General features: G+C 53.6%; 54 protein-coding genes and 1 tRNA gene (1 of these 55 cut by a window edge). 46 read left to right on the top strand and 9 right to left on the bottom strand.

Going from position 1 to position 57,671, the window contains the following annotated elements; all coding sequences use genetic code 11:
• Positions 1–52 precede the first annotated feature (52 nt).
• On the top strand, positions 53–1,297 hold the full coding sequence (locus tag ACFQDM_RS19160) for a vWA domain-containing protein (RefSeq protein ID WP_377382297.1): 1,245 nt from the start codon (positions 53–55) through the stop codon (positions 1,295–1,297).
• A gap of 83 nt (positions 1,298–1,380) precedes the next feature.
• Positions 1,381–1,584, top strand: coding sequence for a hypothetical protein (locus tag ACFQDM_RS19155; protein ID WP_377382295.1), 204 nt, complete (start codon positions 1,381–1,383; stop codon positions 1,582–1,584).
• A gap of 58 nt (positions 1,585–1,642) precedes the next feature.
• Here ACFQDM_RS19155 and ACFQDM_RS19150 read toward each other — a convergent pair whose 3' ends face one another.
• The 3 genes from ACFQDM_RS19150 to ACFQDM_RS19140 form a co-directional block, all read right to left on the bottom strand.
• Entirely contained in the window at positions 1,643–2,101 is a 459-nt protein-coding gene (locus ACFQDM_RS19150; protein ID WP_377382292.1) for a MaoC family dehydratase, read from the bottom strand.
• Between the two features lie 232 nt (positions 2,102–2,333).
• Positions 2,334–3,899 (bottom strand): acyl-CoA synthetase, encoded by a 1,566-nt coding sequence (locus ACFQDM_RS19145; protein WP_377382289.1) that lies wholly within the window; start codon positions 3,897–3,899, stop codon positions 2,334–2,336.
• A gap of 111 nt (positions 3,900–4,010) precedes the next feature.
• Positions 4,011–4,931, bottom strand: a complete 921-nt coding sequence (locus tag ACFQDM_RS19140; protein ID WP_377382287.1) for a sterol desaturase family protein — start codon at positions 4,929–4,931, stop codon at positions 4,011–4,013.
• 188 nt (positions 4,932–5,119) lie between these two features.
• On the opposite strand from ACFQDM_RS19140, the gene ACFQDM_RS19135 reads away from it, so the two are divergent.
• From ACFQDM_RS19135 to ACFQDM_RS19100, 8 genes are all read left to right on the top strand, one after another.
• Positions 5,120–6,097: a YMGG-like glycine zipper-containing protein gene (locus ACFQDM_RS19135; RefSeq protein WP_377382284.1), complete on the top strand. Its 978-nt coding sequence runs from the start codon at positions 5,120–5,122 to the stop codon at positions 6,095–6,097.
• Positions 6,098–6,180: 83 nt separating this feature from the next.
• Entirely contained in the window at positions 6,181–7,092 is a 912-nt protein-coding gene (locus ACFQDM_RS19130) for a crotonase/enoyl-CoA hydratase family protein (protein WP_377382281.1), read from the top strand.
• A 218-nt stretch (positions 7,093–7,310) separates the two neighbouring features.
• On the top strand, positions 7,311–8,612 hold the full coding sequence (locus tag ACFQDM_RS19125; protein WP_377382278.1) for a NupC/NupG family nucleoside CNT transporter: 1,302 nt from the start codon (positions 7,311–7,313) through the stop codon (positions 8,610–8,612).
• Between the two features lie 113 nt (positions 8,613–8,725).
• Complete coding sequence (locus ACFQDM_RS19120; protein ID WP_377382275.1) at positions 8,726–10,777, top strand: TonB-dependent receptor; 2,052 nt, start codon at positions 8,726–8,728, stop codon at positions 10,775–10,777.
• A gap of 62 nt (positions 10,778–10,839) precedes the next feature.
• Positions 10,840–11,454: a glutathione S-transferase family protein gene (locus ACFQDM_RS19115; RefSeq protein WP_377382272.1), complete on the top strand. Its 615-nt coding sequence runs from the start codon at positions 10,840–10,842 to the stop codon at positions 11,452–11,454.
• 238 nt (positions 11,455–11,692) lie between these two features.
• Positions 11,693–13,414: an alpha/beta fold hydrolase gene (locus ACFQDM_RS19110; protein WP_377382269.1), complete on the top strand. Its 1,722-nt coding sequence runs from the start codon at positions 11,693–11,695 to the stop codon at positions 13,412–13,414.
• 268 nt (positions 13,415–13,682) lie between these two features.
• Entirely contained in the window at positions 13,683–15,098 is a 1,416-nt protein-coding gene (locus tag ACFQDM_RS19105; protein ID WP_377382266.1) for an amidohydrolase, read from the top strand.
• On the top strand, positions 15,095–16,381 hold the full coding sequence (locus ACFQDM_RS19100) for an amidohydrolase family protein (protein ID WP_377382263.1): 1,287 nt from the start codon (positions 15,095–15,097) through the stop codon (positions 16,379–16,381). The genes ACFQDM_RS19105 and ACFQDM_RS19100 overlap by 4 nt, the downstream gene beginning before the upstream one ends.
• On the opposite strand, the gene ACFQDM_RS19095 is transcribed toward ACFQDM_RS19100, so the two are convergent.
• Positions 16,378–16,803: a PaaI family thioesterase gene (locus tag ACFQDM_RS19095; protein ID WP_377382260.1), complete on the bottom strand. Its 426-nt coding sequence runs from the start codon at positions 16,801–16,803 to the stop codon at positions 16,378–16,380. The two genes, ACFQDM_RS19100 and ACFQDM_RS19095, sit on opposite strands and share 4 nt — an antisense overlap.
• A 56-nt stretch (positions 16,804–16,859) precedes the next feature.
• Complete coding sequence (locus ACFQDM_RS19090) at positions 16,860–17,444, bottom strand: GIN domain-containing protein (RefSeq protein ID WP_377382257.1); 585 nt, start codon at positions 17,442–17,444, stop codon at positions 16,860–16,862.
• A 176-nt stretch (positions 17,445–17,620) separates the two neighbouring features.
• Here ACFQDM_RS19090 and ACFQDM_RS19085 point away from each other — a divergent pair, with 176 nt between their 5' ends.
• Together ACFQDM_RS19085 and ACFQDM_RS19080 are read left to right on the top strand one after the other, a co-directional pair.
• Positions 17,621–18,781, top strand: coding sequence for an acyl-CoA dehydrogenase family protein (locus ACFQDM_RS19085; protein WP_377382255.1), 1,161 nt, complete (start codon positions 17,621–17,623; stop codon positions 18,779–18,781).
• Between the two features lie 94 nt (positions 18,782–18,875).
• On the top strand, positions 18,876–19,283 hold the full coding sequence (locus ACFQDM_RS19080) for a GFA family protein (RefSeq protein WP_377382252.1): 408 nt from the start codon (positions 18,876–18,878) through the stop codon (positions 19,281–19,283).
• Positions 19,284–19,383: 100 nt separating this feature from the next.
• Here the strand turns inward: ACFQDM_RS19080 and hspQ are convergent, their stop codons facing one another.
• Positions 19,384–19,713: a heat shock protein HspQ gene (gene hspQ / locus ACFQDM_RS19075; RefSeq protein ID WP_377382250.1), complete on the bottom strand. Its 330-nt coding sequence runs from the start codon at positions 19,711–19,713 to the stop codon at positions 19,384–19,386.
• A gap of 131 nt (positions 19,714–19,844) precedes the next feature.
• Between hspQ and ACFQDM_RS19070 the strand changes: the two genes are divergently transcribed.
• A complete protein-coding gene (locus ACFQDM_RS19070; protein ID WP_377382247.1) occupies positions 19,845–20,966 on the top strand; it encodes a Ppx/GppA phosphatase family protein in 1,122 nt (373 codons plus the stop codon).
• Complete coding sequence (locus ACFQDM_RS19065) at positions 20,956–21,663, top strand: RlmE family RNA methyltransferase (protein ID WP_377382245.1); 708 nt, start codon at positions 20,956–20,958, stop codon at positions 21,661–21,663. The genes ACFQDM_RS19070 and ACFQDM_RS19065 overlap by 11 nt, the downstream gene beginning before the upstream one ends.
• Positions 21,664–21,666: 3 nt before the next feature.
• Here ACFQDM_RS19065 and ACFQDM_RS19060 read toward each other — a convergent pair whose 3' ends face one another.
• On the bottom strand, positions 21,667–23,322 hold the full coding sequence (locus ACFQDM_RS19060) for an alpha-glucosidase (protein ID WP_377382510.1): 1,656 nt from the start codon (positions 23,320–23,322) through the stop codon (positions 21,667–21,669).
• Between the two features lie 233 nt (positions 23,323–23,555).
• Positions 23,556–24,416 (bottom strand): SDR family NAD(P)-dependent oxidoreductase, encoded by an 861-nt coding sequence (locus ACFQDM_RS19055; RefSeq protein ID WP_377382242.1) that lies wholly within the window; start codon positions 24,414–24,416, stop codon positions 23,556–23,558.
• 108 nt (positions 24,417–24,524) lie between these two features.
• On the opposite strand from ACFQDM_RS19055, the gene ACFQDM_RS19050 reads away from it, so the two are divergent.
• From ACFQDM_RS19050 to ACFQDM_RS18990, 13 genes are all read left to right on the top strand, one after another.
• The gene (locus ACFQDM_RS19050; protein ID WP_377382240.1) at positions 24,525–25,754 is read left to right on the top strand and encodes an MFS transporter; all 1,230 of its coding nucleotides are present in this window, start codon (positions 24,525–24,527) and stop codon (positions 25,752–25,754) included.
• Between the two features lie 5 nt (positions 25,755–25,759).
• Positions 25,760–26,953, top strand: coding sequence for a serine hydrolase domain-containing protein (locus ACFQDM_RS19045; protein WP_377382237.1), 1,194 nt, complete (start codon positions 25,760–25,762; stop codon positions 26,951–26,953).
• Between the two features lie 5 nt (positions 26,954–26,958).
• Positions 26,959–28,425 carry an amidohydrolase family protein gene (locus ACFQDM_RS19040; protein WP_377382234.1) on the top strand — a complete coding sequence of 489 codons (1,467 nt, stop codon included), beginning with the start codon at positions 26,959–26,961 and terminating at the stop codon, positions 28,423–28,425.
• Positions 28,426–28,455: 30 nt separating this feature from the next.
• Complete coding sequence (locus tag ACFQDM_RS19035) at positions 28,456–29,271, top strand: SDR family NAD(P)-dependent oxidoreductase (protein ID WP_377382231.1); 816 nt, start codon at positions 28,456–28,458, stop codon at positions 29,269–29,271.
• Between the two features lie 367 nt (positions 29,272–29,638).
• Positions 29,639–31,129, top strand: coding sequence for a carboxylesterase/lipase family protein (locus ACFQDM_RS19030; RefSeq protein WP_377382228.1), 1,491 nt, complete (start codon positions 29,639–29,641; stop codon positions 31,127–31,129).
• Between the two features lie 7 nt (positions 31,130–31,136).
• Positions 31,137–32,837 (top strand): carboxylesterase/lipase family protein, encoded by a 1,701-nt coding sequence (locus ACFQDM_RS19025; RefSeq protein ID WP_377382225.1) that lies wholly within the window; start codon positions 31,137–31,139, stop codon positions 32,835–32,837.
• 348 nt (positions 32,838–33,185) lie between these two features.
• Positions 33,186–35,423 (top strand): TonB-dependent receptor, encoded by a 2,238-nt coding sequence (locus ACFQDM_RS19020; RefSeq protein ID WP_377382222.1) that lies wholly within the window; start codon positions 33,186–33,188, stop codon positions 35,421–35,423.
• A gap of 105 nt (positions 35,424–35,528) precedes the next feature.
• A complete protein-coding gene (locus ACFQDM_RS19015; protein WP_377382220.1) occupies positions 35,529–36,008 on the top strand; it encodes a nuclear transport factor 2 family protein in 480 nt (159 codons plus the stop codon).
• 193 nt (positions 36,009–36,201) lie between these two features.
• Positions 36,202–36,954 carry an SDR family NAD(P)-dependent oxidoreductase gene (locus ACFQDM_RS19010; protein ID WP_377382217.1) on the top strand — a complete coding sequence of 251 codons (753 nt, stop codon included), beginning with the start codon at positions 36,202–36,204 and terminating at the stop codon, positions 36,952–36,954.
• 32 nt (positions 36,955–36,986) lie between these two features.
• Positions 36,987–38,348, top strand: a complete 1,362-nt coding sequence (locus ACFQDM_RS19005; RefSeq protein ID WP_377382214.1) for a RidA family protein — start codon at positions 36,987–36,989, stop codon at positions 38,346–38,348.
• Between the two features lie 183 nt (positions 38,349–38,531).
• Positions 38,532–39,710, top strand: coding sequence for a class I SAM-dependent methyltransferase (locus tag ACFQDM_RS19000; protein ID WP_377382211.1), 1,179 nt, complete (start codon positions 38,532–38,534; stop codon positions 39,708–39,710).
• A gap of 194 nt (positions 39,711–39,904) precedes the next feature.
• Positions 39,905–40,222: a hypothetical protein gene (locus ACFQDM_RS18995; protein ID WP_377382208.1), complete on the top strand. Its 318-nt coding sequence runs from the start codon at positions 39,905–39,907 to the stop codon at positions 40,220–40,222.
• 103 nt (positions 40,223–40,325) lie between these two features.
• Complete coding sequence (locus tag ACFQDM_RS18990) at positions 40,326–41,690, top strand: MFS transporter (RefSeq protein ID WP_377382206.1); 1,365 nt, start codon at positions 40,326–40,328, stop codon at positions 41,688–41,690.
• A gap of 198 nt (positions 41,691–41,888) precedes the next feature.
• Here ACFQDM_RS18990 and ACFQDM_RS18985 read toward each other — a convergent pair.
• A tRNA-Thr gene (locus ACFQDM_RS18985) sits at positions 41,889–41,963 on the bottom strand.
• 75 nt (positions 41,964–42,038) lie between these two features.
• Between ACFQDM_RS18985 and ACFQDM_RS18980 the strand changes: the two genes are divergently transcribed.
• From ACFQDM_RS18980 to rimO, 19 genes are all read left to right on the top strand, one after another.
• Entirely contained in the window at positions 42,039–42,188 is a 150-nt protein-coding gene (locus tag ACFQDM_RS18980) for a hypothetical protein (protein ID WP_377382204.1), read from the top strand.
• Between the two features lie 72 nt (positions 42,189–42,260).
• Complete coding sequence (gene murA / locus ACFQDM_RS18975; RefSeq protein ID WP_377382201.1) at positions 42,261–43,541, top strand: UDP-N-acetylglucosamine 1-carboxyvinyltransferase; 1,281 nt, start codon at positions 42,261–42,263, stop codon at positions 43,539–43,541.
• 35 nt (positions 43,542–43,576) lie between these two features.
• Positions 43,577–44,020 carry a DUF2948 family protein gene (locus tag ACFQDM_RS18970; protein ID WP_377382199.1) on the top strand — a complete coding sequence of 148 codons (444 nt, stop codon included), beginning with the start codon at positions 43,577–43,579 and terminating at the stop codon, positions 44,018–44,020.
• Positions 44,021–44,024: 4 nt separating this feature from the next.
• The gene (hisD, locus tag ACFQDM_RS18965) at positions 44,025–45,329 is read left to right on the top strand and encodes a histidinol dehydrogenase (RefSeq protein ID WP_377382197.1); all 1,305 of its coding nucleotides are present in this window, start codon (positions 44,025–44,027) and stop codon (positions 45,327–45,329) included.
• A complete protein-coding gene (locus ACFQDM_RS18960) occupies positions 45,326–45,802 on the top strand; it encodes a UPF0262 family protein (RefSeq protein WP_377382195.1) in 477 nt (158 codons plus the stop codon). Before hisD ends, ACFQDM_RS18960 begins: the two co-directional genes overlap by 4 nt.
• A gap of 147 nt (positions 45,803–45,949) precedes the next feature.
• On the top strand, positions 45,950–46,168 hold the full coding sequence (gene infA / locus ACFQDM_RS18955) for a translation initiation factor IF-1 (protein ID WP_377382192.1): 219 nt from the start codon (positions 45,950–45,952) through the stop codon (positions 46,166–46,168).
• Complete coding sequence (locus ACFQDM_RS18950; RefSeq protein ID WP_377382189.1) at positions 46,168–46,776, top strand: Maf family protein; 609 nt, start codon at positions 46,168–46,170, stop codon at positions 46,774–46,776. Before infA ends, ACFQDM_RS18950 begins: the two co-directional genes overlap by 1 nt.
• Positions 46,770–47,825 carry a ribonuclease E/G gene (locus ACFQDM_RS18945; protein WP_377382186.1) on the top strand — a complete coding sequence of 352 codons (1,056 nt, stop codon included), beginning with the start codon at positions 46,770–46,772 and terminating at the stop codon, positions 47,823–47,825. The genes ACFQDM_RS18950 and ACFQDM_RS18945 overlap by 7 nt, the downstream gene beginning before the upstream one ends.
• Entirely contained in the window at positions 47,822–48,001 is a 180-nt protein-coding gene (locus tag ACFQDM_RS18940) for a DNA gyrase inhibitor YacG (RefSeq protein ID WP_377382184.1), read from the top strand. The genes ACFQDM_RS18945 and ACFQDM_RS18940 overlap by 4 nt, the downstream gene beginning before the upstream one ends.
• A gap of 122 nt (positions 48,002–48,123) precedes the next feature.
• Complete coding sequence (locus ACFQDM_RS18935) at positions 48,124–49,176, top strand: phytase (RefSeq protein ID WP_377382181.1); 1,053 nt, start codon at positions 48,124–48,126, stop codon at positions 49,174–49,176.
• 239 nt (positions 49,177–49,415) lie between these two features.
• Positions 49,416–50,603: an OmpA family protein gene (locus ACFQDM_RS18930; protein WP_377382178.1), complete on the top strand. Its 1,188-nt coding sequence runs from the start codon at positions 49,416–49,418 to the stop codon at positions 50,601–50,603.
• 263 nt (positions 50,604–50,866) lie between these two features.
• Positions 50,867–52,132 carry a hydrolase gene (locus tag ACFQDM_RS18925; protein ID WP_377382175.1) on the top strand — a complete coding sequence of 422 codons (1,266 nt, stop codon included), beginning with the start codon at positions 50,867–50,869 and terminating at the stop codon, positions 52,130–52,132.
• Positions 52,129–53,154 (top strand): arginine N-succinyltransferase, encoded by a 1,026-nt coding sequence (locus ACFQDM_RS18920; RefSeq protein ID WP_377382173.1) that lies wholly within the window; start codon positions 52,129–52,131, stop codon positions 53,152–53,154. Before ACFQDM_RS18925 ends, ACFQDM_RS18920 begins: the two co-directional genes overlap by 4 nt.
• 1 nt (position 53,155) lies before the next feature.
• The gene (gene astD, locus ACFQDM_RS18915; protein WP_377382509.1) at positions 53,156–54,610 is read left to right on the top strand and encodes a succinylglutamate-semialdehyde dehydrogenase; all 1,455 of its coding nucleotides are present in this window, start codon (positions 53,156–53,158) and stop codon (positions 54,608–54,610) included.
• A complete protein-coding gene (locus ACFQDM_RS18910; protein WP_377382170.1) occupies positions 54,607–55,926 on the top strand; it encodes an N-succinylarginine dihydrolase in 1,320 nt (439 codons plus the stop codon). Before astD ends, ACFQDM_RS18910 begins: the two co-directional genes overlap by 4 nt.
• A 26-nt stretch (positions 55,927–55,952) precedes the next feature.
• Positions 55,953–56,186, top strand: coding sequence for a BolA/IbaG family iron-sulfur metabolism protein (locus ACFQDM_RS18905; protein ID WP_377382167.1), 234 nt, complete (start codon positions 55,953–55,955; stop codon positions 56,184–56,186).
• 18 nt (positions 56,187–56,204) lie between these two features.
• Positions 56,205–57,059: an NAD-dependent epimerase/dehydratase family protein gene (locus tag ACFQDM_RS18900; RefSeq protein WP_377382164.1), complete on the top strand. Its 855-nt coding sequence runs from the start codon at positions 56,205–56,207 to the stop codon at positions 57,057–57,059.
• 76 nt (positions 57,060–57,135) lie between these two features.
• Positions 57,136–57,462, top strand: coding sequence for a Grx4 family monothiol glutaredoxin (gene grxD, locus ACFQDM_RS18895; RefSeq protein WP_377382161.1), 327 nt, complete (start codon positions 57,136–57,138; stop codon positions 57,460–57,462).
• 59 nt (positions 57,463–57,521) lie between these two features.
• A protein-coding gene (rimO, locus tag ACFQDM_RS18890) for a 30S ribosomal protein S12 methylthiotransferase RimO (protein ID WP_377382159.1) crosses the window boundary here: on the top strand, positions 57,522–57,671 show its beginning. Its footprint extends 1,197 nt past the window's final position; the window shows 150 of its 1,347 coding nt (coding positions 1–150); the start codon lies at positions 57,522–57,524; its stop codon lies beyond the right edge, outside the window.

Raw genomic sequence — 57,671 nt, 5'->3', positions numbered from 1 at the left:
AGGGAAACTCCTGTAGGTGGAATGCGCTATGGTTCGAAAGCTGATTTCGGGCATGACTGTCTATATCAATGACACACGTGGCAATGTTGCAGTGATGTTGTCGCTGATCCTTGTGCCGCTTTGTATTGCGATCGGATTCGCGATCGACTTTTCCCGCGTCGAAGGCGCAAGTCGACAAGTGCAGGTCGCTTTGGACGGCGCTGTGCTGGCTGCTGCACGTGCTTTGCAGGACGACAATGATACAACGACAGTGACCGAAGAGGCGAACCTGTTTTTCAAAACAGGTTTGACTGGCAATGCGGCCGTATCTGAATGCGACAATCCGGTTCTGGAAATTACGCCGACAGCGCAGCAGGTGAAAGCCACGGTTTCCTGCAAACACCCAACGGTTCTGGCGGGCCTTGTTGGTCTGAGCGAATTTGAATTCGAGCGCGAAGCTGACAGCTATTTCGGCATCGGCAAACTGGATGTTGTTTTCATGTTCGATACATCTGGTTCGATGGGCAACGACAATCGGATGACGGATTTGAAATCAGCTGCTCAGGAGGCGGTCACAACAATTTTCGATACCGATTCCAACAAAACCGGCAATGTTCGTATCGGTGTTTCCACCTATGCGACGTCGGTAAATGTCGGCACGGAATATTTTGAAAAAGTCACGAATGAAGAGCCCAATCAGACACGCTGCACGGGGACTGACTCGTATGGGCGCTGTAACCGGTACACTCAGGTCACCTCAACCTGTGTGACTGGCCGCGAAGGATCACAGAAATATACAGATGATGCGCCAGGCTCGACGTCGTGGATCGCATATAAGACGAATAGCTGCAATTCGGCGACCTTGCTTCCTCTTACCCCGACCGAGTCTGACGTTATCGACCGTATCAATAGCCTGCCGACAAATGGCAATACAGCCGGGCATCTTGGCATCGTATGGTCATGGTATTTGCTGTCACCGGAATGGAAATCGATCTGGCCGACATCTGCAGAACCGTTGGGATATGAAACGACGAATGGACGGAAGATCGCAATCCTGATGACGGATGGCGAGTTCAATCAGGCTTATATGTCAGGCGGCAATTCTTTCAAGCACGCCCAGAAATATTGCGACGCAATGAAACAAAAGAAAATTCTGATCTATACGGTCGCGTTCAAAGCGCCGAAGAAAGGCCAGAACATTCTGAATTACTGTGCGACCAGTTCATCCCACGCCTTCAACGCGGCAAGCGGTGAAGAACTGACGGCCGTCTACAAAGCGATTGCTGCTGACATTTCGCAGTTACGCCTGACACGATAGCGGGCGCTTACTTTTCTGCACGGCGAAATGGAACCTGTTTCGAAACATTGCGTTTCTCTCTTCGAATATCAGAGGAGAAAACAATGCTTATTCGTACGTTGCTGATTGCTGGTGTTGGTCTGATGACCGTTGCTGCTTGCGACACAAATGATGGCCCAGCTGAAGAAATGGGCGAGCAAATCGATAACACGATTGATGAAACCGCTGATTCTGCCGAAGAACTTGGCGAAGACATGGACAACGCTGCTGAAGAGGCAGAAGACGAAATCGAAAATCCTGGCCAGTAAGAACCAGGTCAGCGTATTAAAAAGGCACCCGACTGGGTGCCTTTTTCTGTTGGAAGGCTTACTCGCCGTACAGAACCGTAATGGATTCTGCGACCAAAGCCGGACGGTCCTGGCCTTCGATTTCGACCGTTGATTCCATGATCATCTGCTTGCCGCCGGCTTTCGGCTCAACGGACAGGCATTTTTGCTTCAGGCGAACTTTAGAACCGACAGGCACCATGTTGGTGAAACGGACTTTGTTCGAGCCATAGTTCAAAGCGCGTGTGACGCCAGAGAAGCGTACGACTTCTGCACCGAGCATTGGTAGCAGAGATAGCGTGAGGAAGCCGTGCGCGATCGTGCCGCCCATGGCAGCTTTCGCTTTTTCGACATCCACGTGAATCCACTGGTGGTCGCCGGTTGCATCGGCAAACAGGTTGACGCGATCCTGATCGATCAGGTGCCAGTCAGAGGCACCAACTTCGGTACCAACCATGGATTCCATCTCGGCGTAAGCGATGGTTTTTGGGCTAGCCATAAGCGTTTCCTTTCAGTTCTTTTCGAGACTATGACTTCTTGTATCGTTTAGGTTTCTTTCGCGGAGTGTGTGAGGTCAACCAATTCCTTTGTACTTCCCAAGGGAAAGCAGGCGCAATGGTATCGCGGGTATCCGTGACGTGATGCCCCAATTCTCTGCCTGATGAATATTCCCCTCAAAAACACATCCCCGAACGCGGTGTCCGGGGATGCACTTTAGTCAGCATTTTCAATCAGACAATCCGGCTGTCTTTTTTGCCCCAATAGCGATCCCGGATCAGACGCTTGTAAAGTTTGCCAGTCGGGTGGCGCGGAAGTTCTGGATCAAAGTCGACCGTCCGTGGGCATTTGATTTTCGAGAGGTGCGTGTGACAGAAGTCGATGAGTTCCTGAGCCAGCTCATCAGACGGTGTGACGTCTGGCATGACCTGAACAACCGCCTTGACCTCTTCGCCAAAGTCTTCGTTCGGAACACCGATTACCGCCACGTCTGCGACCTTGTCGTGCGTGATCAATACGTTCTCGGCTTCCTGCGGATAGATGTTTACGCCTCCGGAAATGATCATGAAGGCTTTGCGGTCTGTCAGGTATAGGAAGCCGTCTTCATCCATGCGGCCGACATCGCCGAGTGAAGACCAGTCGTCATGGAATGGGTGGCGTGCCTTTTGCGACTTTTCCGGATCATTGTGATAATTGGGCGGCGTCGTGTCCGAGAAGTAGATCATGCCGGCTTCGCCCACCGGAACTTCATGGCCTTCTTCGTCACAGATATGTGGCACACCATGAAGCGGTTTACCAACGCTGCCCTTGTGACCGAGCCAGTCTTCGGAATTGATCCATGTGAGGCCATTGCCTTCAGAGCCAGCATAATATTCGTGGATGATAGGCCCCCACCACTCAATCATCTGTTCCTTGACCGGGATCGGGCAAGGCGCTGCAGCGTGAACGGCAAACTTCAGACTTGAGAGGTCGTATTTTTTGCGAACGTCTTCTGGCAGTTTCAGCATGCGGACAAACATAGTCGGCACGAGCTGCGAGTGCGTGACTTTGTATTTTTCGACATACTGAAGATAGGTTTCAGGGTCGAATTTTTCCATCACGATGACGGTGGCGCCGATTGCCATAGCGGTCATTGTCCAGCGCAGTGGTGCAGCGTGATAAAGCGGTGCTGGTGAGAGATAGATGCAGTCTTCTGTAAAGCCGCCTGCGCCGCCAAGGATCATGCGCAGCACAGTATCAACATCAATCGGCATATCGGGATCAAGCGTCGGACGAATGCCTTTCGGACGTCCCGTTGTTCCCGAGGAATAGAGCATATCTGCGCCGGAGCTCTCGTCGGCAACACGCTCGGCTGGCTGAGCATTGCGATCAGCCTCGAAATCTTCAAAGCCTTCAATGCTTCCAGAGACGCTGTAGTATTTGTCGAGAGTTGTCGTTGCCTTCACTTCTTTCGCAACGTCGGCAAGCGCAGGGCAGGTGATAAGGATCTGGGACCCGGAATCCTCGACGATATATTTCACTTCTGGCGCAGTGAGACGCGAGGAAATGCAGGTGAAGTAAAGACCACTGCGTTGCGCAGCCCAAGCGATTTCAAAATAACGCGGATTGTTGTCGAGAAAGATTGCGATGGTGTCGCCTTTCTCTAGCCCGAGCGACCGGAACAGCTGAGCGCCCTGGTTCGAACGGTCATCCATTTGCTTGAAGGTGATGGTTTCACCACTTCCACCCATGATGAGAGCAGGTTTATCCGGCGTTTTCGCGGCCTGGATATATGGGTGGAAAGTTTGCGCCTGACTCATATGTTTTCTCCCTCGATTTTTTTTGGCTGCGCTGCCAATATCTTTCTAGGGCGGAACATAGCGAAGCTGTACGGGCTGTCTATCTCTGACGCTAGGGAAGGAGGGGGCGTTTCAGGCGGATTCCGCGGTTTCATCCTTCGGTGCGGTGCTGCCTTCGTACGCGCGACGAATATCCTCGCTTCGCTGGTGCTTGCCATCGGGTGACCAGCCGGGAGGCTGAGACGCGCGCGCCAGCCAGATATGCGGACGTAGGCCATCGCTAACGCAGTCGCGGGCAAGCCCCCAGCCTTCATGATATGCTACGATTAAGGGATTGTAGGAGGCGAGTGGTTTGACGACACCGTACTCCATAGGCAGGTCCGCGGTCTCTTCGGTAAAGGTGCCGAAAAGTCGGTCCCAGATGATGAACACGCCTGCATAGTTTCGGTCCAGATACATCGGGTGGGTGGCATGGTGTACCCGGTGATGGCTCGGCGTGTTGAAGATGAACTCGACCCAGCGCGGCAGGCGATCAATCGCTTCGGTATGGATCCAGAACTGATAGACGAGGTTCAGTCCGCCAACGAGGGCGAGCAGGGCAGGATGAAATCCGAGGATGACGAGCGGGGCGCCAAGAAGGATCAATCCGGTAAACGGGCCGAACCATGGTTGGCGGACGGCGGTGGTCAGATTGTAGTGCTGGCTTGAATGGTGCGTGACGTGTTCCATCCAGAACCAGCGCACTCGGTGCGCAAAACGGTGTTTCCAGTAATACACGAAGTCATAGAGCAAAAAGGCTATGAGAACGCTCCACCAGGTGAATGGTAGCTCAGCGATCCGGAACTGCCAGAAAAACACTAACATCAGAAAGGTGACGGTAGCGCTCAGCGTGTTGACGACGACATTTCCGATGCCCATCGCCATGGACGCAAAGGCGTCTTTCGATTCATACTTTCCGCGTGCGCGGCCGGTTGCGACGGCCCACCATTCCCAGGCAATAGCGAGAACAAACAGCGGCGCAGCAATCAGAGTTGGCGAAGGAAAATCAGGCACGATCCGGGTTTTTCATGTTATCTGGGACCAGAGATTTTAGAGAATACGGCCACACCATTTCTTAATCAAAGGTTTTCCGCTTTGGCGAAATGAGAAGTTTTCCGGGAACCCTGTTTGACATCAAACCGTTCATTTTACGTTCAATTGCGCAAGATCATGATGGGGTCTGGAAACAGGAGCAATATACTATGCTTAAAACGGGTGCTTTTCTTTTATCGGTTGCGGGGATCGCTCTGACGGCCCCGATGGCAGCGGCTCAATCCAGCTATTGGAGCTATGATGGTGCATCTGCGTACGGTTCTTACGAATCGTGTGAGCAGGCACGTCGCACGAACACCATTGGTGGTGCAGCTGTTGGCGGCGCAGTTGGTGCTGGCCTTGGCGCACTCGCTGGAGGTAATGATACGCGTAACGCACTCGTTGGTGCCGGTATTGGCGCGCTGGCAGGTGGTGCGATCGGGAATAACCGGACGCGCTGCGAACAGGTTAGCTACCAATCTTATGGCGCGCAGCCAGACTATTCGTATAACCAGCAGGGCTATTACAATACCGGCTCAAACTATGGCGGTTCGACTTATTCGACGTACCCGCAATCTGGGTACACCTATTCGCCACGCACCGGGTATGGTTCATCGTCAACCGTGACCCGCACATACACCACCACGCAGCCAAGCTATGGTTCGTCTTACGGTTATGATCGCGCCTACCAGCAGACTTACAGCAACGGTTATTCTCAGCCGCGTTATACCTACAGCCAGCCAGGATATTCTTCTGGCACGCGCACGGTTACGCGCAGCTATACAACGTCTCAGCCGAGCTATTCTTCTCAACGATATTATTCGGCGCAACCGAGTTATAATTCGAATTCGCAAACCTACTATCGCAGTTCTGGTTCGAACTATGGCTATGCACCGCAGCCAGCTGTTGAGACATGGACTTATGATGGCCGGGCACAATACTCGTCATATGCGGCTTGTGAACAAGCGCGTCGCAATCGAACCCTCGCCAGCGGCGGACTTGGGGCGGTTGCAGGTGCCGGACTCGGTACGCTTGCAGGCGGCGATGACGGCCGCAATGCGGTTGTGGGCGCAATCGTTGGTGGTGCTGCCGGCGCCTATGCAGGCAACCGTTCTATCCAATGCTATCAGTACGCTCGCGCATACTAAGATTATAGTTTCCTATCGGGACTTGATTTCCCCAAGGAGAGTCAGCTTCACTCCCGGTCAGTCATGACCGGGAGGAATTGTTTATGGCCAAAAGAAAAGAGTTCGAGACCGTTATTCTTGAGGTAGAAGACGGTATCGCAACCATGACGCTGAACCGTCCAGACAAGATGAACGCTTTCACCGGGCAGATGATGCTCGACATGATTGCAGCCTTTGATGAGACGGATGCAGACGATGACGTCAAGGCTGTCATCGTAACAGGCTCAGGCGACCGTGCCTTCTGCGCAGGTGCTGACCTGTCTGCCGGCGGTGCAACGTTCGACTATGAAAAACGTCAGGATTCTGGCGAAGCGGGCCGTACATCTCAGGAAGATTTGCAACGCGATGGCGGTGGTCGTGTGACTCTGCGCATCTATGAAAGTCTGAAACCTGTCATCGGCGCGATTAATGGTGCTGCTGTGGGCATCGGTGTGACCATGCAGCTGCCAATGGACATTCGTCTTGCATCTGACAATGCGCGTTTTGGCTTTGTATTTGCCCGTCGCGGTATCGTGCCGGAAGCTTGCTCGAGCTGGTTCCTGCCCCGCCTCGTTGGTATCAGCCAGGCGCTCGACTGGTGTTATTCCGGCCGTGTCTTCCCGGCGGCAGAGGCGAAGGCTGGCGGACTGGTCAAGGAGATCTATCCGCAGGCAGAGCTGATGGATGCCGCAAGAGCGATTGCACGCGAAATCATCGACAACACGGCGCCAGTTTCTGTATCGCTGACGCGTCAGATGATGTGGCAGATGCTCGGTGCAAACCATCCGATGGAAGCGCACAAAGTCGACAGCCGTGCGATCTATGAGCGTGGCAAGACCGGAGATGCGAAAGAAGGCGTCATGAGCTTCCTTGAAAAGCGCAAGCCAGAATATCCTGAGAAGGTGTCTGACGGCATTGCACCGCATTATCCATGGTATCCGAAGCCAAAATTTGAATGGCCGGAAAAAGCCGAATAGGCTTTCCGTCATAAGTCTTATTGGGGCTGGCATCGTATTCGGTGCCAGCCCTTTTGATTCTACGTGAAAGTGTGACACCTACTCATTCAAATTGCGTAGATGAATTTCTGTGCGATTGTCGCGTGACATTGCCTTTGCAACACAGTTTCTTGTCAAATGCTGCGAAGGCGATTTGATTGGGTGGCAAAGTCGACGCAATCGGCTAAACGAAACGCTTTGTGAAAAACAAGGAAATCGCGATGGAATGGGGCTGGGATAACGCGCGTGCGCTCATCGGGCTCGCTATGATTGTAGGCATAGCGTGGGCGCTGTCGGAAAATCGGAAAGCCTTTCCGTGGAAAATCGTCCTCGGAGCCGTAGGGCTACAGTTCGCATTCGCGCTTTTGCTATTCGCCGTTCCGCCTGTTCGCAGTATTCTGTTCAAGGCCAATATCCTGGTTGATGCCCTCGAAGAGGCGACAAAGGCCGGTACTGGCTTCGTTTATGGCTATATCGGCGATAATTCGACCTTTCCTGTTGAAGGTGTTGAGGCAGGACCTGCCTTCTTCTTTCAGATCCTCCCCATTGTGATCGTCGTTGCCGCGCTCTCAGCGATTCTCTGGCATTGGCGAGTGCTGCGTCTCGTAACCAAGGCGTTCGCCTTCATTTTTTCAAAGACAATGGGGCTGGGCGGGGCGACGTCACTAGCCGTTTCAGCCAATATCTTCATGGGGATGACGGAAGCGCCCGTTCTGGTGAAACCGTATCTGAAAGGTATGACGCGATCTGAGATCTTTGTTCTCATGACCACAGGGTTTGCCACCATCGCAGGATCGGTGCTCGTCATTTACACGACTTTTCTCGAGCCCGTTATGGCCAACCCACTGGCGCAGCTTTTGACGGCTTCCATCGTCGCGGCGCCCGCTGCCGTTGCGCTTGCGCTGACCATGGTACCTGAGAGGACGGACATTCATGATCGCGCGCACGAGCCTGATTTCGAATACGAATCGACCATGGATGCGTTTGCGACCGGTGCCAGTGATGGCCTGAAGATCGTCCTGAATATTGCGACCATGCTCATTGCGGCACTGGCATTGTTGTATCTGGTGAATGGTATTCTTGGTGGTATCGTGCCGGATCTAAATGGCGAACCACTCTCCATTCAGCGCATTCTCGGATGGATTTTCCTGCCGCTCATGTACATGGTTGGCGTTCCGCTTGAGGAAGCCGCAAAGGCAGGGTCTCTGATGGGGATCAAAACGGTTCTTACAGAATTCGTAGCCTTCCTTGAGCTTGCGAACACACCGGATGGTGAACTCTCTGAGCGCTCTCGTATCATCGTTGCACACGCGATTTGTGGTTTTGCGAACTTTGGTTCAATTGGCATTCTGATCGGCGGGCTGACCATTATTGCACCAGAGCGGCGGGATACATTCCTGGGTCTTGCCTGGAAGACTTTGCTGGCGGGAACTCTGGCAACATGCATGTCCGCGTGTATTGCCGGAGCCCTGCCAGCGCAGCTCTTTCTTGGTAACGGATAATTGAGCACTCACTTGACGTAGCGTGACGACACATCGTCACTTTTCATCTTCCTAAAGCCCTATAGTGATGGTCCAAACGGGCCCTCACCAGACAGGGTTTTAGGGAGACACTTATGCGAATTCTGACATCGGTCCTGCTTGGATATAGTGCGATTTCTCTCGCGCTTGGTGCGAATGCACAGGAGCAGGGGGCAGCCAACGAGCGTCAAACCAAATCCCGTTCAGATGACTTTCTGATGAGTACGATCTTTGTGCTGGGCGACCGGACAACGGCCGAGCCGGGCTCAAACTCTGTCGTCACTGCGGAAACCATTGCGAAAATATCCGCTGATCATCCGGCAGAGCTTCTGAATGTCGTCCCTGGTGTCAATATCCAGCTAAATTCAGGTCAGGAACACCTTGTATCGGTTCGATCGCCCGTTTTGAGTGGCGGCGCGGGGCAGGGGAGCTTCCTCATCCTTCAAAATGGTGTTCCAACGCGTTCTCCGGCTTTTGGCAATGTGAACATGCTGTTCGAGCCGCATTATGAAGTTGCTGATGTGGTGGAGGTTGTCCGTGGGCCAGCTTCGGCCAAATATGGTTCGAATGCCGTGCACGGGTTGATCAACTTCATTCAACCCGATGCTTCCGATGTTTCCGTCTTCGAGCTGAATGCCAGCGCATCGACGCTTGGGCGTTCCAAGTCAGATATTCTGGCTTCATCCGACACGGGATACGTGGCTGTATCCCTGATGGATGATCAGGGGTGGCGCAATGATACGAGCGTTGGACAGCAGAAGGTGACAGCCCGGCAGGCCTTCAGTCTGGGACAGTGGGATGCAACTGCCTGGGCGAGCTACACCAATTTGAATCAAGAGACAGCGGGCTATATTGGCGGCTACAAAGCTTACCGCGATCGCGACCAGGCAGAACAGAATGAAAACCCGGAGGCTTTTCGTGACGCCAAATTTGCCATGGGCGCCATCCGGTTCGAGCGCACATTTGATGAGGTGCAGTTTTCCGTAACGCCTTATGCGCGCTGGCAGAAAATGGAATTTCGCCAGCACTTCCTGCCGTATAAAGGATATGAGGAGAATGACAGCTCAGCGATTGGTGTGATGTCTGACGTTTCAATCGAACGTGAGCGTTCCAATTGGCGGTTTGGCGGGATGCTGGATTTCGCCAGCGGCAGTCTACTGGAGACGCAGCCGGAGCCATTCGGCTTTTTTCCCGGTGATTCCCGTTTTCCGGTCGGTGTTCACTATGATTATACCGTTGATACCTTCGCTGCGGCGCTCTGGGGCGAGTATGGTCGTGAACTCTTTCCTGATGTCATGATGGTTGCGGGTCTGCGTGTTGAGACACATGACTATGATTATACCACACGCGCTCCCGCTGGTATTCGTGGGCGCTTCAATATTCCCGATGACCGAAGCGATACATTTGATCTCGTTACGCCCAAGCTTGGCTTCATCTGGGATGATGCAATTGGCGAAGTTGATCTTTATCTGAATTTTGCACGTGGTCAGCGTGCGCCGCAGGCATCAGATCTCTATCGTCTTCAAAGCCAGCAAGTGGTCGGGCAGGTGAAATCAGAAACGCTCGATAGTGTCGAATTCGGGGGGCGTGGGAGCGCGTTTTCTGGGCGTCTGAGTTTCGATGTCGCCGCTTACGCCATGACGAAGGAAAATTTCTTCTTCCGCGATGCCGATGGACTGAACGTCCCAAATGGCGAAACAGATCATATCGGAGTTGAGCTCATGGCAGATTATGCGTTGACGGAACGTGTCAGCTTGTCCGGCAATGTGAGCTGGTCTGAGCAGACCTATGCCTTTGACCGTCCGTCGAACGGCATTGTCGAGGGCAATCGGATCGATACAGCCCCCGAATGGCTGGCGGATCTGTCGGTTAGTTGGCAGGCGACCGACAAGCTGGAACTTGATGCCCGTGCCGAATTTGTCGGTGAGTATTTTACGGATGAAGCGGCTTCGAACACATATAACGGCCACACATTGTTCAGCTTGCGCGGTGCCTATTCAGTTTCGGAACAATTGGAAGCCTTTGTGCTCATCAAGAACCTGTTTGATCTGAAGTATGCGGACCGGGCTGACTTTGCTTTCGGAAACGCACGCTATTTTCCGGGTGAGCCGATGAACGCGACCTTCGGAATTCGTTCTCGCTGGTAGGTTTGAGCCTTGTGATTTGTCTTCCAAGCTGCTGATCTGAGGCAAACAATGGGAGGAATTCAATGAAGCTCTACTCTGCACAAGGCGCGCCAAACCCGGACCGTGTTACGTTCTTTCTGAAAGAAAAGGGCAAGCTGGGCGCGGTCGATATTGTCGAATTGAAGCTGCTGGAAGGTGATCATCGCAAGGATGATTACAAGCAGGTCAATCCACTGATGCGTGTGCCATCTCTGGAACTGGATGACGGCACGGTGTTGGGCGAAAGCCGAGCAATCTGCACGTATCTGGAAGGTCTGTTCCCGGAACCCAATCTCATGGGCGAGACACCGCTGGAGCGTGCGCAAATCGAGATGTGGGACCGGCGAGTTGAGCTGATGCTGATGGGATCTATCGCTGGTTGGTTCCGTCACGGACATCCGGCTGCTGCAGCGCTTGAGCCTGTGCAATGCAAGGAATGGTCAGCGTTGTGTGAAAAAGCGACGCTGAAGACTGCAGACTATTTCGATCGCGTGCTCGGTGAGACCGAGTTTGTTGCAGGCTCCCGTTTCACCAATGCGGATATCACCTTGTTTATCTGTATGGCGTTTGGACGATACATGCAGTTCAAGGCATGGGATGGCCGTAAAAATCTCGCGCGTTGGTATGATCAGATGAAAGAGCGCCCAATGGCTCAATAGAAAAACGGGGCGCGGTAAGTTTGGGCGATTCGAGAAACCGCGCCCCGGGCTATTGGGGAAGCCCCAAAGTCAAAGAAAGCGCCCTCATCTGAACTCCCACCCAGACCAAGCCGCTATTGGTAATCTATTCTGAGGCCGGTGTTTTCGCATCCCCTGTACGGGTGAAGCGGATCAAAAAAATTTTGTTTAGCGTCAGTTTTGCGACCTTAATGAGATCAGATCCGGAATTTCAACGCTTATGACCGCTGCCGCTCAATCCCGTTTGCTGAAGATTATTGATGCGGCTTACGGGGTTGCGTTGTCGCCCGCTCAGTACGAATCGTTCGCAGCTGAATTGGACGATTACATCACGGCGGGTGAGGCGAGTGCATCGGACGCCGAGCAGTTGCTGACTCACCTGGATAAGGCGTTATCGGTGCTGGAGCGGTTACACGCCATTCGGAAGCGCGAAGACGGGCCGGACGCTCTGGTCGAGCAGGAAATTGGTGCGGCCGCTATGGTGCAGCCCGATGGCGAGATTATTGCGACCAATTCAGCCTGGGACCGCACCATGAAGCTGGACGCCGGACCGGTCTGGAAGATTTCCAGCGATACGAGAGAGCAGGAGAAGATCAAATCGGCCATGCGCCGGTTGCATGAGGTTGTCGAACGTCGCACAAGCTTTACGCGGCTCGAGCATCTGTCGGTGGGGGTGCCGATCAGCCTGGCGATTCGCAGATGCCTTCAGGATGATGCACAGCACACGCGCTCAAACTTTCTGTTTCGTAGTACGCAACAGATCTGGTCTGATCAGATCAGCCAGCTTGTTGCGTCTGAATTCGACCTCACACCGGCAGAAGTGTTGCTTTTGAAGCGCATGGCGCTCGGGGATACATTTCAGGACGTCTCGGCAGATACCGGGCGCGGGATTGAGACTCTGCGAACCCAGTCAAAGTCCATCTATCGAAAAATGCATGTCAGTGGGCGTGAAGACGCGGTTCGCGTGGCGCTGCAACTTCACCTTTTGCTGTCCGGTGGAGATTTCGTTCGTGAAACGCCTATAAATGGTGAAAGGGAAGGGGTAGTGCGCCTGAAGTCTGGGCGCCGACTTGCCTGGCGCAAACAGGGGGATCTGAATGGAAGGCCTGCCCTCTTCCTGCATGGCATGAGCCAGGGGCATGGGTTTACGGATGCATTTCTGCGGAAGCTGATGCAGGAGAAGCTCTGTTTCATCTGTATCGACCGGCCCGGCTATGGGCGTTCTGATCCACCGAAAGACTGGCGCAAAAATGTCGATGAGTGGATAGAGATTTTCCCAGAAATCCTGGAGGCTCTGGGGCTTGAGCGGGTTCCGCTGGTGACCCATACGACTGGCGTGTTGTATGGTTGTTCGGCAGCAGCACATTATCCACCCCTTGTTTCTGGGGTCTACGCTATTGCTGGCGGCATACCGATTACGGATAACTCCATGCTTGCGGATTATCCGGCACAGGTTCGGATTGTTTCTCGTGCCGCGCGGTTTTCCTCACAGGCTCTGCGGTTCGTTCTTTCGACATCGACGGCATTTTACCGACGCGAAGCAGGACGAAATCGCATGATCGAGCGGACCTATTCGAGTGTCCCGAGCGATCGCAAGACGCTTGAAGATCCGGACGTTCGCGACATCGTTCATGCCGGACTGGAGATGATTGCGCTTGGCGGGTTCGATGGTTTTGTCGGTGATGGGCTCAGTATTTTTGCCGATTGGTCCGAATGCGTGGAACGTATGCAGGTGCCGCTTCATTATATTCTCGGCGACCAGGATCCGATCTGTCCGCTAAAATGGGCGCAGTCGTTTTCGCAGAAGTACCAGCATGTGAGCGTTACAGCTGTGGAAGAGGCCGGAAACCTTTTGCAGCATAGTCATCCGGACGTTGTGATTAATACGCTCATCGAGCTTTTTTCTGACGCCGACGCTTCAGGCGAAATGCTCGCAACCTGAGCTGCGTTTTTGTAACGCATGGGTGCGACGAAGGGATTATTGAATGTATCAGATACTTCTCGGTTTTGGTGGCCTGTTCGTGCTCTTCATTCTCGTACTGTTGTTCATTCACGGCACTCAAAAGCGTGAAAAGTAGCAAGCAGTATGCGATTTTTCCGGCACAGGCGTCTCGCAATTGGCGCGGGAATTGAAAAACGATGCCCTCGGACTTGCAAAGGCTCTACATCCGTAGATGATCTTCGTCAGCTATGACTGGGGAGATCTGGGCATGAAATTGAAATCGGCCATTCTGGCCGCGGGACTGGCTGTCAGTCTGGCGGCATGTGGTGGCGGCTCATCGGATGAAGTTTCCGGTGATGACGCAGAAAAAATAAGCATCAACAAGGATCCGTTTCCGTCGACATATACGGCGTATCCATCTGAGACGGTTCTCATCACCGGCGCGACCGTGTTTGACGGTGTCGGTGGCGAAATTCAGAACGGCGATGTTCTTCTCGTCGACGGCAAGATATCCGCGATCGGAGAGGGACTTGAAGCACCTGAAGGCGCGACGGTTATAGATGGCACAGGAAAATGGGTAACCCCCGGAATTATTGATGCCCACTCGCATTTGGGCGTCTATCCATCGCCTTCCGTCAGTGCTTTGCAGGACGGCAACGAGATCTCGGCGCCTGTGACGGCGGAAGTCTGGGCTGAACATGGTCTTTGGCCTCAGGATCCGAACTTCACCCGCGCTCTGGCTGGTGGCATTACATCGCTCCAGATTTTGCCGGGCTCGGCGAACCTGTTTGGCGGCCGCGGTGTCATCATCAAGAATGTTCCGGCACGCACGGTTCAGGATATGAAGTTTCCGGGTGCTCCATACACATTGAAGATGGCTTGTGGCGAAAACCCTAAGCGGGTCTATGGCTATGGCGGCGGACGTTTTCCGGGTGGCGCACCTTATTCCCGCATGGGAAATGTTGCAGGCTATCGCATGGCCTGGGCCGAGGCGGTTGAATACAAACGCGCATGGGAGAAGTACGAGAAAGACGGTGGCGAGCCGCCAAAGCGCAACCTCGAACTGGATACGCTGAAGGGTGTTCTGGACGGCGATATTCTTGTCCATATGCACTGCTATCGCGCTGATGAGATGGCGCAGATTATCGATATGTCCAAAGAGTTCGGCTACAAGGTCACAGCTTTCCACCATGCTGTTGAAAGCTACAAGATTGCCGACATTTTGGCTGAAGAGGGTATCTGTTCTGCGATGTGGGCCGACTGGTGGGGCTTCAAAATGGAAGCTTATGACGGCATTCGCGAGAACATCCCAATGGTCCATGCCGCAGGCGGTTGTTCCATCGTTCACTCCGATAGCGATATCGGGATTCAGCGTCTCAATCAGGAAGCGGCCAAGGCGCTCGCCGACGGGCGGAAGGTCGGCATAGACATAAGTAAGCCTGAGGCATGGACGTGGCTGTCTGCGAACCCTGCCAAATCGCTTGGTATTTTCGATCAAACGGGCTCGCTTGAAGTCGGCAAAAACGCTGACGTTGTAATCTGGTCAGGCGATCCGTACTCCGTCTACACGCAAGCTGAAAAGGTCTTCGTCGATGGGGCGCTGATGTTTGATCGAGATGATGAGGCCTATCAGCCTGTGATGGATTTTGAATTGGGTCAGCCTGGTGAAGGAGACGCAAAATGATCAGATCTCTACTCGTTACTGCCGCGGCGTCGGCATTCGCCTGCCTTCCTGTCGGGGCCGACACTCTGGCTTTTACCAACGCCAAAATCTGGACTGGTGGTGACGCAGGGCTCATTGAAAATGGGACCCTTGTTGTTGAGGATGAACAGATTGTGTCGGTTGGGCCAAGCGGTGCTATCGCCATTCCTGACGACGCTGTCGTGGAAGATGTTGGCGGTAAATGGATCACGCCGGGCATCATCGCGCCTTATTCGCGTGTCGGCGTCGTAGAAGTTGGTGCTGAAGACACGACCAATGATACAAGCTCATCCAATACGCGTTTCACTGTTGCGCTGGACGTCTCCAGAAGTTTCAACGCGAATGCGACGCCGGTGGATGTAACGCGCATTGAGGGCATTACTCGCGTGGCTGTCATGCCGGCAGCGGGCAGTTCACTCTTTGCCGGACAGGGGCTCATTGCGAATACCAGTGGCGACTTGCGCAAATCGATCACTAAGCCACGTGCTTTCCAGTACATGGTGATGGGTGAGCGCGGCGCGAGTGAAGTTGGTGGTTCGCGGTCTGCAGCCTGGCGCTTTCTGAATGGCGCGCTTCTCGATGCTCGCAGTTTTCCGACCCGCTATATGGCGCATGATCTGGGAGACAGTCTGTCACGCGCCGATGCGGAGGCATTTCGTCCTGTCATTCGTGGCGAGCAGCCTCTGTTCATAGAGGTTCAGCGGGCATCTGACATTCTCGAAGTCGTTTCCTTTAAGGAAGAAAATGACCGCCTGAACATCGTGATCGTTGGAGCGGATGAGGGCTGGCTTGTCGCAGATGAGCTGGCTGCTGCCGGCATTCCTGTCATTATCGACCCGTTCCAGAACCTGCCCATCAGCTTTGAGCATCTGGCGGCGACCGGAAAGAATGCAGAGCGTCTCGTGGCAGCAGGTGTGCCAACGGCCTTTGCGCATTTCGAAGATGCCAGTCACCAGGCACGACTTGTGCTGCAAAGTGCGGGCAATGCCGTCGCCAACGGTCTCGATTTCGATGATGCGATGGCAGGTCTCACGACCGTGCCAGCCAGCATTTTCGGGTTGGATGACCTTGGTTCTCTTGAAGCCGGAAAAACAGCAGATCTGGTGATTTGGTCGGGAGATCCGCTGGAGCTTATGACTTCACCTGAGGCGGTTTATATTTCTGGTGAAGCGCAGAGCTTGGAAAGCCGCCAAACCAAACTGCGTGATCGCTATCTTTCGTTGGATAAGAGCAAGCAACCGCTTGCCTACACGCCAAAAGACTAGCGCGGTTTGAGCTTTTTGATCGTGCCTGAAAAATTCAGGCACGGTCGTCCTTCTGCGGTAATTACCCCGCGCACGAATACCAATGAGCCGCCAGCACGCAGCACATCGCCGCGGACTTCCATCAGTTCTCCTGGCAATGCGCCTCCCATAAATTCGGAATTCATGGTTACGGTGACACCCGGCGTTTCGGCGACTTCGTCATGTGCAATGATGAAAAGGCCGAAATCGGCAAAGCTCATAATGCAGCCGCCATGCATGCTGCCATTGCCATTCATATGGCGCTTCTCAGCACGAAAGGCGCCGACATAACTGTCGCCTTCCTTTCGGAAAAAGAACGGACCAACACGCTTTTCAAAGCTATCATTGTCCCAGTAACGCCAGCCTTTGAATTCGCCGTCTGTAACTTCCTTGGTGCCCATCATCTTCCCCTGAGTGCTTTTCAGCGTTCATAGGAAGGTGTGAGATGAGTGTCCATTCCCTAATCTACGGAACGGACCTCTCCACCGCCAAAGATAGATTTCGAGACTTCCGGTGTGCCGCGATACTGCACATCCCCGCCACCGAATATAGAGACATTCAGTTCGCTTGATGGGCTGACCTTGATATCGCCACCACCTTTAATAGAGACGTCGACTTTGTCTGCAGGCACTGCGAATGCGTTTACATCGCCGCCACCGAGCAGTTCGATCTTAAATTCATCACGCTTTTCGAAAGCGCCTTCGAAATCAATGTCTGCGCCGCCTTTGATCTTCAGGCCTTCAATACGTGGCATAGTAACAATGCCGGACCGGCTGTTTGAGCCGACACATGATTTATAGCAACTCAGCACGAGCGCATCGTCGTCAATGCCGACAGCCCAATACGAATTGTCGCTCGTGTTTTCAAACGTGTAATCGCTGCTGAAGCGGATCATGATTTCTCCACCACCTCGCAGCTCGACCCGGTCAAAGGGGGCAAGCTTCGTGACAGCGTTCGCTGTTGGAGCAAAGCTGGATGGTGCGGCGTCTACGATGATGCAGCCAGAAAGGGCGAAGGCGGACACTGCCGTCAAAAGAAATTTCATATTACGTTTCGCATTGTTTTTCGATATAATAATTATTGAATAACAACAAAATCGATGCCTGTCTATGATGTTTTATGTCTGTCGTTTGGCTGTTGCGATAGTCGGCTATCGACGACGGGACGTGACGCGATTATGGTCCCGTTCAAAGCAAATCAGAAGTCTGTAGGGGTAGAGACATGGCATATGATCAGGAAACACGCGACGCTTTGATTGAGATGGTTCGTAAGTTCGTGAACGAGCAGTGCAAGCCGATCGAGGCGCAGGTCGCCGAGGAGGATGCTGTTCCACAAAGCGTTGCGGATCAGATGAAAGAGCTTGGTCTGTTCGGCATCTCGATTCCTGAAGAATATGGCGGCCTCGGCCTGAATATGGAGGAAGAGGTTCTTGTCGCGCTCGAGCTCGGTCAGACCTCTCCTGCATTTCGATCTGTCGTGGGAACGAATATCGGAATTGGCAGTCAGGGCGTAGTCATGTGGGGCAATGACGAGCAGAAATCGACATGGCTGCCGAAGATCGCGAGTGGCGAGGTGATCACCAGTTTCTGCCTGACCGAGCCTGAAGCGGGATCCGATTCCGGTTCCGTGCAGACCAAAGCCATTCGCGATGGTGACCATTATGTCCTTAACGGAACGAAACGCTACATCACCAATGCGAACAAAGCGCATCTGCTGACGGTCATGGCGCGCACCGATCCGGATACGCCGGGCGGCAAAGGTCTGTCAGCGTTCATTGTTGAGACGAATACGCCGGGTGTTTCCATCGGAAAACCGGAAAAGAAAATGGGCCAGCAGGGCGCGCATATCTGCGATGTTAACTTTGACAATGCGCGTGTGCCGGTTGGCAACCGTCTTGGTCAGGAAGGCGAAGGCTTCAAGGTTGCCATGTCGGTGCTGGACCGCGGGCGTCTGCATATTTCGGCGGTATGTACCGGTGTAGCAGAACGTCTCATTCATGAAATGACGAATTATGCTGTTGAGCGAAAGCAGTTCGGTCAGCCGATCGCCAATCACCAGCTTGTTCAGGCCATGATGGCTGATAGCTATGCCGAAGCCTATGCGGCGCGTTGCATGGCGCTTGATGCTGCCAAAAGGCGGGATGTTGGCGAGAATGTCACCCTGCTGGCAGCCAGCTGCAAGTTGTTCGCGTCAGAAATGGTGGGCCGTGTCGCTGACCGGGCCGTCCAGGTCTTTGGTGGGGCTGGTTATGTGAGCGATTATGGCATTGAGCGCTTTTATCGCGATGTGCGCATCTTCCGTATCTATGAAGGGACAAGCCAGATCCAGCAGATGGTCATTGGGCGTGGTCTCGCAAAGCTCGCGAAGGACGGCTTGATCTAAGCGCTTAAGGGGAAGCCTTGCTTCCTCTACGTTAGCATTGTGAGAGCCCAGCGGTAAGGTTAGTCTCTGTCCAAACAGATCAGGGAGGACAGAGATGGAATTTGTAGGCGGATGTTATTGCGGTCAGGTCCGTTATAAGGCGAGCGGTGATCCGGCTGTGAAGTTGCAGTGCAATTGTCGTGAATGCCAATATCTCACCGGCGGTGGCCCGAACTTCGTGGTTGGGATGCCTGAAGCGGGTTTTGAGTATACGTCTGGAAAACCCGCGACTTATACGCGGTCAGACCTTGATGCTCCGGTCACGCGCGAATTCTGTGGGAATTGCGGAACACCGCTAACATCGCGCGCGCCAGCTATGGCAGGCGTTGCTTTGGTGAAAGCGGGAAGTATGGATGATCCGAAGGCGTTCGGAACGCCTCAGATGGTTATTTTCGATTGCGATCATCAGCCGTTTCACACCAACCCGGATGGGGTGCCAACCTTCGATAAGGTGCCTGGCTAGATCCGATGAAACAAAAGCAGGGCGGAGCGCCGCCCTGCTTTTTCTTTTGGGGCTCCGAACGTTCCTACCGGCAACCCAGAACTTGATTGCGTTGGACCAGCTAGTTCGCGAGCTCAGGGCGAACCTGGTAGTGATCACCATTATTACCAATGAAGATTTCACTGATTTGTGGGTGGTCGATCGGACCACCGGTTGCGTCGTCCAACAGATTCTGTTCGGAGACATAGGCCACATAATGGCTCTCATCATTCTCGGCGAGGAGATGATAAAAAGGCTGATCCTTTTCCGGACGCATGTTCTCGGGAATGGATTCCCACCATTCGTCCGTATTAGCGAATTCAGGATCGACGTCAAAGATCACGCCCCGAAACGGAAAGAGGCGGTGTTTGACGACCTGTCCGATCTGAAACTTAGCAGTGCGATCTGTCATGAGCGTTATCCTCGTCGCTTAACATCCCTAAAGAGATAGATACGCAAATGCCCAAGCTCAAGAGATGAGAGCTTTTGCTAACCAGAACTGTTTGCTAAGGTGGTGGTAACTTAAGCATTTAGAGCGGCCATATGCTCACGTCCAAAGCGTCCCAGAAAAAGGGACGTCGGCGGGCGAAACCTGCCTTTCAGTCCAAATCCATGTTCGCAGCAGTGGATTTAGGGACAAACAATTGCAGGCTCCTGATTGCGGAGCCGCGAGGCAAACGGTTTCGTGTCGTCGACTCATACTCTCAGATCGTCCGTCTGGGCGAAGGTATGTCTGCATCCGGCGTCCTGTCGGATGATGCGATCTCGCGCACCTTGTCGGCGCTGCAGGACATTCGCCAGAAGATCAAAGGCTATCCCATCCGGCGCATTCGATGCGTCGCGACGCAGGCTTGCCGTGTTGCAAGCAATGGGCGGGAGTTCGTCGAGCGTGTACAGCGCGAGACCGGGCTTACTTTCAAGGTCATTTCGCCGAAGGAAGAGGCCCAGCTTGCTGTTGTCGGTGCCCTGGATCTGGTTGATGCGGAAAAGGACGTTGCTCTGGTCGTTGACATCGGTGGCGGTTCGACAGAACTCTGCTGGGTCGATGCACGCAAAGCGAACAAGATCGGACTGAACGGCGCCTTGCAGAAAGTGCCCATGCTCAACTGGGCCAGCTTTCCCATTGGTGTCGTGACCTTGTCCGAGATGTTTCCAGAACGGAATGATCCGGACTGGTATCCTCAGATGCTGAATTATGCGCGCTCTCAGCTGGAGAGTTTTAAACATGGCAGCAAATATTCTGAGCTCTTCGAAAAGGATCAGGGGCATCTGATAGGGACAAGTGGAACGGTGACGAGCTTGTGTGCCGTGCATATGAACCTTGATCGGTATATTCGATCCATCGTGGATGGCGCGCATCTGAGCCGTGTTGACGCGATTGCAGCGCGCGAACGGCTGAGTGGTCTGACACGTGAGGAACGCTCCTTGATCCCATGTATTGGTGATGGACGGTCCGATCTGGTTCTGGCGGGATGTGCGATTATGGAAGCTGTCTGGCAGCTCTGGCCATGCAGCGATATGCGTGTCGCGGATCGCGGGCTGAGGGAAGGGCTACTCTTGTCACTTATTCACGGGAAGCCGCCTAAAAAACGACGCCGTTCGGGCAAGAAGAAAACAGCAAACGCCGAGACAGCAACAGAAGGTCAACCAGCTCATGACGGATGATGGAAAACGCCGCTGGACCGGCAAGGGTATCGGCCAGGGCAAGGGAACAGCTGGCCGAACGGCGAAAAAGAAAGTGCCAGCTTATAACGCGCGCACCGAGAGCTCAAAGCGCTGGATCGAACGCCAGATGGCCGATCCATATGTAAAGAAAGCGCAAGCTGCAGGCTTTCGTTCAAGAGCGGCGTTCAAGCTTCTGGAATTACAGGACAAATTCAAACTTATAGCGCCGGGCGATTTTGTCGTGGATCTGGGAGCTGCGCCTGGTGGTTGGGTGCAGGTCGCTCAGCAATTGGGTGCGAAAAAAGTCGTCGGCATCGACTTGCTGGAAATCGAACCCATTCCTGATGCCGTATTGCTGAAAGGTGACGTCGCTGACGAAGCAATGATGACACGCCTCTTGGAAGAGCTTGGTGATAAGCCGAATGTCGTGCTGTCAGATATGGCGGCAAACACGACCGGGCACCGTCAGACGGACCATTTGCGAACTGTTGCGCTTGTTGAACTGGCGATCGAATTTGCGTTCGATACGTTGAAGCCGGGTGGTACTTTCTGTTCGAAGGTGTTTCAGGGCGGAACCAGTGCCGAGCTGCTTGCGACGCTCAAGCATCGCTTTCAGGAAGTGAAACACGCAAAGCCGCCGGCCAGCCGAACGCATTCTCCGGAAATCTATGTGGTCGCGAAGGGCTTTAAAGGATAGGTCTCAGGCCTCTTCGCAGATTTGTGCCCAATAGCCATACATAGGTGGCAGAACGCCTGGCACACTGCCCATATAGCCGTGGGAATCGACGATGACCGCCATACCGTCCTCGATTTCAGGAGCCCAGAATTTCACTTCATTTGTCAGATTGAAAATGCAGAGGACGCGCGTGTCCCCGTGGCCGCGCATGATGGCGAGCACGCCGTCAGGGCTTGGCAGGACGTTCAAGCTTCCAACCCGCAATGAACGCGTTGCCTGACGAACTTTCATGATCTTACGCGTGAAGTGCAACGTTGAACTCAGTTGGGCTTCCTGCTTGTCGATTGTACGTTCGAGATGTGCATCGTCAATCGGTAGCCACGGGTCTTTGTTTGAAAAGCCGCCGAACGGCACGTGAGAATTCCACGGCATAGCCGTTCGTGCACCATCGCGGCCCAGCGTGTGCGGCCAGTTTTCGATAGCTTCCGGGTCCTGCAGGAATTCAAATGGGACATTTGCCTGAGGCAATGCCAGTTCTTCGCCCTGATAGATGAAAATATTCCCGCGCAGGCTGGCGAGCAGGAGAAGATAAAGCTTGGCGTGGCCTTCCGTATTGGCGCCGTGACTCCAACGAGTGAGCGCACGTGGTGCGTCATGATTGGAGAAAGCCCAGGATGGCCAGCCCTGGCCGTCTTCTTCGTTCCAGTAAGATAAGGCGCGTTCTGTTACGTCCGCTGTCAGTTCCGGTAAGTAGAGGAAGTCAAAGCTATATGCAGAATTGAGACGCCGGTCACCTTCAGTGAAAGCCATTAGCTCGGTGATGGGCTCGGGACCTGCAACCTCAGCGACCGTGAACTTGATGCCGTATTCATCGAGCACTGAGCGCAGGCGCTCCAGAAAGATGACAATGCCTGGGTGTGAGCGGTTGTAATCATGTCGCTGCATGTCGAATGGGCGCGTCACAAACTGCATTGGCAGTCCGGATGGCGGATTATCCCGGAAGGCCAGGTCGTGCATCATGAAGTTCACAGCATCCAGGCGGAAGCCGTCTACGCCTTTTTCCAACCAGAAGCGTGCGACGTCCAAAAGCGCATCCTGTACTTCCGGATTATGCACATTCAGGTCAGGCTGACAGGGTAGAAAATTGTGCAGATAATACTGACGTCGATACCCGTCCCACTGCCAGGCAGGCCCGCCGAAATAGGACTGCCAATTATTGGGAGGTGACCCATCTGGCTTGGCATCACGCCAGACATACCAATCCGCTTTCGGGTTGTTCTGGTCCTGACGGCTTTCGCGAAACCAGTCGTGCTCATCAGAGGTATGAGAATAGACCTGATCAATGATGATTTTCAGGTTCAGCGCATGCGCTTTTTCGATCAGTTCTTCGAAGTCTTCCATGCGCCCGAAGAGAGGATCCACACTACAATAGTCCGACACATCATAGCCGAAATCGCGCATAGGCGATTTAAAAAACGGAGAAATCCAGATCGCATCGACTTCCAGAGAGGCAATGTGGTCCAGACCCTCTGTAATGCCCTTGATATCGCCGACACCATCGCCGTCTGAATCGAGAAAGCTGCGTGGGTAAACATGGTAAATGCTCGCGCCTCGCCACCAATAGTCTTTGCCTTCCTCGGTCGGGTGGGGATTGATGATGGGAGAATAATACCGAGGCACTGACAAAAACAGATCTCCCTTCATATACGCACATCGCATTTTGGTATGCAGGACGACGTCCAACAAAGCTGATGCGACGTCAACACATCGAAGCTGCTGCTTGTTGAGCAATTAGCTCTTTTTTTTCGTCTGACGACAAGTTTGATCGCCAAGTGCCCAGGTTTTTATCGGGGCTGCTCAAATGCTGCAGTCCGCTTTCCGCGCCCAGGAGGCATTGATTCTAGCCGGGAAACCTAGCGCATCATACGGAGAATTTTTTGCCCGTATGAGTTGGGAAACAGCCTTTGCAGCAAGTCGCCGCCTTTCGCATCCTTGCCAATCAAGAGCCTGGTCTGGCGCTTTTCAATCGCCCGGATGATCAAACAAGCGGCGCGTTCAGGCGGCATGGTCAGAAAGGTGTTCATACGCTGCTTATTTGACGCTAGTTCGTCGTCGCCGAATTCGGTGGTTCCGCGTGCACTATTTGCAATGTTCGTTGCAATGCCGCCTGGATGGACCTGCGTGACAGCGACATTTGTATCGGCCAGTTCCAGACGCAAGCTCTCTGAAAATCCCCGAACGGCAAACTTACTCGCACAATAGGCCGTTTGTCCTGGCGGTGCGATGAGGCCAAACAGGCTCGACAAATTCACGATCTGGGCGATGGGCTGGGACTTCAAGTGAGGTAGCAGGGCTTTTGTGAGCCGGACTGTTGCCCAGAAATTGATGTTCATCAGCCATTCGAAATCATCGAGAGACATGCCGTCAAATGATCCTGCGATGGCGACGCCCGCATTGTTGATCAGGACATCAATGCGTCTCTGATCTGTCATCAATCTTTTCGCGAATGCGCTGAGTGCAGCGGCATCACCGACGTCAACAATCTCACTTGCCAGAACACGACCTTCTGGCAGCATGGATATGGTTTCTCTGAGACCGGGTTCGGAAATATCGCAGAGTATGAGACTGGCATTTTTGTAGGCAAGCTGGTGGGCAAGTTGGCGCCCAATGCCGCTGGCTGCGCCGGTGATGAGTACGGCTTTTCCGTTCAGATCGAAGCTTTTGTCCATGTCTGTGTATGGTCCCGTCCAGAGGTTCTGTGTCGCAGGTCGCATTCTCGTACACCGAATAAGGCATGAAACGAACGCGAAAGCACGTAAGGCTGCTCCTAACGTCGTTGATATGCCAGCTGATTTCTGGTGGCGATGCGGAGTAGAAGACGAATGAATGAGGCTGATTCAGGACGAACGGCATCTGATGTGTCAGGGCGCGAACTTAGCCCGACTACGCTCTTCGTGTTTGCACTTGCCACGGGCGCTTTCGCAGGCAATCTTTATCTTGCGCAGCCCCTGATCGAATTAATCGGCCGTGACCTGAACATGTCGACAGCGACGCTTGGGTTTATCGTCATGCTGACTCAGATCGGTTACGCGATGGGTATGTTCTTCATTGGACCTGTCGGGGACGTCGTCGAAAATCGACGGATTATTCTGGCCTCTGTGCTATGCGTGATTATCAGCCTGCTCGCAGTCGCATTGTCCGTTTCGCCAGCGATGTTTTTGATCGCATCATTTGTTGTTGGTCTGTTTGCAGTGGGAACGCAGGTTATCGTGCCGCTGGCGGCAAATCTGGCAACCGACGAGAAACGCGGTGCGCAGATCGGTACGATCATGGCAGGCCTTCTGGGCGGCATTATGCTTGCGCGACCAGCTTCCAGCTATATTGCCAGCCAGTTCGGCTGGCGCGCGCCGTTTCTGGCAGCCGCCCTGCTGATGACTTGTATTTTCGTAATGCTGTGGCTCAAGACGCCGAGATATCAGCCCAAGGGACAGTCCACATATGGCTCGTTGATCAAGACCATGATCCGACTGCCAGTCACTTCTGAAGCCTTGCGGCGCCGCGCGATCTATCAGGCCATCGTGTTCGCTGTCTTCAATATGTTCTGGACGTCTTCTTCGCTTGTGCTGACGGAGTCGTTCTCGCTCAATTATGAGCAAATTGCGCTTTTTGCACTGGCCGGTGCTGGTGGGGCGCTTGCGGCGCCATATGCGGGAAAGCTGGCTGACCGTGGCTTTGCACGCATCGCATCTGGAGGCGCAATCGCCATTATTCTTGTCTGTATGGCTCTGAGTGTCCCGATCGTGAATCTGACATGGCTGATCGCCTTTGCCATTCTCGGGATTGTGATCGACGCTGCGACGCAGGCCAATCAGGTGCTCGGACAGGCGACCATTTATGCGGCGCTGCCTGAGGCGCGGGCGCGGGCCAATGCTTTCTACATGACGAGCCTGTTTGTCGGCGGCGCCGTTGGTTCCATGCTGGCGCCCATCTGTTTCGATCTCGGTGGCTGGCCGATGCTGGTCAGCGCGGCCTCTGTTTTACTTCTTTTGGCGCTTGTCTATTGGGCGAGCGAGTATCTTTCCAAGCGCAGCATTGCGTCGACAAAGGGATGAATTTGATGAAGCCTTTTTTTCTTTCTACGGCAATTCTGGCCCTAACTCTTGCGGCGTGTGAGACGGGAACTGCCGTTGACGAAGTTGACGCTAAGCCTCAGGCAGAGGCGCAAGTCGCGTTCACGAATGCGACAGCCATGCAGGGCTATGACAATCTCGGGCTCGTCAAAGGTGCCCCTAAACCATTGCCGGAAGCACGCGGGACGCTGATCGCGAATCCGCAAGCTGTCTTCGCTGATGCTATCGGTTATGCAGCAGATACGAATAGCTATAGCCTGCTCGTCTGGTGGAAGGGCAATCTGGTCCTTGAGACGTATTTCGATCCGTACGATCAGAACGTGCGTCCAGAGCCAGCTTCAATGCATAAATCGCTGTTGGGTCTCGTTACAGCCAAGGCGATTGCAGACGGATTTATAGAGTCACCAGACACGCCGATCGGGACATTTATTGATGCCTGGAAAGACGATCCGCGGGGCGAAATCACCGTTCGCCAGTTGCTGACCATGTCATCGGGGTTGGCGCCGCTATCTTATGAGGGTGGTGAAGAGGCGCCTGCGCGAAAATTCATGGCCGGGACGCTGAATGCGCGAGCAACGCTGCTGAATATGCAGCTGGAAGAAGGCGCTGAGCCACATTTTCACTACATCAATACGGTCAGTCAGCTGTTGATGCTCACGCTCGAAGAGGCAATTGGGCAGCCATATGCCGAATATCTGTCAGAACAGATCTGGCAGCCGATTGGTGCTGAAGATGCTTATGTCTACTATTTCGAAGAGGATGGCTTCCCGCGTGGTTATGCATCTTTTCTCGCTACTGCGAAGGATTGGTTACGTCTTGGGCTGCTCGTCAAAGACAATGGTGCATTCGGTGGTGAGCAGATCATTGATGCGTCAGTTGTTAAAGCGCTGAAGGCGCCATCGGAGCTCAATCCAGATTATGGCTGGCAGATCTGGCGCGGCGAAACCTACGAGGAGAATCGCTTCTACAATGACGAGAAGGCGGGGTTCTCTGTCTATGCGAGCGCGCCTTATCTGGCTGATGACCTTGTATATTTCGATGGATTTGGAGGGCAGCGCGTCATTACCAGTGAAACAGAAGATCTGGTGATTGTGCGTCTCGGCGATACGCGAACAGACTGGGATGATGCCAAACTGCCGAACCTCGTGATCGGGGCGCTCCACACGCTCGATGCGGAATAATTGTCATGGAACCGCACAAGGTCGATACACTGATACGGAACGCCTATATCGTCACGATTGATGAGGGGCGAAGGGTCTTCACGAATGGCTATATGGCCATTGATTCTGGCAAAATCGTAGCTGTTGGCCCAGATCCTGACTGCGACTATATTGGCGCGGACACAGTCGATGCTGGGGACAATGTACTTCTGCCTGGCTTTGCGAATGCGCATAATCATCTCGTGCAGAGTTGCTTTCGCGGCTATAACGACGATCGCTGGCCCGTGCTTGATATTCCGGCGGCTGTTCGATCTCTCATCAAGCAGCTCTTTCTGATTTCAGATCGGATGGATGAGGAGCGGACCTACAAGATTGTCCGTATGCATGCGCTCGAGATGTTGAAGCTCGGATACACGGCGACACATGACGAGCACTTCACCAACATCCGAAAAGACAGTGTCGATGGCTCCTGGGCGGCAATCCGGGATTCTGGGATGCGGGGCTATCTCTGCCGTTGCATCGCCAACAGTCAGAGCGTGCCGGAGGCTGGGCGAGAGGCGGTTGAGGATGGTCTGGTCGAGCTGGAGCGTTTAGCGGCTGCCCATGCGTCGGAGCGAATTCATGTCGCTGGCGGCTTTCTGAACTTCAATTTTCTGGCAGATCCGGAAGATATGCGTCGTATCCGTCATGGGTGCGACGCGCTCGGCATTCCGTTCGGTGTCGACATGACTGACAACAGCCGTGGCGCGGCCCTTAAAGCACGCGGCTTTGAGGGCGGTCAGGTCGAGTATTACCGGCAGTATGATTTGCTGCACACACCGGTTTATGCTGGCAAAGCGGTGAATGTTCACCCGCATGAATTCGACATATTGGCTAAACATGATTGTCGAACGTCGCTGGTACCGGTGCTTCGTTTCTTTGATGGGACGGGAATCCCGGTCCATGAGTTTCTGAGCCGGGACATGCTGCCGGCGATTGGCACAGATGCGCCTCTGGTGAGCGACTCGCAGAACCCGTTTGAGATTATGCGGCTTATGATCTTTGCTCAGAATATTGCTGTCAAAGCCAATATTGCTGGCGGTGGAGAGCGACCGAGTAAAGAGCATTGGCTGACGGCCGAGAAATGTCTTGAGATGGCAACACTTGGCGGCGCGCGGACACTTTTCCTAGATGATGTGTCCGGAAGCCTGGAAGTCGGCAAAGATGCCGACTGTATTCTCGTCGATCTGAACAGGGTCGAAGCCCAGCCAACCCATGATAATTTGCGAACATTGGGCGCGCTCGTCTGGGGTGGTCAGGCAACGCAGATCGATAAGGTTTGGGTCGCGGGTGACAAGCTGGTCGATGGGGGGCGGTCTACCGTCTGGGACGAGGAGACGGTTATCCGCGAGGCAAATGATGTTCTCTTGGAGATCGCTGCAGAAACCGGCTTTCACGACATGCTACCCGCACGGGTGCCTCAGCAGACCTTCCGCGGCTGGACCTATTACTGACAATAATCTGAACAAATACAGGTGACGAAAATGGCGGAAGCGAACTCGAAGACCGTTGTGGTAACGGGCAGTACCAGAGGCATTGGTCTGGGTATCGTAAAAAGTCTGATCGCGCTTGGATGCAATGCCGTGATCACGGGGCCGACGCAGGCTGCCTGCGACGCGGCGTGCAAGGCGGTCGCAGATACGCAACAGCGAGCTGATCAGGTGATTGGCGTGGCGTGTGATGTACGTGAGGAAAAACAGGTCCAGGCATTATGGGATCGAGCTATCGACGCTTTTGGGAAGGTCGACGTCTGGATCAATAACGCGGGGCTTGCTCTGACTGGGCCCGTTCTGTCTGATTTACCAAGTGACGAATTTCGCAAGATGCTGGAGATCAATCTGCTCGGCGCCATGCATGGCAGCAAGGTCGCTTTTAATGGCATGAAGGCGTGCGGCGGAGCGATCTATAATGTCCTTGGTGCAGGCTGGCAGGGGGAGATTGTCCCGAACATGATCGGATATGCGACCTCCAAATCCGGATTGACCTACATGACACGGGCGTTTGCTGCTGAGGCGGCTGGAAGTGGCGTGCTTGTAAACGGGATTGCACCTGGCGTCGTCATAACGGAGGGCTTTTTGCGTGAGCAGGCGAAATCAGACGCAGGTTTGTCGCCAGAGCGTGCTGCAGTTCTGAATATTATTGGTGATCACACCGAGACAATTGGCGACTGGATTGCCGAACTGTCTGTGACGAACACGCAAACCGGTGAACTGTTCAACTGGCTTACGCCTGAGCGTATTGCTGAGCGAAAAGCCATGGTTCCGTCTCGCGGCGTGCTGTCCCGCTACGCGTTGGTCTGAAGCGGTGTAGCGGTTCTCAAAGTTGCTGCCATCACAATAGGCAGAAAACCGCACTAGAAAAGTCAGTTTTCGGGCGTATGCGTTTCGGACTGGCCTGACATATTCGCTCTGCGAACTTTCCTTTCGCATGTCTTTGTCGTTTCCCCGTTTTCGAGCGCTCATTCTAGCAATGACGTTCGAGGAGGGGCGAAAACAAATGCAAATTTCAGGAACGAATACCATTAGGTCATTTGGCTTGATGGCTTCCCTTATCTCTCTGGTTGCTCTTATGGGGTGCCAGCAAGATTCAGCTTTTCCTGCATCAGGTGCTTCCGGCGACACGATGAAATCAGAGGCGGTAGGCCAAGCGCCTGAAAAAGTCGGCCTGGTGTCAACGAAAGACGGCGATCTGCAGGGTGTGCTGCAGAAAGACGCCGCATACATAAGTTATCTGGGAGTTCCGTTTGCAAAGCCGCCTGTCGGGTCTCTGCGTTGGGCGCCACCTGAGCCAATTGAGTCCTGGGAAGGTGTACGTGACGCAGGCACTTATGGTCCGGACTGCATGCAGGTAGCAGCGAAGCCAGGTGCCTGGAATTACTCTGAAGATCAGAATTATAGCGAAGACTGCCTTTATCTGAATGTCTTTGTGCCTGAGAAAGCCAAGTACAGCGGATCGCCGCTTCCTGTCATGGTTTGGTTTTACGGCGGTGGCTTCTTTGCGGGTGGAGCAAGTCAGGACGTCTACCGAGATCCAACGGCTTATACCGATGAAAACGTCATTCTCGTCATTCCGAACTATCGCGTCGGCGCGTTTGGTTATTTGGCGCATCCGGATCTGAGTGCAAAATCAGAATCTGGTGTGTCGGGTAATTACGGCACGATGGATAATATTGCGGCGCTAGAGTGGGTTCAGGACAATATCGCGGCCTTTGGCGGTAATCCTGATAATGTCACGATCTTTGGTGAGTCAGCCGGTTCGATCATTGCGAATGTTTTGCTGTCGACGCCTTCGGCATCAGACCTCTGGAGCAAGGGGATCGCGCAGAGTGGTGCTATCTGGGGGCTAACGCCTCCGATGAAGACACTGGAACAGGCGGAGAGTTGGGGGGAAGAGTTTCTATCCGCCCGCGGTGCGACAACAGCTGAGGAGGCGCGCGCGCTTCCTGCCGAGGCGATTACAGGGCTGACGCCGGAAGAAGCCGTCGAACACCAGTTTGGTTTTCAACCCATAGCGGATGGACAGCTTACGCCCCGAACGACGGGTGATACCTTTCTGCTGAAAGAGCAGGATTCGAAGCCGATTATCATCGGATGGACGCGCGATGAAGCGGCCGGTTTCTTCCCTCCAATCGAAAGTGAAGAGGCCATGATGAGCTGGTTTAATAGCCAGTTTGGCGCGGCCGGTGCTGAACTTGCTGAGGCTTATCTGGAGCGCGATGGTCAGTATCGCGATGCTATGATCGGTGCAGCATCTGGAAGTATTGGGCAGGGAACTCTGGTAGAGGCCGCAATACACTCTGAAAAGTCGGATATCTGGGTGTACCGGTTCGATCATCCTGCGCCAGGTCAGGATTACGCCGTACACGGCGTCGATGTCAGCTACACGTTCGGCCATTTTCCAGATGGTGTGAACTGGACTGATGCGGACCGCAAATTGAGCGAAGATCTGGTGAGCTATTGGGTATCGTTTGCGAAATCCGAGGAGCCGGATGCGTTCGGATTGCCCGAATGGCCCAAATACGATCCGGAAAATCCTGAAATTCTGTATTTCGATACACCGGTTCGCGTTGGTGAGATCGAAAACTATGGGCGGCTCATGAAGACGATCAAAACGGAAAATTACTCGCGTGATCCGGCACTGAAAGCGCTACAGGAGTAGGTGTAAAATGTCTGGTGACAATCGCATTAAGCCGCGCGGTATCGAGCGCCGGAATCTATTGAAGGCGGGTATCGCTGCACCAGCCTTATTTGCAGCGTCGAGCGGGCAATCTGCAAAGGCTGATGGCGTAAAGGCTAACGCTTGCGACGCGGCCAAAACTGTAGAAACGCCTTCGGACCTGATCGTGAGCACCGATAAAGGCAAGGTGCGAGGGTATATTTCATCAGGAATTCGCACGTTTAAGGGGGTTCCTTATGGCGCTCCGACGGGTGGTGAAAACCGCTTCATGCCACCAAAGCCTCCCGCGCCCTGGAGCGAAGTTAGGGATGCATTCGATTACGGCGCTATTTGCCCGCAGGAAGCGCCGGGGCCTGGTGGGCGCTTTGGTTTCATGTTGCGACCATCGCAGGGATATGCAGATGAAGACTGCCTGAACCTCAATATATGGTCGCCAGGGCTGGATGGTAAAAAGCGCGCCGTCATGGTGTGGATTCATGGTGGCAATTACACCACAGGGTCTAGTTATAGTCTCGCCTGTCAGGATGGTGAATCGCTGGCGCGCAAGGGTGATGTCGTTGTTGTTTCGGTGAACCATCGCCTGAACATTCTCGGGCATATGGACCTCGCCGCGATTGGTGCCACTGATGAGCTGTCGGGCTCCGTCAATGTGGGGCTGCTTGATCTTGTTCGGGCACTGGAATGGGTGCGCGACAATATCGAAGCATTTGGCGGCGATCCGGGAAATGTGACCCTGTTTGGCCAGTCGGGTGGCGGATTGAAAATCGCTCATCTCTCCGGAATGCCCGCAGCAAAAGGTCTGTTTCACAAAGCGATCTCGCAAAGCGGTTCCCAGGTTGAGCCATTTGATGATGCGATGACGGCGCCACTGGCACAGAATGTCATGGAAGAGCTGAGTTTGGAGGAAGGCGATGTCGCTGGTCTGCAAGCTGTGCCGATAGATCGCTTGCAGGCAGCCGCCCAGAAGGTGTTGGCGGATTGGCGGTTGACGTCTGGTTTTGCTGATATCTGGAAGACGGTCGGCTGGGCCCCTCGGATAGAGGCGAAAACACTGCCTTATGCGCCTTATTCGCCGGAGGCTGGCGACGTCTCGCGGAATATTGCCTTAATGGCTGGTTCGGCGCGTCACGAATTCAGCCTGGCTGTGTTTAACCCTTCGGCTGAGAGCATGACTATGGACGAGCTGCGGGCAAGTCTTAAGTCGATGTACAAGGATCCGGACGCGGTCATATCGGTTGCACAAGAGACCTATCCGGAGGAAAAACCGGTTGGTCTCTATTCGGTGATCAGCGCTGCGTACTTCAATCGAACAAACGGCATCAAGCAAGTTCAGGCCAAGGCGGCTCTCGGTGGAGCGCCAGCATTTCTCTATCAGTTTGCGTGGCGAACTCCCGTTCTCGATGGCACGCCAAAAGCTTATCACTGTGCTGAGTTACCATTCGTTTTTGCGAATGCGGAACGAGAGCCGCAGGCAACAGGTGGCGGCGCAGATGCGCTAGTGATCGAAGAGCAGGTTGCGGGTGCGTGGATCGCTTTCGCAAAAACGGGAAATCCATCGCATGCAGTGCTTCCAGATTGGGTGCCTGTTGAGCCGGATACGGTTCCGACAATGATCTTCGATACGACGCCACATCTTGACGCAAATACAGATCAAACGCTGAGAGATATGGTTCACGCTCAAAGAAAGTGATAATTATTATTCTTGGAAACCAACTGTAGTTGAAATATCGATCGTGAATATTGTATTCCAGTATTATATAAATCGATCAATGAATATAATATTCACTTAGCGAATAAACGCATTTATCCGGATTTAAAGTATATCCAATGATTCAATCATCTATTCATGTGTTGTGAGGGTAAGGAAGTAATCTCTTGCTCGCATAAGATATATGAATAGGGGAAATACTTTATGAAGAGATTTGAATCGAGGAGTTTAGTAAGGGGTGTAAGCCTTTTAGCTTTAAGTGTGTCGGCTTTTTCTCTTGCGCAAACTGCTTCTGCGCAAGAGGTGGACGCCGAAGAATCTGCGCGACGGATGGATAGCGTTGTTGTGACGACACGTCGTCAGGAAGAGAATCTTCAGGATGTTCCGATCTCCATCACCGCGCTCGGTGATGATGATCTGCTCGAGAAGTCCATTGGCGACTTTGATGATGTGGCAGCCTATACGCCAGGACTCTCTTTTCGGGACTTCGTGACGGGCTTTAACGGCGTTGCGACAATGCGCGGCCTCTCGCAGGCAAACGTGCAGGATGCTGTCGGTAACGTGGGTACGTTTGTAGACGGTATCTACCTTCAGCGCGGTTATATGGTGAACTTCTCGCTCGCAGATATCGAGCGTATTGAAGTTGTTAAAGGCCCTCAGTCTGCTCTTTATGGTCAGAACACCTTCTCTGGTGCGATCAATCTGGTCACAAAAAAGCCGACAGATGAGTGGCGTTTGAACGGATCGGCGACGATTGGTGACTATGGGCGCAAGGAGGTTCAGATTGGTGTTGGCGGTCCGATTATCGAAGACGTTCTGGGCGTTCGTGCATTCGTCGCAAACTCCGCTTATGGCGGTACCATAGAGAACAACTATCCCGGCATTGATGGCGACGATTTTGATCGATTTGGCGGTTATGACCGGACGGCCTACTCGGGTAATGTCGAATTCACACCAACCGACTATCTGACTTTCACGGCATCGTATCAGAAGCTTGAGCGAAGCGAAGAGCAGCGTGCGTATTATCGCGCTTCTGGTTCATCTCCGGAATGGGCGCTGAATGCGGGAGAGCCGAACGCATACGGGACTGGAAACTGGTACGAAGGCACGCTGCCAACGAATCCGAACGAATTGCTGTCGGGTGCAAACCCGGATCGCCCGTCTGGTTTGTTCTCGGTTCCTCAGCCTGAGATGATTTCGGACTCCGAAATCATTCGTCTTGGTGCAGAATGGGACATCAATGATGCGTTCTCTCTGAGCTATACCTATGGTGATGCCTCAGGTGAGGCGCAGGAGAACTTCACCTTCCCGCAAAACAGCTACAATCCGCTTGAGGGTGGCAATATCGCTCAGCAGAAAGAGGGCGGCGTCCTCGACTTCAGCAGCCACGAGCTTCGTCTCGTGTACGATGAAGGCGGGCGTTTCAATGGTGAAGTCGGGTATTATCGCTCTGAAGCTTCCGACGAATTCCTGTTCGGCTTGCGCTTTATTGCGCCGGGTACGCCGCTATTCCTTCTCTCTGATGACCCTATGTCGTCGGATGGTCTCTCGCTACCGTTCAACATTCGTGCAAACGAATATGAAACCGAGGCGATCTTTGCCCGTGCTGATATCGCCTTCCTCGATGGTCGCGCAAATCTGAGCCTTGAGGGTCGTTACACGATTACTGATGTGAAGGTTCGCGATATTCTGGCGCGTGACCGTGCAGAAGATGCAGGTCTTGATCCGGATGTCGAGGCACCTGACCTGTCAGATCAGTGGAAGGATTTCACCCCGCGCGTCAGCCTTAGCTACAATCTGACACCGGATAACATGCTGTATGGTTCCTTCGCCAAAGGTGTGAAGTCAGGTGGCTTTAACGGCTATGTCACAGGAACTGTGCCGCTTGAAGAAGATGAGCAGACCTATCCGCCAGAATCGAACTGGACGTATGAAGTCGGTATCAAGAACCAGCTGCTCAACAACCGTCTAACGCTGAATGCGGCGGTGTTCTACACGGAGTGGATCGATCAACAGATCTCCGTCGTTCCGGTGAACTACGAGGATGTGATTGGCGATTCAACGGCTGTTCCAGGTATCTGGGATTCCGTTGGCGACGCGACGGCCATCGGTATCGAGCTTGAATCTAGCTATATGCCAACGGACTATCTGAGCGTTTACGGCAATCTGTCTTACACGAAGACAGAATATGGCGAAGGTTCAAGTAACCCGGCTTATGGTGATGTGGCAGGCGAGGAAATTCCAGGCACACCTCCGCTGTCTATCTCGGTTGGTGCGCAATACCAGCGACCTGTCTATCAGGATTATGAAGGCTTTGCCGGCATTGACGTGAACTATGACAGTAAAATGTGGCTCGATCCACTGAACACAATCGACATTGAGGCTCGCACGCTGGTGAATGCTCGTCTCGGCGTTGAGAAGGGGCCTTACAAAGCCTTTGTTTTCGTGAAGAACCTCACCGACGAATACTACATTGATGGTGCGTTCCTGGTGCCTTCAAACTATTCGATTTCACCGTCCTTCGGTGAAGGTCGAACAGTTGGTTTGACGGTCGCGTACGACTTTTAAAAATGGAAGGCAGGCGAAGCGCTCTGTTTCGCCTGCTTTTTCGTCCCAATGAGATGACGTGTTGTGCCGCACTGGCCCGACAAGCTGAATGAAGAGGAAACCAGTATGAAAAAGTTTATGACGGCAGTTGCTATGTCCGCAATTATTGGCATGGGAGGCGCCGCAATGGCAGGTGAAAGCCCGAAAACGGAATCTGCCAGCTATGAAGACATCAAAGACATTATCTGGGGCAAAGAGCTCTCAATTTACGAAGGTCGTGGCAATGGCGACCTCTCGGCCTATCTTGCGAATACGGCTGAGAATTACGCAGCCTGGCCTCCTTACAGCGCGACACCAAATGATCGTTCCGCACTCGAAGCGGGTGCCAAGAATATGGAAGGGCGGGATCAGGAAGAGCTCGCTATGGAGTTTGTTGACCTGATCGTGAATGGCTCTACGGCAATTATCTACTATCAGACACATATGACTCGCGCAGGCGATGGCACGCCGGTCGACTATCGTTATGAGGTCACACACACCTGGGTGCTTGAGGACGGCGAGTGGATGGTTTTCGGTGGCATGGCGCGTGAACTACCTGAGCGCTAAAGCGTCGTAAAATATACGATAGACCAAAGACATACGGCTTGCTCGAACGCGGTTTCGGGCAGGCCGTTTTGTTGTGCGAAATGTATTTAAGAGGACATGTTCGTCAGCCGAATATCACCATAAAACCAATAGGGACATGGCATATCAGCGCTCATGTTTTTCCTGAAAACGATGGCATTTTCAGGAGGCGCCAATGCAGCTGGATGAAGCAAGAGGTCTTAAAGAAAAGGTTGCGCTTGTAACCGGAGCTTCAGGCGGAATTGGCGGCGAAACAGCCAAGCGTCTGGCCGCACGTGGCGTTGCTGTCGCAGTGCATTACCATAGCAATGCGAAGGCAGCAGAGGCGCTCGTTTCCGAGATAAAGGACGCCGGCGGAAATGCGATAATCGTTGGAGGTGATGCAGGTCGTGAAGATGATGCCAAACGCATTGTGCAAGAGACGGTAGATGCCTTTGGCGGTCTGAATATTCTTGTGAACAATGCCGGCATTTCAACGCCGATCGATTTCGGCGCAATGGTCGATGAAAATGTTGACCGCGAACTTTCTGCAAATGTGAAGAGTGTCATCTATGTCACTCAAGCTGCCGCGCCATTTCTCGAAAATGGTGGTCGTGTCGTCAATGTCAGCTCAAACCTGGCATACCAGCCGATACCTGGCATGACGCTTTATTGCGCTGCCAAGGCGGCAGTATCCTGCCTTACGCATGGATTTGCCAAAGAGCTCGGTTCCAAAGGTATCAGCGTCAACGCTGTCGCGCCGGGCGCTACCAAAACGCAAATGACGGCCTGGATTCCGAATGAAATGATCCAAGGCATCGCAGATGGCACGCCGCTGGGCCGTGTCGCAATGCCGGATGATATCGCGGACATCATCGTTTTTCTGGCATCGCCAGAATCGCGCTGGGTGAATGGACGTACCGTTCTCGCAGATGGCGGCCTTCTCTAATTTACTACTATATATCAAAAGGATAGCATACCGTGACAGATCCGAAAGCGCCGAAAGCCATATGGCCGGATATTCCAGAACCTCTTATGCCCTATTCGCCAGCGGTCAAAGCTGCCGATTGGATTTTCGTGTCGGGCCAGCTCGCCAGCGATTTCAAAACAGGTATTGCGCCTGACGCCATACCGTCGAACCCAAATCTGGAAAATGAGCAGGCGCTCCAGTCAAAATTCGTGATGGAAACGCTCAAGCGTACGCTCGAGGCTGGTGGTGCCGACATTTCCAAGGATGTTGCACGCATCTGGCAATGGCTGCCTTGGGAGACGCCAACCTATGAAGACTTCAAATCGGGCAATAGCTGGCCTGACGGGTTAAGCATCACGCCATATCTCGACACGCGAAACGAGTATATTTTCGATCCGCGCCCGGCCTCGACCGCGGTCAGTATCCGGGCGCTTCCGGTCCGTAATGCGCATATCGAGATTGATATGATCGCAATTACCGACGGCAGCAAACCGGAAGGTTTTTCGCCAGGACCTGAAGTTCCTATGCCGTTGGCTGGATACTCGCCGGCGCTTCGTCGTGGCGACTGGGTATTCCTGGCAGGCGATGTGCCGACGGACTGGGTCGGAGATTATGGCGAGGCCCGGCATATGGGGCCGGAAAGTGCGCTTGCCAAAGAAGCGCGTGTGAACCCGCATGTCTGGTATGGTTCAGAAATCGAGCAGCAGACTGATTACGTGCTCTGGAAGCTCGATAAAATCGCTGCGTCAGCCGGTGCTTCCCTGAAGCGTGCTGTTAAAGCTGAGGTTTATATCGGTCATCCAAGCGACTATCAGGGTATGGACGCTGTCTGGAAGAAGTGGTTTCCGGAAAATCCGCCGGCGCGCGTTGTTATTCCGTATATGGGGCTCGGAACCCGAGGAAGCCGCATCGAGATTGCGCTGACGCTACTTACGGATGACTCCAAGCTCGAGATTGAAACAATTGAGACGTCCGAGGCACCGGAGCCGTTTAGCCACGAACCTCAAGCTGTCAAAGTCGGAAACTTCCTGTTCTTGAGTCAGCAAATGGCGTGTGATTCAAAAGGTGTTCTGGCACCTGGCATGGTACGTCACGAAAACTTCCCATGGTACGGACAGCCCGGCCAGAATCAAATGCGCTACATGATGAAGAATGTTGCGGCAATTTGTGAGGCTGGCGGTACCAGCGTGGAGAATATCGTGCGCCGTGCGTGTTTCCACAGTGAAGGTGATATCTTTGCGGATTCCATCGAAGAGTGGTCGAAATACTTCACGGGAGTTAAGCCGGCATCAACAACGATGAAAATTGGCGGCCCGCTGGTCGTGGAAGGCGCCAACACCTTGCTTGATCTGATTGCATATGTGCCAGATTGATCTTTGACTGCATAAGTATAGGCGGCGACGTTTGAGTTTAATAGCAATTATGCTATGGCTTGCGTCGCCCTTATCAAGAAAATAATTGCACTTACTAAGTATAATGCAATTTTGGCGTGTAGATTACTTCGTGTTTTAGACGCGATTTCGAATTGCTAAATAGATATAAGAAAGGGACGAGGCATGGCGACTGAAACTGCAGCAAACGAAATTCCTGAGCCGGTTGCGCCGGCTCCATTCAGTCTGAGTCAGCGCGGACGCGCAGGCATGGAAATTCTTGGATCGATGCAAAAATGCTCTTCCGGGCCCATCCGTTCATACGCTTCCGAGAAGTTCTTCGCCAATCCGGTTGCGGCAAAATTGAATGAAGAGCACGTCGCTGATAAAAAGCCGGCGAAAGAAGATCTTCGTCGTCGCCTGGCTAAAGCCAAAGCGATTTGCGAGAATGACAGCATTTACCGACTGGAGCGCTTTGTTCAGCGCTACGTTGCGGAAGAAAACTATAATCGCGGCATCCCGGCAATCGAAGAACGCCGGTCCATGTTCGAGGCGTTTGTGAATTCTGAGGCAACACCAGCCGAAGGCTCGACTCTTGATCTGGAGCTGGATGCTGAAGAGCCGAAATACTGGTCGGCGACCGAGTGGCACCTCGAGCCGGGTGGTTGGGAAGGCTATGACCTCTATGCCGCCGTTTTTGCTTTTGCAATTGGTCCAAAAGTGTTTGCGCATGGTGGATATGCTGCGGTGGGCGTCGGTGACAACATCCGTCAACAGCGCGTCGATGTTGCGCGTCAGCTGCCGAAAGATAGCTATGAGCGTGTTTACGAGCCTGGGTGTGGTGGTTTCGGCACGCTCAATGCTGTTCACACTGTATTCCCGGACGCGGAACTGCACGGGTCTGACCTGTCTCCATCTCTGTTGAAGGGTGGCTTCAAAATGGCTGGTGCCATGAATGTGCCAGTTCACCTCAGCCGACGGGATTCAACCCAAACCGGCGAAGCTGATGACAGCTATGACGGCGTGATCACTTATGCGCTGCATCACGAAATGCCACCGAAAGTGAACCGGGCAATTTTCGAGGAAATGTTCCGCATCCTCAAGCCGGGTGGTGACATCGTGATTTCCGATCCGCCGCCATTTCGAGCTGTGAACATGTTCCACGCTGTGCTGCTGGACTGGGATACGGATCACCGAGAAGAACCATTCTTCACAGCAACGGGAGAAACCGTTCTGGAAGATGTTCTAGAAGAGGTCGGCTTCGAAGCTGCTGAAGCATATTCGATAGGAGAACAGGGCAGCTATCCTTGGGTGACGCGTGCGCGCAAGCCTCTGGATTCCAAGCCTGCTCACGTCGCAGCTTAGCGTCTCACAAAGTAAGATTGCACAAAAAGCGGGCCGAATTTCGGCCCGCTTTCGTTTGTGGCAGGCATTCACGAGCGAGCCGAAACCGTCAAGCAACTGAGTATTCACCACGCGATATTCTGCTACACGGACATGGTATTCCCTCCGAAGAGCCTCATCATTTCGGTCAGGAAATCAGCCAGGGAGATGAGGCGATGGATAGAAACTATCTCGACGAGAAAAGCGTAACAGACCTTGGCCGCATCATGATGGCGCTCATGTCTGAAGTCTGGATTCTCAAAGATCGCACAATGCTATTGGAGCACGCCCTGGAGGCGCGAGGCGGTTTGGCAAAAGACGAGCTGGAGAATATGCAAATTCCGGAAGAGCTCGCGGCCAAGATTGACGCAGAGCGCGACAAGTTCGCGACGCTGGTGCTCAGTGCGCCGATTGCCGGCGAGAAGCGGTCGGTCAAGGACATTCTCGAGCGTGCCGGTATCAAAGACAGCCCTGTTTACGAAACCGCAGAGTAATCGCATCTGCCGGTGCTGATGAGCGCCGGTCGGACTATCAGCGCGGACGGATGGGATGTGAGAGCGTTATCTGCATCGGCTGCCGCCATCGGGGGAGTACGGTATGACAACAACAGTATCATCTGACGAAACGACAGAAAGCACATACGGGCGGCTTTCTTTCTGGACAGCGTTCGGTTGGGGGATGGGGACGCTCGGCGTTGCAGCCATGTATAATGCAGTGAATGTGCTTTTGCTGCGGTATCTGGTCGATTTCGTTGGCATTGGTGCAGCGGTCGCTGGTTCGCTGATGGCGTTTTCGAAACTCTATGACGCCTTTACGGATCCGATCATCGGGACCATTAGTGACCGCAGCAAAAGCAAGATGGGCCGTCGGCGTCCGTTCATTCTTTATGGCTGCGTTCTGCTCGCCATTTCTGCGATTTGCCTGTTCAATATTCCCACAGGACTGAACCCGACAACGGCAACGGTTCTCGCTGGTATTGCATTGATCGTCTACGCAACGGCTTACGGCTTGTTCGGTGTGCCCTATATGGCGATGCCGGCCGAAATGACCAATGACCACAATGAACGCAGTCGATTGATCTCATACCGCGTTCTGGCCGTCGCACTTGCCAGCTTGATTGCGACGTTCGTCGGACCGGTCGTGTTGCAAATGTATTCGAACAGCAGCACCGGATATTCGATCTTCAGCGGCATGCTGGCAGCGCTGGCTGTCGGTGGTGGTCTTGCCTGCTTCTTTGCGACCAAGAATGCGCCTTTCCACTATCAGGATACGCAGCTGTCTCTGAACTTTGTTGGCATGATCAAAGCGGCCTGGAAGAACAAGCCGTTCATGATCCTTGTGTCAGTGAAACTGATATCCCTGATGGCAATGGCTGTGACACAAGCCGTGATGCCATTTCTTTTTGGTCAGGTGCTTGCGCTAGACTCCGCTCAGCTCGGTTATTACTTCCTGGTGTTCTACGTAGGCATGATCATCTCACAGCCGGTCTGGCTGATGATCGCCAAGCGCATTGGCAAGCGATATCTTTTCATCACAACCACGCTCGTATCGTCTCTGGTGGCTGTGACCTGGGCATTTGCTCAGTCGGGCGATCCTTATGCATACGTTCTGGCGCGCGCGGCGGCAGCGGGCATTATTGGTGGTGGCGGCCTGATGGTTGGTCAGTCACTTTTGCCGGACGTAATGGCTTATGACTACAAGCTGACTGGGATACGCCGTGAAGGTGTTCTGTCTGCGGTCTACACACTGGTCGAGAAATTTGCCTACGCGATCGGTACGAGCCTCACAGGCATCGTTCTGGGACTGACGGGGTATATCCGAGGAACCGGTGCAGGTGGCGCTGTGCAACAGCCTGAGAGCGTTGTGAATGCGCTCTATACGCTGATTGCGATTGTGCCTCTGTCGATCTCGTTGGTGTGTGCCTGCCTGATTTATTTCATGCGGATACCGGGACAGAAATAGCTCGACTAAACTTTATACGAAGCAACTTGGCAGCCCTCTGGAATACTTCAGAGGGCTGTCTGCTATTCACCGTCAGGCACTTGCGATGGATGTCCAGGCATGTTGCATGATGAGCGCCAAATAAACGCACGAATTTGCTTTTGCGTTTGGTGGATCGATCGGCGAAAGAGAATCTGAACGATATATCAGGAGGAAATCTGGTGCCGCGAGAGAGAATTGAACTCTCGGCCTCACCCTTACCAAGGGTGCGCTCTACCACTGAGCTACCGCGGCATTGAAATCGCAGAGCGCGCTCGTTACCTCAAAGCAATTGAATTGAAAACCCCAAAGAACAAAGAGCCCTGAAGAATGTCAGAAAAAGAGGGTAAAAATCCACAGAAAGCCGGTTCCGAAAGTCGTGAGGATCGCCTCAAGTCTGCATTGCGTGCGAACCTGAGGCGTCGGAAAGCGGCATCGCGTCGCCAAACCGCGAAAAAGGATGAAGGTGGTGACACGTAATCGCCCGGTTTTGCTTTCGGTTTGCCGAAATAATGCCTTTCCCTTGCGTCGATTCAGTGCCAAGCGTGGCTCATGGACAGTTTAATTATACGTGGCAGCAAACCGCTCAATGGAACGATCCCGATCTCGGGGGCAAAGAACTCAGCGCTGAAGCTAATGGCGGCTGCGCTTTTGACGGATGAACCGGTTGAGCTGCTGAATATGCCCAACCTTGCTGATTCCCGTTTTATGTCGCGGCTGCTTTCGACACTCGGTGTGGATGTCTACTGGCCGCAAAACCATTCGGTTTGTCGATTGAACGCGGCAAGCATTACCTCGACAATTGCGCCATATGACCTTGTTCGCAAAATGCGTGCGACCTTCAATGTCCTTGGACCACTTCTGGCACGTATTGGTCATGCGACGGTGTCGTTGCCCGGTGGATGCGCAATTGGCGCGCGGCCGGTAAATTTTCACCTGGATGCCTTCGAGAAGATGGGCGCTGATATCGTCATAGAACAGGGTTATGTCAAAGCCGCTGCGATCCGCGGGTTGAAAGGCGCTGACATTGAGCTGCCATTTCCGTCGGTAGGTGCGACCGAGCATACCATGCTGGCAGCGACCCTGGCAAAAGGGACGACACGCATCAAGAATGCGGCGCGTGAGCCTGAGATTGTCGATATTGCGGCCATGCTGACAGGTATGGGGGCGAAAATTGAAGGCGCTGGCACTTCGACAATTACGATTGAGGGCGTGGAGCGATTAAGCGGTATCAGTCATCAGGTTATGGCAGACCGTATTGAGGCTGGTACTTACGCCATTGCTGTTGCTGCAACCGGTGGAGATGTTTTTCTGGAGCGCGCGCCAGCGCATGAGATGACGGCATTGATCGAGCATCTGCGCGCAGCGGGCGTGACGGTTGAAGAAGTCGAGGGCGGTATTCGTGTTTCTCGCAATGGCAAGCGTCTGAAGGCGGTCGACGTCGATGTTCAGCCACACCCTGGCTTTGCTACAGATCTTCAGGCCCAGTTTATGGCGCTCATGACAACGGCAGACGGTGTCAGCCATTTTACGGAAAATATCTTTGAGAACCGGTTCATGCACGCGCCTGAACTCAATCGTCTGGGTGCCCACATTGATGTGCAGGGCAACAAGGCTGTTGTGACGGGTGTAGGGCAGCTCAAGGGCGCTCCGGTTATGGCGACTGATCTTCGGGCATCGGTGAGCCTGGTGATCGCGGGCCTGGTCGCGCAGGGCGAAACTCAGGTAAATCGCATCTATCATCTGGATCGGGGCTTTGAAAATCTCGAAGCGAAGCTAAATGCGTGTGGTGCGGATGTTGTTCGTGAGAGCGAGACGGCAGAAGCAGTCTAGAAACGCGTATTGGCAATGCGATTGGAGGCGTAAAAGTGAGCGAAACGATGGGACTTCGGCTTCTGGCTGTGGATCAGGAAGATCTGAGTGTCATATCGGCCGCCGTTCAGGATGGTGTTTGTAAACCAATCGATCTGGTTTTCGAAGCGAAACGTCACCGATTTCATCTCGAGTTCAATCGCTTTCGTTGGGAAATGAAGCGTGATGTCTCTTCGAAGGGGGAGCGCGTACGCTCCGTGCTGTCATTTGATAGCGTCTCCAGTGTCAAATCCCGCGGACTGCCACCAAAACATGAAGACCTCGTGCTTTCACTTTTATCGGTTGAATGGATTGCGGATGATGAGCCACCGGGCGGCAAAATCCGTCTCATGTTTGCTGGGGATGGGGAGTTGCTAATTTCGGCGGAATGTCTGGATGCGACATTGCTGGATATCAGCCAGCCATGGCCGACCCGCAACAGACCGGAACACAAGGACTAGTTTCGTGGCACGTTGGTTTACGACAAGCTCACAGGATTTCAGCGCAGACTTCTCAGCTTTTCTCAAAGAGCCGCGCGGCGATGCTGCTGATACGGCTTCGGCTGTTCGGGCGATCATTGATGATGTCCGTGAGACGGGCGGGCAGGCGGTCGCGAGCTATACGCAAAAGTTTGATCGTTTCGAGATCGACGCGATTTCCCTGAAAAACGATAGCATGTCGCTGGAAAGGCTGGCGAAAGACTGTCCAGAAGATGTGCGACGCGCGGTCGACTTCGCGCATGACCGTATTGAGGCGTATCATGCGGCTCAAAACCCTCCTGACCATTCCTTTGAGGATGGGCATGGCATGACTTTGGGGTGGCGTTGGACGCCGTTATCATCCGTTGGCGTGTATGTGCCTGGTGGGCGAGCAAATTACCCAAGTTCTGTCCTGATGAATATGGTTCCTGCGAAGGTCGCGGGTGTTGAGCGCATCGTTATGGTTGCGCCGACACCTGACGGTGTGATGAGCCCTGCCGTGGCTTACGCTGCATTGAAAGCGGGCGTACAGGAATTCTATCCGATTGGTGGCGCGCAGGCAGTCGCTGCGCTGGCTTATGGTGCTGGGGACCTTGCGCCGGTGGACAAGATTGTGGGGCCTGGCAATGCCTATGTAGCGGAAGCCAAACGTCAGGTTTTTGGTACGGTCGGCATAGATACCATCGCAGGTCCATCGGAAGTCTGCATCATTGCAGACGGCAGCGTAGAGGCGAGCTGGATTGCTGCAGATTTGTTATCTCAGGCAGAGCACGACCCTTCAGCACAATCGATTTTGATTTCTCTAGATGAGGGATACGCGAAAGAGGTTGAGGCGGAAGTGAAAAGCCAGTTGGCCGTGCTTGGAACGGAAGAAACTGCGCGACAGTCATGGAACAAGCATGGCGCCATTATCATTGCCTCTTCCATGTCAGAAGCTTGTGACATCTCGAACCGTATCGCGCCTGAACACCTCGAACTCGCTGTGGCAGAGCCGAAAACGCACCTTACAAAGGTGAAGCATGCGGGGGCTGTTTTTCTAGGGGCATGGGCCCCTGAAGCGCTTGGTGATTATGTAACGGGCTCGAACCACGTATTGCCAACCTCGGGCGCAGCGCGTTTTTCATCCGGTCTTGGGCTTTTCGATTTCATGAAACGCATGTCGGTTCAGTCTGCGACGCCGGGTGGTTTTCGTCATCTTGCTGAAGCTGCAATGGCATTAGCAGAGGCAGAACACTTGCCTGCACACAAGCGCAGTGTTTCCATCCGGTTCGAAAAGGGAACAGATGTGTGAGTGATTCGGAACGGATTCTTTCCGTCGATATCGACAATCAGACTCTCAGTGCTTCAGGACCTGATGCTGAGCACGAGCGCCGAGTCGCGATTTTTGATCTTCTCGAACACAATACCTTTTCGCTTGGTGCTGAGTTTGACGGCCCATATAAGCTGGAACTATCTCGTCAGGATAACCGCCTGATCATGGTGATCAGTGACGAGAAGGACGAGCATCTCCATACTTTTATTCTGTCGCTGGCGCCTTTCCGGCGGATCGTCAAAGACTATTTCATGATCTGCGATAGCTATTACGACGCCATCCGTAATTCGACGCCGCACCAGATCGAAGCCATTGATATGGCTCGGCGCGGTATTCACAATGAAGGATCGGAACTCCTGGCGACTCGCCTGGAAGGTAAAATCGAGACGGATTTCGATACCGCGCGTCGGCTCTTCACACTGATCTGTGCGTTACTTTCGAAGGGGCAGTAGCTGCTGGGCTGGTAATTTTCGAAAAAACAGCCAAATAGACCGCTAGATTCAAAGAAAATGGTCGGTAAGTGGTATTGGTGGGTGACGGAGACGTCAAAAAGGCACTATATCCCACGACTTGAAACATAGTTTGCCTACGAGGAGTGCATGGCAAAAGAAGAAATGCTTGAATTCAACGGGACCATTGTGGAATTGCTTCCCAATGCAACGTTCCGTGTGAAACTGGAAAATGATCACGAAATTGTTGCCCATACGGCTGGTAAAATGCGCAAGAACCGCATTCGCGTGCTAACTGGTGACAAAGTGCTCGTCGAAATGACCCCTTATGATCTGACAAAGGGGCGGATCACCTACCGCTTTAAATAGTGGCTGGGCTTGTCGATCGTCCCAGGCTGATCCTGGCAAGCGCGTCGCCGCGTCGCCGCGACCTGCTGGGGCAGATGGGTATCGTTCCTGATGAAATATATCCGGCGGATCTAGATGAGACGCCGCGTATGAGTGAGCTGCCACGTCCCTATGCTTTGAGGCTGGCGTTTGAGAAAGCGCAGGCTATTTTCCCGAAATATCCGGATGCTGTTGTGCTTGCCGCCGACACGGTTGTTGCTTGTGGTCGCCGGATTTTACCAAAGACCGAGACACGCGAAGAGGCGCAAGATTGCCTCGAGCTGCTTTCCGGCCGTGCACACCGCGTGATGACGGCTATTGCTGTGCTTTCAGCGAAGCGGGACGCACAAGTGCGCGTTGTAACCACACGAGTTAAACTCAAGCGCCTGACGGACCAGGAAATTCATCAATATCTCGAGAGCGGTGAATGGCATGGTAAGGCGGGGGGGTATGGCATCCAGGGAGCTGCCGGTTCACTGGTCGCTTCGCTCTCTGGCTCCTACACCGGTGTCGTGGGGTTGCCGGTTTTTGAGACACGTAACCTCCTGCAGGCTGCAGGGTATTCCGTGCCGCTCTGTTCTGAATGTTAGAGCTGATCAAAGAGACGACGCCCGTAGAGACGCGTTTTCTTGCTTTAGATGATCAGGAGCGGCCCGTTTCCCTTCATATTTTTCGCCCGCCGTCGATCGACGCTCGGGTGAAGTGGGGTGAAGTGCATCCGTGCATTTTGACACGGATCGACTATGCTCAGAGCGCAGCCTTTGTTGCATTTGCATCTGAAGAAACGGGTTACTTCAATCTTCAGAAAGGCAGGAAACCGCCTCCTGAAGGTGCCAAATTAAATGTCGAAATCGTATCGGAGTCTTGGGCGGAAAAATCAGCGCGAGTAAAACCCTCTGAACACCCAGTCTCTCTCCTGACTCAGAACGATGACTTTGAAACGTGGTGCAGCAGCTTGGGACAAGCCGACGTCCGCTTATCGGAACGACCGTTTGCTGAGCAATGCGCAATTATTGATTCTGCCCTTGAAGAAGTGCTGTCAGAAACGATTACTGTTCGCGGGGGAGGGGCGATCCACCTCGAGCAGACGAGGGCTTTTTTGTCGGTTGATGTCGATAGCAATGGTCGTGACCTGAAAAAGGCGGGTGGTTCGATCAACGCTGATGCGTTGGATGAGCTGGCCAGACAGATCGTGCTTCGACGATCGGGTGGGCTGATTGTGGTAGATCTGGTGGGAGCGCCCAAAGGTCAAAAGGCTGATGCTTTGCGGGCCAGGTTTCAATCAGCTTTACAATCTTCTGTTCGCTCGGGGAATGAAGTGCTTCCGATTTCGCGGCTCGGGCTGCTTGAAGTGTCTTTGCGTCGGCGATACCGCCCGCTATCTGATCTGTTTTGCGCAGAGCGGCAGCAGGACACAGTCCGCGAACGGCTGATAACCTGCTTTGTCGATTTGACGCGCCGTGCGCATTTGTGCCGCACGGATGTCTTCGAAATCGGGCTCGGTGGATTGCTATACGAGACGTTCCGAGCGCTCGACATAGATGTTATCTCTACCCTGTCAGAAAACTACGGTTCCCGCTTTTCCGTAGAAAAGCGTAGTGAGCTAAATGCTGAAACTTATAAGATAATTACGAAATGATCTCAAAATCACTTTGCCCGATCTGCGAAAAGAAGAAGTCTGATCCGGCCTATAAGCCCTTTTGCTCGAAACGCTGCGCCGACGTGGATCTGTCGCGATGGCTTTCGGATGGATACGCGATTCCAGGCCAGTCTGCTGATGCGGCTGAGGAGGTTCCAGACAAGGATCGCGAATAAAATCGCAGGATTTGATTTTTGTGACATGCTTGTCATTAAGGCCTGATAACCGCAAAAATTGCAGAAATGACCGGTCCGAAGGTGACGATTCGGGCTCTCACAATTTAATACGGGATAAGATTATGCGTTTTCAGACGAGTGTTTGCCTGCTGGCTCTAAGTTTCACGGCCGCCTGTGCAAGTGTTGACCCGAATGAAGCGTATCCGAAAGTTGCACCGTTTGCAGAAACGGTCGCAGTTGGGTCTACTGGCGATGCAGCCGATGATCCTGCAATCTGGATCAATGAGAACAGTCTGGAAGAGAGTCGTGTTCTCGGCACTGACAAACAGGCCGGTGTTTATGTCTACGATCTGTCAGGAAAGGTTCTGCAGTTCCTTCCGATCGGTGAATTGAACAATGTGGATTTGCGGCAGGGCGTTATGTTCGGCCAACAGACGGTGGACCTCGCCGCAGCAACCAATCGTACAATCAATGGCGTGAGTCTTTTTGAAATCTCATCCGATGGCACAGTCGAGCATGCAGGTGATTTTCCGGTAGAAACAATCGAGCCGTATGGGCTGTGCACTGGATATGATGAAAGTGGCTATCGCGTTTTTGTCACCTACAAAACAGGCCAGGTCGAGATTTACTCTTTGGCGAGCGAGGGCGGCGCTTACGCGGCGACGTTAGAAAACACGCTTAAGTTGGAGAGTCAGCTTGAAGGGTGCACATATGATGAATTTCAGAATGTGCTGTTTGTTGGCGAAGAAGCGACCGGCGTCTGGCGCATAGACTTGGATCGTCATCAGGAGTTCTCCCGACGTGCAATAGATCGCGTTGGTTCACCAACAGGTCTCGTCGCAGACGTTGAGGGCATGGATATCTGGCGAGGGCCAACAAATTCAGGGTATCTGGTTGTATCTGCTCAGGAAGGTGATCGTTATGTCGTCTATGAGCGAAGCGCACCAAACCGGTGGGTCGGCACGTTTGCGATCACTGGTACGCTGGATGAAACGATCGATGGGGTGTCGCACACGGATGGCCTCACAGTGACATCTGTTGGTGTGCTGCCCGAATCGCCAACCGGCATTTTGGTGGTTCAGGACGACTCAAATGGCGATGATGGGCTGACCCAGAACTTTAAATTTGTGTCATGGAAAGCGATTGAAGCGGCGCTTTCAGCTCCGGCCAACTGACGAAAACACATGAAACCTCAGTCGGTTCCATTATTTCGCCAATAAACTCAGCTGGGGGCAAAAACTGTTGCATGGAAGACGCGGAATTCGAAAACGTCATGAAAATGCAATGAGTTAAGGGCAAAAAACTATCGCGTTTTTCGGGAAAACTAGCTAAGTAAGAAATGGTGCGGTTTTGCGCCGTACATTTTCCTGCGGCCGTTCAGTATACTTCTGGCGGCTCACACAAGGGGATGGGTATGAAAAAAACTCTTCTGTGCGCCACAGCGGCCTTCGCACTCGCGTCGGTCTCAGGCGCTGCATTTGCTCAGGACGGTTGGTACGTCCGCGGCGACATTGGTTACAACTTTGACGGTACGTATGACTACGACGCTAACGAAGACGTAGCTGGAACACTCGGTGGTCATGGTGACGTCGAGGGTGAGCTTCTTTATGGCGGCGGTCTTGGTTACGGCTTTGACAACGGCTTCCGTCTCGAAGGTGCACTGACATTCCGTAACAACGATCTTGATGTTCCAGGTTCTGTGAACAATCAGGCGTTCTACGAAGCTGGTCTCGCGCCATGGGAGACAACGGTCGTTGCACCTTCAGGTAAGACGTATGGTTGGGATGCCATGCTGAACCTGCTGTATGACTTCAACCGTGATGGCAAATTCCAGCCATACCTCGGTGCTGGTCTTGGTGCTGCTGAAGTTTCTACGCGCACGGTTAACTACTACCTGCTCGATGGTTTCAACAGCACAGGTTACGCTGTAAACGGCATCGACGATTCTGAAACAGGTCTGGCTTACCAGGCGCTGGCAGGTATCGGCTACAAGCTGACAGAGCGTCTGACGTTCGACCTCGGCTACCGCTATTTCGTGGTTGACGATCTGGACATGGCTGGCGAGCTCACAACATATGACAGCACGTACACAGATCACTCTGTTACAGCTGGTCTGCGTTGGCAGCTGTCTTCGCCTCCGCCACCTCCTCCGCCACCACCACCACCTCCGCCACCACCTCCACCACCGCCACCTCCGCCGCCACCACCTCCGCCTCCGCCTAAGCCGAAGGTTGAGCTGCCAGCGTGCTCGACGGTGTCTCGTGAGTTCGTGGTTTACTTCGAGTGGGATGAGTCTGATCTCTCCAGCGAAGCTGCAGCAACGATTGATCGTGCTGTTCAGCAAATCCGTGAGCGTTCTGACTGCTCGATCGGTTCTGTGACCATTGCTGGCCACGCTGACCGTTCAGGTCCTGCAAGCTACAACGTGAAACTGTCTGCGAAGCGTGCGGCTGTTGTTCGTGACGCACTCGTGTCACGCGGCGTCGCTGCTGACATGGTTTCCACGGAAGCGTTTGGTGAGACTCAAAACGCGAAGCCAACGGAAGATGGTGTTCGTGAGCCTCTGAACCGTCGTTCAGAAGTGGTTATCATCGTCAAGTAAGACGGTCTTAGCGACGAAATTAGAAACGGCCTGGCAATCGCCAGGCCGTTTTTGTTTGGGCTGAATTTTTCTGGTGAGTGCAAATCCTGGCCTATGTTTTGCGCGACATTCGAATCTGCCGCATAAATGTATTTCATCCGGATGATGCTGGGGGTTGATATTGCTTGGCCTTATGCGCCACAACTGAGCCACCCCTTGGCCGCTAAGCAAAAAGAAGACACCATTGCAGCGAGCCGTGATTTGAGCGTTAGGGAAGGGCTCGTATGTCTCTGTCGGAGCTGAATGAAACAGATCGCCAACTTCTCTCCTGGATCAAGGGGAGGGGAAAGAGCATGTGTGAGCGCACTGTGGCATGGTCAGAGATAAATTCAGGTAGCTGGAATGCTGAAGGGTTGCTCCAGATGGCACCACTGGTCGCCGAGCGATTAGGCGAGCTACCCGGTAAAACAGAAGAGATTGATGCTGGTGGTATTGAACTCATTTCAAATGAAGGCGGTGCTGTGCAACACCCGACCGGCCCTGTGCTCTTTCACACGTGTCGACCGGAATCGCCGGTTCAGCTTGTGTTGACCGGGCATTATGACACGGTCTTTCCGCCGAACTCAGGTTTCCTGAACGTGAATGATCTCGGAGACGGGCGTCTGAATGGCCCGGGCCTCGCCGACATGAAGGGCGGGCTTATTCTGATGACCGAGGCGCTGAAGGCGATTGAGAAGACCGACCTTGCCAGTAAGATTGGATACAAGATCGTTATCACGCCGGATGAAGAAATCGGCAATCCTGTCAGTGCAGCATATTTAAAGAAGGCTGCGGCTGGTGCGCAGATCGGTTTGACCTATGAGCCGGCGCTGGAGAGTGGCGGGTTTGCCGGTGAGCGTAAAGGAAGCGGAAATTTCTCATTTGTTTTCAAGGGTGTCTCTGCGCACGCTGGTCGTGCACATGCCGATGGACGCAGCGCTATCCGGGCGGCAGCAGAGTTTGTGGTAGGCTTGGAGAACCTGAATGGCGCGCGTGACGGTGTGACCTTCAATACTGGCAAAATCGATGGTGGCGGACCTAACAATCAGGTTCCCGACAATGCGGTGGTCCGCTTCAATGTGCGCGTGCCTGATGCTGAAGCGACGCGTTGGGCGGAGGCGAAAATCAATGAGCTGGTCGAACGAGCAAATACTCAGGACGGTATACACGCCCATATTCATGGTGGGTTTTACCGGCCACCAAAGCCATTCAATGCTGCGCAGAAAGCCCTTTTCACGGGGGTGAAAGAGACCGGCAGAGCCATCGGACTCGAGCTCGACTGGGTTTCGACGGGTGGTGTTTGTGAGGGTAACAATATCTTTTCTGCAGGCGTTCCCAATATTGATACGCTCGGTGTGCGCGGCGGCAGAATTCATTCTGATGAGGAGTTTGTCGTAGTGGACAGCTTTGAGGAGCGCACCGCACTGTCAGCGTTGATCATGTGTCGTCTGGCTGATGGCCGAATGAATGCGCAGGAAATCAAGGAAATGATGGAGAGTGCCGACGTATGAGCAAGCTTGTAATGCGTCCATCGCGCCTTGATGACTTTGATGATCTTATGGAGTTGGCCGAGCTGTCCGGGCCTGGATTTACGAGCCTTCCTGTCGACGAAGAGCTTGTGTCGAGTCGTCTGAATGCCTCCGAGAAGGCCTTTTTACGCCAGCCTTCAGCACCACAGCAGGGCAAGTTTCTGATGATGATGGAGGATGTGGAAACATCGACGACAGCAGGGTGCTGCGCGGTCAAGGCCGGCATTGGAATGCAGCGGCCTTTCTTCAACTATCGCATCATTACCATTTTGCAGTCCTCAAACGTTGTTGATCGGCGTTTTTCTATGGACGCACTCGTCCTGACGAACGAGTTTATGGGCTTCACAGAAGTCGGTACGCTATTTCTGAAAAAGCAGTATCGAGGTGGCGGAGCGGGACGCCTAGCTGCGCAATCGCGCTATCTTTTGATGGCTGCGGCGCCAGATGAATTCGGCGAAAAGGTGCTGGCCGAGCTCCGCGGGGTGGTTGATCCGGATGGCATATCACCATTCTGGGAAGGCGTCGGGCGTCAGTTTTTCGACATGGACTTTCAGGAAGCTGACTATCATTCGGGGGTGACAGACGGTCAGTTCATCATGGATCTGATGCCGAAATACCCAATCTATGTTGATCTGTTACCGTCCGAAGCGCGCGAAGTGATTGGGCGCTGCCATGTCGATGGTATTGGCGCTATGAAGCTTCTTGAATGGGAAGGATTTCGGTTCGAACGGGTCGTCGATATTTTCGATGGCGGGCCTCAGGTTTCGACCCTGCGGGACAATATACGAACCATTCGAGAGTCTCGAGAAGTGGTGTTCGAGGTCGGCGAGATGCTAGCCAGTGGGCACGAAGCACTGGTTTCGACCGATCAGCTCGAGGGCTTCAGAGTGTGCTGGTCTGCTTACGATCTGCGGGGGACGGGTAGGGTCGTGCTGCCTGCGGATACAATGGAAGCTCTGCAAATCAAGAACGGCCACAAAGGCCGAATTTGGATGAGGTCATAGGATTATGAGTAGCCTTTTTATCAATGGAACATGGAAAGCCGGCGGTGGAAAAGCTTTTCAATCGATCGATCCCGCAACGGGAGATGTTGTCTGGGAAGGCCCAGAGGCGCTTGCAAGTGACGTAAACGATGCTTTCTCTGCGGCACGTGCAGCTTTTCCAAAATGGGCGCGAACGCCACTGGACGAGCGCATTTCGATCTTGCGGCGCTATGTGCAGGAACTCGACAAACTTGCAGACGTACTGCCGCAAACCATCTCTCGTGAAGTCGGTAAGGTGCTCTGGGAGACGATGGGCGAACTGAATGCGATGAAGGGCAAGGTAGAGCTCTCCATCACAGCTTATGATGAGCGAACAGGAACGCAGTCCTCAGATACTGATTTTGGGCGTTCAGAACTGGTGCATCGCCCCCATGGCATCATGGCCGTTATGGGGCCATTCAATTTTCCAGGCCATTTGCCAAATGGCCATATCATTCCGGCCCTGCTTGCAGGGAATACGATCGTCTTCAAACCTTCAGAGCTCGCCCCCGCGACTGGAGAATTGCTGGTTAAAACGCTGGAGAAGGCAGGCATTCCTTCTGGTGTCGTGAGTCTGGTTCAAGGTGGTCGCGACACGGGCGCAGCGCTGCTGGATGGCGATCTGAACGGAATTCTGTTTACCGGTTCTGCATCGACTGGGACATTCATACACAAGAAGTTTGGCGGCCGGCCTGATGTGATGGTGGCGCTCGAAATGGGCGGAAACAATCCGCTCATTTCCTGGGATTTTGGTGACGTAGATGCTGCGGCAGATATTGCCGCTCAATCAGCTTTCCTGACGACTGGACAGCGGTGCACATGCGCACGCCGGCTCATCGTGCCGACCGGAAGCCTGGGTGACAAATTGGTAGATGCCGTCATTTCGCGTGCTGACAGGCTTCGAATTGGAGCCTGGGATGAGGATGACGTCTTCATGGGGCCGCTCGTCAGCGCGCATGCTGCCAATGGCGCTGAGGCGTTTCAGAATAAACTTGAACAATGTGGTGGTAAGGTTCTGAAAACACTACAGAACCCAGAGCAGGGCGGCGCGTTTGTGTCTGCCGGTGTCATCGATATGACCGGCGTAGAGAACGTTCCGGATGAGGAATTGTTCGGGCCATTTCTGCAGGTTTACAGAGTGCCGGATTTTGAGACGGCCATCGCAACCGCGAACGATACCCAGTTCGGATTGTCCGCAGGGCTGATAACGGAAAACATGACGCTCTGGGATGAGGCACACCTCAGCCTGAGGGCAGGCATTCTCAATCTCAATCGCCCGACGGCAGGAGCGTCTTCAGCGTTGCCATTTGGCGGGCCAGGGCTTTCCGGCAATCACCGTCCGAGCGCTTATTATGCGGCTGACTATTGTGCCTGGCCGCAAGCAAGCCAGATTGCGCCTGAACCCAAGCGCATGTCCGCGAAAGGCTTTCCACGGTGACAACAGCGTATGAAGTCAATTTCGACGGTCTGATTGGACCCTCGCACAATTATGGCGGCATGTCCGAAGGCAATCTGGCAAGTGCGCGCAATGAAGGTGCGGCTTCCAACCCGCGTGAGGCTGCTTTGCAGGGGCTGGAGAAGATGCGCATTCTGGTCAATGCGGGTCTGAAGCAAGGGTTTCTGCCACCCTTGCAGCGTCCGAATTTCGATTTTCTCTTGCGATCCGGTTTTAACGGCACGAATACGGAAATCATCAAATGCGCTGCGCAAACGGCGCCTGGTTTGCTGAAGGCTGCCTATTCTGCGAGCGCTATGTGGGCGGCGAATTCGGCGACGGTCTCACCGTCTCCGGATACAGATGACAAACGCCTGCATATGACAGTCGCTAATTTGTCGACAATGCTGCACCGAAGTATTGAGTATCCGGATACGTTTCAGAATCTGCAAACGATCTTCGCGGACGAGGCTCATTTCCGTGTGAATCCAGCCTTGCCCGAGCATGCGGACTTTTCAGATGAAGGCGCTGCGAACCATGTCAGACTGTGTGCAAAACATGGGGCAAAAGGTGTCGAGCTGTTTGTCTATGGACGCGAGCACACAGAAGAAACTGCAGGCTTTCCCGCGCGCCAGACAAGGTTGTCCTGCGAGCGCATCGCTGCATCACATGGCTTGAGAAAAGAGCGCACCGTCTTCGCCAGACAATCGCGCGCGGCCATTAATGCTGGTGCGTTCCACAATGATGTCGTCTGTGTTGGCAACGTGCACACACTCTTCACGCATGAACTCGCATTTGAAGAAAAAGAAGCTGTTTATCAATCGCTTCGTGACGCAAGTGCAGGCCTTTTCAATCTGAACATTGTTGAGGTGCCGCAATCGGAAGTGTCGATAGAAGATGCGATCGCGTCCTATCTGTTCAATTCGCAGCTTCTGAGTTTTCCAGATGAAGACCGGTTGGTTCTGTTCGCACCGCTGGAAACGAAGGAGACGCCATCTGCGTATGCCTTCTGCGAAGCCATGGTCGCAGGAAATGGTCCAATCGGCCGTGTTGAATATGTCGATGTGCGCCAATCCATGCGCAATGGCGGCGGCCCTGCGTGCCTGAGGCTCCGCGTTGTGATGACCGATGAACAGCTCGCAGCCGTTAATCAGGCTTATTTGCTGGACAATCAAAAGATCAACGCGTTGCAGGACTGGGTTCGAACCCATTATCGCGACAGTCTAACGCCGTCTGACCTTGCAGATCCTGCATTCGCTGCAGAGGTGAAAGTGGCGCATGAAGCGTTGACGTTGCTGATCAACTCTTTCAATGCCTGATACGGAACACTCTGGGAGAATTTATCATGGCAATGGATAGGACTACGCTGGAAAACCTGCTGCGCACGGCTTTCCCGGATGCAGAGATCAATCTTGTCGATCTGGCTGGAGATGATGACCACTGGAGCGCTGAAATCATCTCGGCCTCCTTCCGCGGCAAGACGCGGGTCGCCCAACACCAGATGGTCTACGCGGCGCTGAATGGACAGATGGGCGGGGAGCTGCACGCGCTTCAGCTTAAAACATCCGCACCGGCCTGACACAGGATACCCGGCGCCATGAAAACCGCCATCGTTGGTGCATCCGGCGCACTTGGGCGCGCTGTTTTTGAGAGACTGTCAGTAGAGGATGCGCAACAGGCATTTGTGCTGACATCACGTTTTCCCGAGCAGCTTGTCTGGGCCAAGGGCAGTAAGCGTGTTGAGGTTAGGAAGCTCGACCTTGAGGATCCTATGCATGCGGCAGCCGTGCTCCGCGACTGTGATCGCGTTGTGTTTTGCCCGATCCTCACTTTGAGTGGCCCGACCGCGCGGTCCCTGAGACAGCTGGATTGTCACGCGCATCTGGTGCTTTTCTCTTCCAATAATGTCGGCATAGATTTTGAGTCTGACGTCTATGCGGCTTTGCGTGCAGAAGAAGACCGTGTTCTCGGGATGGGCGGGGGAAAACTAAGCGCTGTGCGCCCCTGTATGATCTATGGCGATATAGCTGACGGCAACGTCGGGCGGTTGATCGGGCTTGCGAGAAAATTGCGGATTTTACCGATGATGGGGAGCGGCGCCGCACGCCAGCAGCCGGTTCACTATGATGACCTTGCGCGTTTGGTGGCGCGATTATTCGAGGACCAGACCGCTGAACAGCTTGCGATCGCGGCAGGCGGTCCGGACGTGCTTTCAATGACGCAGATGTATAGAACCGTTCAAAGCATTGTACCTGGTCCTGTGTTCATCATCACAATTCCAGGAAGTCTTCTCCGGCTTTTGATCACGTTTTTTGGAACACTCATGAATCTGTCGAACGCTCAGGTTCGACGTTCAGAGACGGACCGCTTGCCAACCTGGCCGTTACTGCCATCATGGACTCCAATCGTGTCATTCGATCAAGGTGTTCGGCGAATTGTAGAAAAGCGCTGACGATTCAGGTTAAGGCACTTGATCTTTCGCGTAGGAATTCACACCTCGCTGGTACGAAATCAGAGGAGCACTGCCAATGAGTGTCCAGGACACCATCAAATCGCAGATCGAAAACAATGACGTCATGCTTTACATGAAGGGCACACCAACCTTTCCTCAGTGTGGCTTCTCATCTGTTGTGGCTCAGATCCTCAACTACCTTCAGGTCGAGTATCAGTCCTTCAACGTGTTGGAAGATATGGACGTGCGTGAAGGTATCAAACAATACTCCAATTGGCCGACCATTCCTCAGCTGTACGTGAAGGGTGAGTTCGTTGGCGGTTGTGATATCATCAAAGAGATGTTTGAGCAGGGTGAGCTGAAGCCATTCCTCGCTGAAAAAGGCGTGCTTGCTGACGCTTGATGGTTCCCATGTGGCTCCATTTGCGGTAAAGCCCGCCGCTTCGCTGCAATGAGGCCAGAATGACTGTTACCGTCAACACAGAACCAAAACGACAGCCCAAAGTCGGTATCGTCTCTCTGGGCTGTCCAAAAGCCCTCGTGGATTCTGAACGTATTGTGACCCGTCTGCGTGCAGAAGGGTATGCGATCGCGCCCGACTATAAAGGCGCT

This window comes from Ponticaulis profundi (assembly GCF_042659465.1).
GTDB classification, from domain to species: Bacteria; Pseudomonadota; Alphaproteobacteria; order Caulobacterales; family Hyphomonadaceae; genus Ponticaulis; species Ponticaulis profundi.
The sequence above is the reverse complement of the archived record's forward strand: the minus strand, read 5'-3'. Positions and strand labels throughout refer to the sequence as shown.

Excerpts from the sequence above, each read along its gene's own strand:
- ACFQDM_RS19015 (WP_377382220.1), top strand. The coding sequence starts at position 35,529 with ATGAAAAAGTTTATGACGGCAGTTGCTATGTCCGCAATTATTGGCATG.
- ACFQDM_RS18940 (WP_377382184.1), top strand. The coding sequence starts at position 47,822 with ATGATCTCAAAATCACTTTGCCCGATCTGCGAAAAGAAGAAGTCTGAT.
- ACFQDM_RS18920 (WP_377382173.1), top strand. The coding sequence starts at position 52,129 with ATGAGCAAGCTTGTAATGCGTCCATCGCGCCTTGATGACTTTGATGAT.
- ACFQDM_RS19090 (WP_377382257.1), bottom strand. The coding sequence starts at position 17,444 with ATGAAATTTCTTTTGACGGCAGTGTCCGCCTTCGCCCTTTCTGGCTGC.
- ACFQDM_RS19130 (WP_377382281.1), top strand. The coding sequence starts at position 6,181 with ATGGCCAAAAGAAAAGAGTTCGAGACCGTTATTCTTGAGGTAGAAGAC.
- ACFQDM_RS19035 (WP_377382231.1), top strand. The coding sequence starts at position 28,456 with ATGGCGGAAGCGAACTCGAAGACCGTTGTGGTAACGGGCAGTACCAGA.
- ACFQDM_RS18945 (WP_377382186.1), top strand. The coding sequence starts at position 46,770 with ATGTTAGAGCTGATCAAAGAGACGACGCCCGTAGAGACGCGTTTTCTT.
- ACFQDM_RS19045 (WP_377382237.1), top strand. The coding sequence starts at position 25,760 with ATGAAGCCTTTTTTTCTTTCTACGGCAATTCTGGCCCTAACTCTTGCG.
- ACFQDM_RS19055 (WP_377382242.1), bottom strand. The coding sequence starts at position 24,416 with ATGCGACCTGCGACACAGAACCTCTGGACGGGACCATACACAGACATG.
- infA (WP_377382192.1), top strand. The coding sequence starts at position 45,950 with ATGGCAAAAGAAGAAATGCTTGAATTCAACGGGACCATTGTGGAATTG.
- ACFQDM_RS19110 (WP_377382269.1), top strand. The coding sequence starts at position 11,693 with ATGACCGCTGCCGCTCAATCCCGTTTGCTGAAGATTATTGATGCGGCT.
- ACFQDM_RS19115 (WP_377382272.1), top strand. The coding sequence starts at position 10,840 with ATGAAGCTCTACTCTGCACAAGGCGCGCCAAACCCGGACCGTGTTACG.
- ACFQDM_RS19095 (WP_377382260.1), bottom strand. The coding sequence starts at position 16,803 with ATGATGGGCACCAAGGAAGTTACAGACGGCGAATTCAAAGGCTGGCGT.
- ACFQDM_RS18900 (WP_377382164.1), top strand. The coding sequence starts at position 56,205 with ATGAAAACCGCCATCGTTGGTGCATCCGGCGCACTTGGGCGCGCTGTT.
- ACFQDM_RS19010 (WP_377382217.1), top strand. The coding sequence starts at position 36,202 with ATGCAGCTGGATGAAGCAAGAGGTCTTAAAGAAAAGGTTGCGCTTGTA.
- murA (WP_377382201.1), top strand. The coding sequence starts at position 42,261 with ATGGACAGTTTAATTATACGTGGCAGCAAACCGCTCAATGGAACGATC.
- ACFQDM_RS19100 (WP_377382263.1), top strand. The coding sequence starts at position 15,095 with ATGATCAGATCTCTACTCGTTACTGCCGCGGCGTCGGCATTCGCCTGC.
- grxD (WP_377382161.1), top strand. The coding sequence starts at position 57,136 with ATGAGTGTCCAGGACACCATCAAATCGCAGATCGAAAACAATGACGTC.
- ACFQDM_RS18930 (WP_377382178.1), top strand. The coding sequence starts at position 49,416 with ATGAAAAAAACTCTTCTGTGCGCCACAGCGGCCTTCGCACTCGCGTCG.
- ACFQDM_RS18925 (WP_377382175.1), top strand. The coding sequence starts at position 50,867 with ATGTCTCTGTCGGAGCTGAATGAAACAGATCGCCAACTTCTCTCCTGG.
- ACFQDM_RS19085 (WP_377382255.1), top strand. The coding sequence starts at position 17,621 with ATGGCATATGATCAGGAAACACGCGACGCTTTGATTGAGATGGTTCGT.
- ACFQDM_RS19050 (WP_377382240.1), top strand. The coding sequence starts at position 24,525 with ATGAATGAGGCTGATTCAGGACGAACGGCATCTGATGTGTCAGGGCGC.
- ACFQDM_RS19080 (WP_377382252.1), top strand. The coding sequence starts at position 18,876 with ATGGAATTTGTAGGCGGATGTTATTGCGGTCAGGTCCGTTATAAGGCG.
- ACFQDM_RS19155 (WP_377382295.1), top strand. The coding sequence starts at position 1,381 with ATGCTTATTCGTACGTTGCTGATTGCTGGTGTTGGTCTGATGACCGTT.
- hspQ (WP_377382250.1), bottom strand. The coding sequence starts at position 19,713 with ATGACAGATCGCACTGCTAAGTTTCAGATCGGACAGGTCGTCAAACAC.
- ACFQDM_RS19000 (WP_377382211.1), top strand. The coding sequence starts at position 38,532 with ATGGCGACTGAAACTGCAGCAAACGAAATTCCTGAGCCGGTTGCGCCG.
- ACFQDM_RS18990 (WP_377382206.1), top strand. The coding sequence starts at position 40,326 with ATGACAACAACAGTATCATCTGACGAAACGACAGAAAGCACATACGGG.
- ACFQDM_RS18980 (WP_377382204.1), top strand. The coding sequence starts at position 42,039 with ATGTCAGAAAAAGAGGGTAAAAATCCACAGAAAGCCGGTTCCGAAAGT.
- ACFQDM_RS19065 (WP_377382245.1), top strand. The coding sequence starts at position 20,956 with ATGACGGATGATGGAAAACGCCGCTGGACCGGCAAGGGTATCGGCCAG.
- ACFQDM_RS19105 (WP_377382266.1), top strand. The coding sequence starts at position 13,683 with ATGAAATTGAAATCGGCCATTCTGGCCGCGGGACTGGCTGTCAGTCTG.
- ACFQDM_RS18935 (WP_377382181.1), top strand. The coding sequence starts at position 48,124 with ATGCGTTTTCAGACGAGTGTTTGCCTGCTGGCTCTAAGTTTCACGGCC.
- ACFQDM_RS19025 (WP_377382225.1), top strand. The coding sequence starts at position 31,137 with ATGTCTGGTGACAATCGCATTAAGCCGCGCGGTATCGAGCGCCGGAAT.
- ACFQDM_RS18995 (WP_377382208.1), top strand. The coding sequence starts at position 39,905 with ATGGATAGAAACTATCTCGACGAGAAAAGCGTAACAGACCTTGGCCGC.
- ACFQDM_RS18905 (WP_377382167.1), top strand. The coding sequence starts at position 55,953 with ATGGCAATGGATAGGACTACGCTGGAAAACCTGCTGCGCACGGCTTTC.
- ACFQDM_RS19020 (WP_377382222.1), top strand. The coding sequence starts at position 33,186 with ATGGATAGCGTTGTTGTGACGACACGTCGTCAGGAAGAGAATCTTCAG.
- ACFQDM_RS19120 (WP_377382275.1), top strand. The coding sequence starts at position 8,726 with ATGCGAATTCTGACATCGGTCCTGCTTGGATATAGTGCGATTTCTCTC.
- ACFQDM_RS19070 (WP_377382247.1), top strand. The coding sequence starts at position 19,845 with ATGCTCACGTCCAAAGCGTCCCAGAAAAAGGGACGTCGGCGGGCGAAA.
- ACFQDM_RS19040 (WP_377382234.1), top strand. The coding sequence starts at position 26,959 with ATGGAACCGCACAAGGTCGATACACTGATACGGAACGCCTATATCGTC.
- ACFQDM_RS19145 (WP_377382289.1), bottom strand. The coding sequence starts at position 3,899 with ATGAGTCAGGCGCAAACTTTCCACCCATATATCCAGGCCGCGAAAACG.
- ACFQDM_RS19150 (WP_377382292.1), bottom strand. The coding sequence starts at position 2,101 with ATGGCTAGCCCAAAAACCATCGCTTACGCCGAGATGGAATCCATGGTT.
- ACFQDM_RS19160 (WP_377382297.1), top strand. The coding sequence starts at position 53 with ATGACTGTCTATATCAATGACACACGTGGCAATGTTGCAGTGATGTTG.
- ACFQDM_RS19135 (WP_377382284.1), top strand. The coding sequence starts at position 5,120 with ATGCTTAAAACGGGTGCTTTTCTTTTATCGGTTGCGGGGATCGCTCTG.